This window comes from Cellulosimicrobium sp. AB352, from assembly GCF_049538415.1.
GTDB lineage: Bacteria > Actinomycetota > Actinomycetes > Actinomycetales > Cellulomonadaceae > Cellulosimicrobium > Cellulosimicrobium funkei.
Window position 1 is genome coordinate 1 of the sequence record NZ_JBMVFX010000016.1, and the last position, 56,821, is coordinate 56,821.

Below are 56,821 nucleotides of genomic sequence, written 5' to 3' on the forward strand. Positions count from 1 at the left end.
CCGACCGGCACCCGACCGGCGTGGACCCGGAGCGTCAGCCGTGGGTCGGCTCGTCGGGTCCGACGGGCCGACCCGGGGACGACGGCCGGTCGGGGACGTCGGGCGACGGGTCGGCCGGCCCGCCGGGGACCGGGTCGGCGTGGCTCGGGTCGTGCGGCGGCTCCGAGGGGTCGGGCGGCGGACCGGGCGACTTGGGCGGCTCCACCGTCGGCTCCGCCGGGGAGCCCGGACCCGTGCCGGGCTGGTCGGGGTTCGTGGTCATGGCTGCACCTCCGTGCTTCGCGCGCTGCGCGCGGTCCTGAGGACGCGCACCGCGTCCACCCTCGACGCTAGGCGCGCCCCGGCCCGCTCGCGCGCGGCCGGGCCGCCCCGCCGACCTACGCTGGGCACGTGACCTCGTTCGCCTCGGACAACTACTCCCCCGCCCACCCCGACGTCCTCGCCGCGCTCGCCGCCGCGAGCGCCGGGCACGAGATCTCGTACGGCGAGGACCCGTGGACCGCGCGCCTCCAGGACGCGGTGCGCGCGCGGTTCGGGCCCGACGCCACCGCGTACCCCGTGCTCACGGGGACGGGCGCGAACGTCGTCGCGCTCATGGCGACGCTCCCCCGCTGGGGCGCCGTCGTGGCGTCCGAGCACGCGCACCTCAACACGGACGAGAACGGCGCCCCCGAGCGGGTGGGCGGCGTCAAGGTGCTCACGGTGCCGGCGCCCGACGGGAAGCTCATGCCCGCGGCGGTCGAGCGGTTCGCGGGCGACCTCGGCGACCCGCACCGCGCGCAGCCGCTCGTCGTGTCGCTCACGCAGTCCACCGAGCTCGGCACCCTCTACACGGCCGACGAGATCCGGGCGGTGGCCGACGCCGCGCACGCCCGCGGCATGCGGGTGCACCTCGACGGGTCGCGGCTCGCGAACGCCGCCGCGGCGCTCGGCGTCCCGCTGCGCGCCCTGACGACCGACGCGGGCGTGGACGTGCTGTCGTTCGGCGGCACCAAGAACGGGCTCGCGCTCGGCGAGGCGGTCGTCGTGCTCGACCCGTCCGCGGTCGACGGCGTGGAGTTCGTGCGCAAGTCGACGATGCAGCTCGCGTCGAAGATGCGCTACGTCTCCGCGCAGCTCCTCGCGCTCTTCGAGCCGGTCGGCGACGTCGTCGCCGAGGTGGACGAGGTGGCCGACGCCGACGAGCTCTGGCTCCGCAACGCCCGCCACGCGAACGCGATGGCCGCGCGGCTGCGCGCGGGGCTCGCGGACGTCGTCGTGCCGGCCGCCGTCGGGCCCGACGACGCCGCCCCGGGCCCGGCAGCAGGCCTCGCCTTCACCCAGCCCACGCTCGTCAACGCCGTCTTCGCGACGCTCCCGCGCACGGCGGTCGCGCGCCTGCGCGAGCGGCACCGGTTCTACGACTGGGGGCCGGGCGAGACGCCCGACCGGGTCGAGGTCCGGTGGATGTGCGCGTGGGACACGACCCCGGGCGACGTGGACGGGTTCGTCGCGGACGTGCGGGCCGCCCTCGCGGTCGCGTCGTGAGCGGGCGAGGATGACGCCATGAGCGACCAGACCCTGCCCCTGCCGACCGCCGACGACCTCGTGCACCTGCGCCGCTGCGTCGAGCTGGCCCGCGAGGCGCTCGACGACGGCGACGAGCCGTTCGGCTCGCTCCTCGTCGACCGCGACGGGGTCGTCCGGTTCGAGGACCGCAACCGCGTCAAGGACGGCGACGCGACCCGGCACCCGGAGCTCGAGATCGCCCGCTGGGCCGCCGCGCACCTCACGCCCGAGGAGCGGCGCGACGCGACCGTCTACACGTCCGGCGAGCACTGCGCGATGTGCAGCGCGGCGCACGCGTGGGTCGGCCTCGGCCCTGTCGTCTACGCCGCGAGCACGACGCAGCTCGTCGGGTGGCTGGAGGAGTGGGGCGTCGCGCCGGGCCCGGTGCGCCCGCTCGCGATCGGCGACGTCGCGCCCGAGGTCGCCGTGCGCGGTCCCGCGTACGAGCTCGAGGTGGAGGTCCGCGCGCTGCACGCGCGTCTGCACGGCGTCTCCTGACCGGAGCCTGCCCGCCCGGTGCCGTGCTCCCGGTGCCGTGCGCCCGGACCGCGCGCCCGCGGGACGACGCTCTCAGGCGTCGAGCGCGTCCGCGACGGTGCGCGCGACCTCCGGGACGGCGAGGTAGCCGGCGGGCCGGGCGCCGTCGAGCACGACGGCCGCCGCGTGGTGGCCCGGCGCGGCGTTCGCGACGACGAGCTCCTCGATCCCCGGCGACGCCGGGTCGAGCGGGAACGCCGTCGGGCCGAGGCCGTGCAGCGCGAGCGCGTCCCGGGGGTCGCGCGCCGCGACCCACCGGCGCACGGGGGCCGGCACGCGCAGCGGGACGCGCGCGGCGAGGACGTCCCGGATCGCGCGGACGGCGAGCGGGGACCCGAGCGTGAGCAGGAGCGGCACGTCCCAGCGCGCGGCGTCGGGGTGCTCGCGCAGCACGGCGTAGGCGACGACCGACCCGAGCGAGTGCGCGACGACGACGGCGGGCCCGTCCGTGGGGATCGCGGCGGCGAGCGCGTCGTCGATCGTCGTGCGGACGGCGTCGTCGTGCAGGTACGCCCAGACGTCGCGCGCGAGCAGCGCGACGACGGCGCCGCTCAGGCCCGGGACGTACCGGTCGAGCGCGGACAGCAGCAGGTTCAGCCACGCGCCGACGTCGCCCCCGACAGCGCCGGGCCCGGCACCCTCCGGGCGCGCCGGCACCGTCACGCCCGCGGCGCGCAGCACCTCCTCGGCGACGGCCGCCACGAACGCGGCCTCCTCCGCGGCCTCTTCCGTGGCCTCGGCCACGGACGTCGCTGTGACCCCGTCGCGCGGCGCGCCGACCGCGTGCACGGTGACCGGGGGCGGCGTCGCGGCGCCCCCGACGAGCGCGGCGAGCGTGTCGCCGTAGTAGACGAACGCCGTGTCCGCGTCGCGCACGACGACGCCGGAGCCCGCCGCCGCGAGGCCCGCGTCCAGGACCTCGGTCCACGTCCGGTCGAGCTGCTCGGCGTCGAGCCCCTGGTTGTCGCGGCCGTGGACGAGCACGAGTCGGGTCACGCGCCGAACCTACCGGCTGCCGGTGCCGCCCGGAGGGTCTACCGTCGGGCCCAGGAGCCAGCCCCCACCCCCCGGAGTCCCCCGTGAACGACCGCACCCTGACCGAGCACAGCACGACCGTCGAGACCCACGTCGCCCGACCCCCGCAGGTCGTCTGGGCCGAGCTCATGCACCCGAGCGCCCGCTGGATGCTGGGCATGAACATCGAGACCGACTTCCGCCCCGGGAGCCCCGTGACGTTCGAGGGCCACTACATGGGCCGCGAGTTCGCGGACTGGGGCACTGTCGTCGCCGTCGAGCGCCCGCGCCTGCTGCACTTCACGCACTTCTCGCCCACCATGGGCCTGCCCGACGTGCCGGAGAGCTACCACGACATCGCGATCACGCTCGAGCCCGACGACTCGGGGACGCTCGTGCGCGTCGTCGAGCGCAACATCGAGACGGCCGAGCGCGCCGAGCGCGCGCACGCCCTGTGGACGAAGGCGCTCGCGACGCTCGCGGGCCACGACTGACTCGTCCCGCCCTGCACGACGACGGGCCGGTCACCCCCACGAGGAGGTGACCGGCCCGTCGGCCGTCCGGCACCGGCCCGACGACGCCCCGCGCGTCAGGCGGTGCGGCGGCGGCGCGCGCGGACCACGAGGAGCGCGGCGCCCGTCCCGACGAGCAGCAGGGCGAGCGTCGTCACGACGACGGCGTCCGCACCCGTGATCGCGAGGCCGCCGGCCGACGACGCGGTGTTCGTCAGGGTCACGACGACCGGCGCGCCCGCACCGACCGTCACCTCGGTCACCCGCTCGTCACCGACGGTGAGCACCGGCGTGCCCCAGTCGACGCCGCGGACCGTCGGCAGGTCGGTCTCGGTGAGCCGCACGACGGTCCCCACGGGAAGGTCCTGCGGCCCGTCGACGACCTGGCCGTCGGCCCGCACCGTGAGCGTGCCGGTGACGGGCTCGCCGTCGCGGTCGAACGCGTAGCGGACGGTGAACTCGGTGCTCGCCGGCACCGAGCCCGCCGCGGCCCCCACGACCTCCTTCACGACGGAGAAACCGCCCACGGCCTGGTCGGCCGTGTTCGTCACCGTGACCAGCGCGTCCGTCCCGTCGCCGACGACGAGCGTCGGCGGGCTGAAGACGGGCGTGCCCCACTCGACGCCGTCGACCGCGGGCAGGTCCGTCTCGCCGAACGTCACGACCGTCCCGGCCGGGAGGTTCTGCGGCCCTGCGACGACCGTGCCGTCGGCCGGGACCTCGACGGAGCCGCCCACGGGCGTGCCCTCGAGCTCATACGCGTACGTGACCGTGAATGTCGTCCCCGCGGGGACGAGGTCCGCGCGGTCGCCCACGACCTCCTTCGCGACGGAGAACCCGCCGACCGCGGCCACGTCCTGCGTCGTGTTGGTCAGCGTGACGAGCGTGTCCTCGCCGTCACCGACCGTGACGGACGCGGGCGAGAACACCGGCGCGCCCCAGACGACGTCGCCCACCTCGGGCAGGTCGGTCTCCGTGAACGTCACGACCGTCCCGACCGGGAGGTCCTGCGGGCCGTCGACGGCCGTGCCGTCGGCACGCACCGTGAGCGTCCCGGCGAGCGGGCCGTCGTGGGTGAACCCGGCGGGCAGCGCCGCGGACCACGCGACCGAGAACTCCGTGCCCGGCGGCACGCTCCCGGCGAGGTCGCCCGTGACGGTCTTCGCGACGGAGAAGCCCCCGACGAGCGCGTCGGCCTGGTTGGTCAGCGCGACGCCCGCGACGGCGTCGCCGTCGCCGATGGTCACCGTCGCGGGCGAGAACACCGGCTCGCCCCACGCGACCCCGGGGACCGTCGGCAGCGGCTGCCGCTCGACGAAGCGCACGACGGTGCCCGCCGGGAGGTCCTGCGGTCCCGCGTCGACCGTGCCGTCGGCGCGGACCGTGAGCGTGCCCTGCGTGTCCCCCGCGTACTCGGCGCCCTCGGGGAGCTCCGCCGTCCAGTCGACGACGAACTCCGTGCCGCCCGGGACGGCGCCGGCCGCGCCGCCCGCGACGGTCTTCTGGACGGCGAACCCGCCGACCTCCTGCACCGCCTCCGCGGTGTTCGTCAGCGTGACCTCGACGGCCGCGCCCTCGACCACCGTCACCGACGGCCCCGGATCGAACGACGGGACGCCCCACACGACGCCGTCGACCGCGGGCAGCGGCTGCTGCTCCGCGAGCGTCACGACCGTGCCGACCGGCAGGTCCGCCGGACCGCTCACGAGCGTGCCGTCGGCGCGCACCGTGAGCGTGCCCGTGGTCGGGCCGTCGTAGGCGACGTCCGCGGGGACGGTCGCGGTCCAATCGACGAGGAACGCGGTGCTCGCGGGGACGTCGCCCGCGGCGGAGCCCTCGACGGCCTTGCGGACCGCGAACCCGCCGACGACGGGCTCCGCGACGTTGGTGACCGTCACCGCGACGCCCGTCGCGCCCTCGACGACCGTCACCGGCCCCGCCGGGCTCACGACCGGGTCGCCCCACGCGACGCCGTCGACCACCGGGAGCGGCAGCCGCTCGGCGAACGTCACCGTCGTACCGACCGGCAGGTCGGCGGGCCCGGCCACCACGGCGCCGTCCGCGAGCACGCTCAGGGTGCCGGTGAGGTCGCCGTCGTACGTCGCGCCCTGCGGCAGCGTGGCCTCCCAGTCGACGAGGAACGCGGTGTCCGCCGGGACGAGGCCGAGGGCGTCCCCGGCGAGGACCTTCGCCACCGTGAAGCCGCCCGCGGCGGTGGTCCCGCCGCCGGCGTTCGCCGTGTTGACCACGGTGACCGTGACCGTGCGGCCCTCGGCGACGGTGAACTGCGCCGGGTCGCCGAGCGGCTCGCCGTCCACGCGGATCACCGGCGTGCCCCACTCGACGCCCGCCACCGACGGCAGGTTCGTCTCGCGGACCGTGACGACCGTGCCCTCCGGCAGGGTCGGCCCGTTCAGCAGAGCTCCGCTGATCGGGACCGTGAGCGTGTCGCCCCCGGTGACGCCGTCGGGCTGCTCGTAGGTGTACTCCACCTGGAACGTCGTGCCCGCGGGCACGTCCGCGGCCGCCTCGCCCGTCACGGTCTTCTGCACGGCGAAGCTCGCGCCCCCGGTGCAGTCGAACGGGCCGGGCCCGATCCACGGGTAGCTGTGCATCTCGAGCCCGCCGGTCACGCTCGGGTCGCCGAACGTGAGGTTCCCGCCCACGAGGACGCGGCCGTTCGTGCTCGTCGTGATCGTCGCGTCCGCGACCGGCGCGACGATCGTGCCGAGGAACTGGTCGGCCCGGCCGAGCGCGAGGTCCGGCGTGGACGCGAAGTTCCACAGGATGCGCGCGGCCCAGTTGCCGAAGCCCGGGTTGGAGTTGAAGTCGTTGATGAACGGCGAGCCGTTGCCCTCCCAGTAGTTGGGGCTCATGCTCACCGGAGCGTCCCCGGTCACGTTGATCGCGATCGCGACGTCGTCCGGCACGTTCGCGAAGACGATCTCCTTGACGCCCGCGAGCTGCGCGGCGTCGACGGAGAACACCTGCGGGTCGGCGGTGCCGGAGCCGGTGAAGGTGACCCGGCTCCCCGACACGACGCCCGCCGCGGTCGCGGGCCACCCGGCGATCGTCGCCGACGCGTCGGCGACCACCGCGCCGTACCCGGCCCACTCGCCGAGGGCCGCCGCGCCCATGCCCTGCGTGACCGGGGCGTCCGCGCCCGGCGTCGTCCCGGCGGTCGAGAGCGACCCGCCGCCCGTGACCGCGGCACCGACGTTCACGGCGCCGCCGGTCGGCAGCGTCGAGCCGACGGTGACGCTCGTCTCCGGCCCGATCTCCAGGCCACCCCCGACGGCGAGCATCACCGCGCCGTCGGGCGGCGTGATCTGCGAGCCCGCGCCGACCGCGCCGATGCTGAAGTTCCCGGACCCGTCGATCGTCGCCTCCCCTGCGACGACGAGCAGCCCCTCCGACTCCGCGGCGCTCGCCGTGGCGTGGTAGTCGCCCCCGGTCCACACCGTGACGTTCGTGTCCGTGAACAGCGGCGGCGTCTGGCCGACGTTCGGCATGTCCCCCGGCGCGGGGCAGAACCCGACCGCGGCGGACGCCGGGCGCGCCTGCGGCCCCGAGACGAGGACGACGGCGCCGGCCAGGGCGAGCACGGCGGCGACGAGCGCCGCGACCGCTCTGCGCAGGCGTCCGGGTGCGACGCGGAGGGAGGGTGGGCGAGGGGTCATGCCGGGCTCCAGGTTCGGGGGGTGCGCCCCGCGGCCGCGAGGCCAGGACGCCATGTCACCCAGGAGACGCGCCGGGACGCCGATCATGACGCGAACCCGGTGGTGACGCCGGTCATACCCCCCCGGGGTGGCGGGATCGTCCTGGACGGCCCCCTCTGCGGCCGTCGGGCTACCGTGGCGTCGGAGGTGTCGCCTGTGACCGCTCGTGCCCGGACCACCTGGATCGTCGTCGCCGTCGTGACCGCGCTCGCCGCCGTGGCGGCCGTCGCCTGGTACCTCACGCGGCCCGCCCCCGCGCCGCAGGCCCCGCCGTCGGGCACGCCGTCCGCCCCGGCCGACCCGACGCCGTCGGGCACGTCACCGACGCCGTCCACCCCGCCCGAGGACCCCCTGGCCGGGTGGACGCTCGAGCAGAAGGTAGGGCAGCTCTTCATGGTCGGGGTCGACGTGCGGGACCCGCAGCAGGTGAGCTACGACGCCGTCTCGCGGCTGCACGTGGGCAACGTGTTCCTCGCGGGCCGCTCGCAGGCCGGGACCGGCCCGACGGCGGACCTCGTCGCGGGCTTCACGGCGCTCGTCTCCCCGGAGACGACGAACGGCACCCCGCTGTTCGTCGCGACCGACCAGGAGGGCGGGAAGGTCCAGGTGCTGCGCGGGCCCGGGTTCTCGCAGATCCCGGCGGCGACCGACCAGGCCCGCCTCGACCCGGCGACGCTCCAGGCCGACGCGACCACGTGGGGCGCCGAGCTCGCCGCGGCGGGCGTGAACCTCAACCTCGCGCCCGTGATGGACCTCGTGCCCGAGGGGACGGCCGCGCAGAACCCGCCGATCGGGGCCTTCCAGCGCAGCTACGGGTTCACGCCGGACTCGGTCACGTCGCACGCGAACGCGTTCAGCGCCGGGATGGAGGCGTCGGGCGTGGACGTGACGATCAAGCACTTCCCCGGGCTCGGCCGCGTCACCGAGAACACCGACACCGACGCCGGGGTCACCGACGACGTGACGACGCGCGACGACGCGTCGGTCGCCGTCTTCGCGTCGGGCATCGAGGCCGGCGCGGCGTTCGTCATGACCTCCACGGCCGTCTACCCGCAGATCGACGGGACGCTCCCCGCGGCCTTCTCGCCCGTCGTCGTGGACGGGATGCTGCGGGGCGACCTGGGGTTCGACGGCGTCGTCCTCACCGACGACGTGTCCGCCGCGCAGCAGGTGCAGGCCTGGTCGCCCGCGGACCGCGCCGTCCTGACGATCGCCGCGGGCGGCGACATGGTGCTGGCGTCCGCGGACCCGAGCGTCGTCGAGCCCATGGTGGCGGCCGTCGTCGAGCGCGCGTCGAGCGACGACGCGTTCGCCGCGCAGGTCGACGCGGCCGTGCTGCGCGTGCTCGCGGCGAAGGAGCGGCTGCGCTGAGCGCACGGCCCGGCGGTATAACTGACCGCATGGCTGCCCGTCGCCCCGCTCCCCGCCCGACGCTCGAGGCCGTCGCGGCCGTCGCGGGCGTCTCCCGCGCCACGGTGTCCCGCGTGATCAACGGCGTGCCGACGGTGGACCCGGCGATCGTGGCGGTCGTCGAGCGGGCGATCGACGAGACGGGCTACGTCCCCAACCTCGCCGCCCGGACGCTCGTCACCCGGCGCACGGGGTCGGTCGCGCTCGTCGTGTCCGAGCCGTCGGAGCAGCGCTCCCCGAGCCCGTTCCTCGAGCGGCTGTTCACCGACCCGTACATCGGGCGCGTGACCGCGGGCGCGCAGCAGGTGCTGCGCCCGCGCGACATCCACCTCGCGATCCTGCCCGCGGACCCGCCCGCGCACGACCAGGTCGTGCGCTACGTGCGGCAGGGGCACGTCGACGGCGTCCTGCTCATCACGTCGAGCGCGAGCGACCCGCTGCCGGCACGGTTCGCCGCGCTCACGGTGCCGGTCGTGCTGTCGACGCACCTCGACGGGGTCGACGAGGCGGCCGGCGTGAGCTGGGTGGACCTCGACCAGGCCGCCGGCGGCCGGATCGCGGCCGAGCGTCTGATCGCGGACGGCCGCACGCGCCTCGCGACCGTCGCCGGACCGTCGGACGTGCCGTTCGCGCGGGGACGCCGCGACGGCTTCCTCGCGGCGGTGCGGGCCGCCGGGCTCGCGGAGCCCTTCGTCGTGGAGGGCGACTTCACGCGCGCGGGCGGGGAGGCCGCGGCGCGCGAGCTGCTCGCCGCGCGGCCGGACGTCGACGGCGTGTTCGGCGCGAGCGACCTCATGGCCGACGGCGCGTCGCTCGTCCTGCAGGAGGCGGGCCGCCGCGTCCCGCAGGACGTGGCCGTCGTCGGCTTCGACGACTCGACGGTCGCGCGCCAGGCCCACCCGCCGCTCACGACGGTCCGGCAGCCGGTCGAGGAGATGGCGGCCGAGATGGCGCGGCTCCTGCTCGCCGCGATCGACGACCCGGACGCCGACGCGCGCTCGGTCCTGTTCGAGCCGCACCTCGTGGTCCGCGACTCCGCCTGACCCCACCCGCCGGGTGCAGCACGAAGTCGCGGCCGGAACGTCCGACCGCGACTTCTTCCTGCACTCAGCGGAGCGTGTGGTCCCGGGTCAGTGGCCCCCGCCCGCGACGAACGCGATGCCGACGGCGATCGCGACGACCACGACGGCGAAGCACACGACGGCGCCGACCTGACGGGGGCGGGTCGCGCGCTCGACACGCACGGTGCGGCCGTCGGACGTGAAGCGGCCGTCCGGCGTGCCGACCTCGACGGGCACGGCGCGCCCGGCGGCGAGCCGGACCCCCAGGGCGAACAGGGCGGGCAGGCCCGCGCCGACGACGAGGCCGGCGACGACGACCTTGAGCAGCGAGTCGATCTCGACGAACACGGTTCTCTCCTCCGGGCTGCCGGTCAGACGCCCGCGCGCTGGCGCGAGGCGGGCGTGGTCGGGGTGGTCGGCGCCGGGGCGGGCGCGGCGTCGGTGAACGGGTCGGCGACGTCGAGGCGACGCTCGAGCGCGGCCTCGCGCGCCTCGACGACCTCGGACTCGAGCCCGGCGTCCACCGCGCCCTCCTCCCAGGCGTCGTTGACGTTCGTGTGGTCGACGGGCTTGCGGCGCGAGGCGATCCAGATGGCCAGCGAGGACCCGACGAGGATCGCGAACACGACGACCGTCCCGGCGGCGCCCCCGATGCCGTGCTGGATGCCGTAGCAGGCCGCGCCGACGAGGCCGGCGGCCGGGAGCGTGAGGCCCCACGCGGCGAGCATGCGGCCCGCGACGCCCCAGCGGACCTTCGCGCCGGGCATCCCGACACCGGAGCCCAGGATCGAGCCGGTCGCGACGTGCGTCGTCGAGAGCGAGTAGCCGAAGAGGCCCGACATGAGGATGACCGCGGCGGACGACGTCTCGGCCGCCATGCCCTGGCGGGTGTCGATCTCGACGAGGCCCTTGCCGAGCGTGCGGATGATCCGCCAGCCGCCCAGGTACGTGCCGAGGGCCATGAAGAACGCGCAGGACAGGATGACCCAGAACGGCACGCTCGAGTCGGCCGGGACGGCGCCCGCCGCGATGAGCGCGAGCAGGATGATGCCCATCGACTTCTGCGCGTCGTTGGTGCCGTGCGCGAGCGAGACGAGCGACGCGGAGCCGACCTGGCCCCAGCGGAACGCCCGCGTGGAGACGTCCTCGGGGACGTCGCGCGTGAGGCGGGCCACGGCCCACGTGCCGACGCTCGCGACGCCGACCGCGATGAGCGGGGCGAGCAGCGCGGGGATGAGCACCTTCGCGGCGACGCCGCTCCAGATGACGCCCTGCGTGCCGACGGCCGCGAGCACGGAGCCCACGACGCCGCCGATGAGCGCGTGCGACGAGCTCGACGGGATGCCGAGCAACCAGGTCAGGAGGTTCCAGGTGATGCCGCCCACGAGTCCCGCGAGGACGACCTCGAGGGTGATGACGTCGGCGTCGACCAGACCCTTCGCGATGGTCGCCGCGACGGCCAGGGAGAGGAACGCCCCGACCATGTTGAGGACGGCGGAGAGGGCGACGGCGGTCTTGGGCTTGAGGGCCTTGGTGGCGATGGACGTGGCCATCGCGTTGCCCGTGTCGTGGAAGCCGTTGGTGAAGTCGAAGGCCAGTGCGGTCACGACGACGAGCACCAGCAGGAGCGTCTCGGTCACGTCGTCCATGGTGCGGTCACGACCGCCGCGCGCTCGACCATCCTGTGGATTCTTCCGCCACTGTTCACCGACAGTTCATCCGGCGTTCGAAGCCCTCGTTCGAACGCCGGAGGGGCCCGTCCGCTCCCGGGCCGGACGGCCCGGGAGCGGGGGCGGACGGCCCCTGGCGCGGCCGCATCGGGCGGGCCCGGCGCGGCCGTCCGCCCGCGTCAGGCCGGGGTTCGGGCGGCGAGCTCGGCGAGGGTGTCGTCGAGGTCCGCGACGACGGTCGCGACGGCCTCGCGCTGGGTCCGCGCGCGCTCCGCGGACGCGGCCACGGCGGTGCGCGCCTCGGCGAGGTCGGCGTCGAACCGGTCCGCGCGGGCCTGCGCCTCGGCGCGCTGGTCGCGCGCGCGGCGCTCCCCTGCGAACCACTGCCACGCGGCGAGGCCGGCCGCGACGACGGCCACCGTGAACCACGCCGGCGAGGCGGCGAGGCCGAGCACGACGCCGAGCACCGCGACCGCGGCGGTCCCGCCGACGGCCCCCCACGACACGCCGTCCACCGGTTGCGCGAGGAGCTCCGCGCGGGCCGTCGCGGCCGGTGCGGCGCCGTCCTCGGTCGGCGTGACCGTCACGGTGCGGCCCCCGAGGCGCAGCTCGCGCGACGGCGCGGGCGCCGCCGCGAGCTCCGCGGCCCGCGCGTGGGTCGCGGCCCGGAGCTCCTCGGCGACGAGCGGGCCCGCGAGCGCCGCGCGCCCGGGGTCGGTCCCGCGGGCGTCCTCGACGAGCAGGTCGACGAGCGTCCCCGCCGGGGCGTCCCACCCGGGCCCGTCTTCCCGTGGTGCTCGCCCGACGCGCTCGTCGAGCAGCGCCGCCCGGTCCAGGAGCCCGCGCTCCACGGGCGCCCCCTCGTCAACGAGCGACGCGAGGACGCGGAGCAGCGCCGCGCCGGGCGTCTCGGGGGTCCCGGCCGGGTCGTCCGCGCCCCCGGCGGCCGGCGAGTCCGCCGCACCGGCGCCGGACGCACCGGGGCCGACGGCGACGGGTGCGACGGCGGGCGTCGGCGCGCCGGTCGGGAGGGGTCCGGGGTCCGACGCGGGCACCGCGACCTCCCGCGCCACGAGCGCGCGCGACCACGCCGTCCACGACCGCAGGAGCGGGAGCGCGTCGGGGGCGGCGGCCCGACGGCGCGCCCCCGCCACGTCCCCCGCGGCCTCGGGGCTGCCCCAGGCCGCGCCGTCGGCGGGCGGCTCGGGCAGCGACGGCGCCGCCTCCAGGAGCCGGGCCCGCCAGCGGGCGCGCGCGTCGTCGTCGAGCAGCGCGACCCGCTCCGCGAGCGCGCGACGCACGACCTCGACCCCGTCACCGCCGAGGTGACCGGCCGCCGCCGCGACCCACAGCGCGCGCTCGGCCCCGGTGACGCCCACCTCGTCCGGCCCCTCGCCCGCGCCCGGCGACGGCTCGGGGGCGCCGTCGGCGCTCCCCCAGCCCGCGGCGGGCAGGACGGGCGCGTCGAGCACCCCCGGCACCCACTCGCGCGCGAGTCCCGGTTGCCCGACGAGCGCGCACACCGCGACGAGGTACGTCGCGGCTCGACGGCGGTCGCGCAGCAGGGCCTCCTCGGCCGCCTCGCGGTCGAGCCGCCCGGCGGGGAGCTCGGCGACCGCGAGCGCGGCGGGCACGAGCCAGTAGCCGGGCACGTCGACGAGGTCCGGCGAGCGCCGCAGGTGCGACACGTCGCCCTCCCCCGTGACGACGGCGCTCGTCAGGGCGCGCGCCGCGTCGCGGGCGCGGCGCGCGGGCGTGAAGAGCGCGAGCTCCTCGCGGACCTCGCCGAGCTCGATGAGCGCGTTGACGAGGCGCGTCAGCACCTCGACGCGGCTCGACAGGTCGCCCTCGAGCGACCGCAGGCGCCGGTGGAGCGACGCCTCGCGGGACCGCGCCATCGCGGCCTGGGCGGCAAGCTCGTCGGACAGGGCTCGCATGTTGCCCTGGTCGCTGCGCCAGGAGCTGTACGTCGACATGCGCGCGAGCGTACTCAGCGGGTCGGCGCTGTCGAGGGGGAGAACTCCCCCGGCGTGGGCCCGTCGGTGCGGGGCACCGGCGTGGGCCGTCGGCGCGAGGCACCGATGCCGGGCCCGGCCGAGGCGTCAGCGGCGCGGGCGCATGAGGGGCGGGTCGAGCACCGCGGGCACGCTCGCGGGGGCGTCGTCCGGGTCGACCGCGGCGGCGTCGAATGCCGCGACGTCGGCCGCGGCGGCGTCGGGTCCGGCGCCCGGCTGCGGGCCCGGCGCCGGGCGCGCGGCCCGGTAGAGCGCCGCGGGCCGCCCGGCCCCGCCCGACGTCGTGCGGCCCGTGTCCTCGAGGAAGCCGGCGGTCGTCGTGGCCTTGCGGGAGAAGTTCCGCGGGTCGAGCCGCACGCCCCAGACGGCCTCGTAGACGCGCCGCAGGTCGGCGACGGTGAACTCGGGCGGGCAGAACGCCGTCGCGAGCGCGGAGTACTCGAGCTTGGCGCGGGCCCGCTCGACGCCGTCGGCGAGGATCCGCGCGTGGTCGAACGCGAGGCCGGTCCCCGGCCCGTCCCCGAGCAGGGGCTCGACGGCGTGCCAGGCCGCTCCCCCGGCGTCGGACCCGGCGTGCACGACGCCGAACTCGGGCGCGAGCAGGAGGTACGCGACCGAGAGGACCGGGCCGCGCGGGTCGCGGTCGAGCGGGCCGTAGGTACGGAGCTGCTCCAGGTGCCCGGGCGGCCGGACGCCCGTCTCCTCGGCGAGCTCGCGGCGCGCCGCGCGGGCGAGCCGCTCGCCCGGCAGCACGAACCCGCCGGGGAGCGCGAGCGCGCCGCGGTACGGCTCGACGCCGCGCTCGACGAGGAGCACGTGCAGCGCGTCGTCGCGCACGGTGAGCGCGACGACATCGACCGTGACGGGCAGCAGGGCCGCGCCGGGCGGGACGTCCGGTGCTTGGGCAGCGGGAGGGGCCATGGGCCCATCGTCGCATATTCGCGTCAGGTTGACGAGAACCCGCACGCGCGCCTACGCTCGTTTTCGTCAGGTTGACGAAAATAGATCGGAGACGACCATGGCCACCATCCGCACCTACCCGTGGACGCGGCACTTCCTCGGCAGCCCCACCGGGCACGTCGTGCACCTGCGCCGCGGGCGGGTTGCCCACGAGGGCGTCGGTCAGGCGTTCTGGTTCCGGCCCACGACGTCGGTCCTCTCCGAGGTCCCCGTCGACGACCAGGAGCTCCCCGTCTTCTTCCACGCCGTGACGGCCGACCACCAGGACGTGACCGTGCAGGCCGGCGTGACGTACCGGTTCGCCGACCCGGTGACCGTCTCGCAGCGCCTCGACTTCGCGGTCGACCCGGGCAGCGGCGAGACGAGCACCGCGGGGCGCGACCAGGTCACGAGCATCGTCGGGCGCCTCGCGCAGAGCCGGGCCACCGACGCGCTCGCCGCGATGCCCCTCGCCGACGCCCTGACGACCGGCGTGCCGCGCGTGCGCGACGTCCTCACCGAGGCGCTGACCACCGACCCGCGCCTCACCACGACGGGCATCGTCGTCATCGGCGTCCAGGTGCTCGCCGTCCGGCCGGAGAAGGACGTCGAGCGCGCGCTCCAGACGCCCGCGCGCGAGCACGTGCAGGCCGAGGCCGACCGCGCGACCTACGAGCGCCGGGCCCTCGCCGTCGAGCGCGAGCGGGCGATCGCGGAGAACGAGCTCGCGAGCAGGATCGAGCTCGCGACCCGGCGCGAGCGCCTCGTCGCCCAGGAGGGCGCGAACGCGCGGCGCGAGGCCGAGGAGAAGGCGGCTGCGGCCCTCGTCGACGCCCGCGCGACCGCCGAGCGCGCCCAGCTCGCGACCGACGCGAAGGCGGAGCAGGTGCGCGTCGTCGGCGCGGCCGAGGCCGCCGCCGAGCAGGCCCGCATGGACGTGTACGCGAGCGCCGGGCAGGGCACGCTCCTCGCGCTCGCGCTGCGCGAGGCCGCCGGGTCGCTGCCGGACGTGCAGAACCTCACCATCACGCCCGACCTGCTCACCGGGGTGCTGTCGACCCTGGCGCGCGGGCTCGGCCCCGACGGCGGCTCGCCCGCCGCGGCACCCGGGAAGGCGGCCTGACGATGCTCCGGCGACGCGCCGTCGTCGTGCACCGGCGGACCGAGCTCGACGACCTGCTGGACCGGCACGGGACGCGCGGCCAGGCGGAGTTCTTCCTCCGGTCGCGCGGCCGGTCGCTGGCCGAGGTGCAGGCGCGGCACGACGCCCTCGCGGCCGCGCGCGACGCCGTCGTGGCCGCGCTGCCCCCGGGCTGGGCGCGCGCCGACGTCGAGCGGGCGGACCTGTCGCGGTTCCTCGTCGCGCCCGAGGACGTGGTGGTGGTCGTGGGGCAGGACGGCCTCGTCGCGAACGTCGCGAAGTACCTGCACGGCCAGCCGGTCCTCGGCGTCGACCCCGAGCCCGGGGTGAACGCGGGCGTGCTCGTGCGGCACCCGGTCGCGGCGGCGACGGCCCTCCTGCGCGGGCTCGGGGCCGACGCCGAGGTGCCGGGCGGCGCGCCCGACCGGGTGGCGCTCCTGCCCGTCGACGCGCTCACCATGGTCCGCGCCGACCTCGACGACGGCCAGCACCTCACCGCGCTCAACGAGGTGTTCGTCGGGCACCCCAGCCACCAGAGCGCGCGCTACACGCTGCGCTGCGGCGCAGGTGAGGAGCGGCAGTCGTCGTCGGGCGTGCTCGTCGCGACGGGCACGGGCGCGACCGGCTGGTGGGCGTCGCTCGCGCACGACCGCGGCGGACGGCGGGCCCCGGGGCGCACCGAGCACCGGCTCGGCTGGTTCGTCCGCGAGGCGTGGCCCTCGCCTGCGACGGGCGTCTCGCTCACCGAGGGCGTCGTCGAGGAGGGCGCCGACGTCGCGCTCACCGTCGCCTCGGACCGGCTCGTCGTGTTCGGCGACGGCGTGGAGGACGACCGCCTCGTCGCCTCGTGGGGCCAGACGGTGACGGTACGCACCGCCGACGCCCCGCTCCGCCTCGTCCGCCCCTGAACCCCCGGCTGCGGCGCGCCCGCCGGTCGACCCGATTTCACCCGGGTGATCCGTCGGGACGGCGAGGGTCGGTGGGTAGCATCGCAGCGGTCACGGGATCCCCATGACTCCCCCCTCCCGCGGGCCTGGCCTGCGGGGACGCCGACCCCACGAGCCCACCGAGGTCCCCGCCATGAGCACGCCCATCGCCTTCACCGACAACGTCCGCGACCTGTCGAACGCCGGGGGCTACCAGTTCGAGTTCCGGTGCGAGCGCTGCGGCAACGGCTACCGCTCCGCCTACCGGACGGACGTCGTCGCGAAGGGCAGCAGCCTCGTCCAGGCGGCGGGCCGGTTCTTCGGGGGCAAGGTCGCCGACCTCTCCTACGCGGCGGGGTCGTGGGCCGCGGACCGCCAGACCAACTCGTCGGCGAAGGACAAGGCGCTCGACGCCGCCGTCGGCGAGGTGCGCGACGCGTTCCGCCAGTGCCACGGGTGCGGCGACTGGATGTGCCACGAGGTCTGCTGGAACGACGCCGTGGGGCAGTGCGTGCGCTGCTCGCCCAAGCAGGTGGAGGAGCTGGCCCAGCTCCAGGCCGAGGCCCGCCGGTACCAGGTCCAGGAGCAGCTCCGCACGACCGACCTCGTCGGCGGCGCGGACCTGCGGACGGCCGCCGTCACGCGGTGCCCGTCGTGCGGCGCGAAGGTCGACGGCGGCAAGTTCTGCCCCGAGTGCGGCGAGCGCCTGGCGCAGGTGGCTGCGTGCCGCGAGTGCGGCACCCAGAACGCCGCGGCCGCGCGCTACTGCGCGGAGTGCGGCAGCCCGCAGGCCGTCTGACCCCAGCCCAACATGCGGTCATAGCCCGTCCCCGAGTCCGGACGGGCAACGACCCCATGCTCGGCGGCCTCGCGGGTCAGTCTCCTCGTGGGGCGTCGTTCTGGTGCTGCTCGCGCTCGCGGCGGGCGCGGAGCACCGCCTCGCGGCGCTCGCCGATCGCGTCGCTCGTCAGGCTCGTGAGGCGGTCCTGCTCGGCACGGGCCGCGGCGCGCTCCGCCTCCACGCGTGCGCGGTGCTCGGCCGACTGCGGGCGCGACCGGACGACGCGCGGGCCGTCGCGCATCACGTACCCGTCGGCGTGGCGCTCGAGCCACCGCTCGCGCCGCGCCGCGCGCACGCGCTCGCGGTGGAACCGCCAGACCCACCGGCGCCGCAGCGCGACCACGGACCACAGCGCGAACGGGACCGCGGCCACGACGAGCACGACCCGCCAGCCGGGCGGCAGCGCTGTCGACGCCCCCGCGCTCGCGAGCACCCACGCGACGCCGGCCGGGACCGCGGCCCCGGCCTCGCGGCGGTCGGGGTGCCAGCCGCAGATGGCGAAGCGCACGAGCGTGTCCGTGAGCCGCGAGCGCCGCTGCGGCTGGAGGGGCACGGGGAGCGGCCCGGGCACGGGCGACCCGAGCGTCGTGCCCGGCGCGAGCCGGCTCGTGAACGACAGCCGGTCGCCCCGGGACGACGGCCGCAGCGCCCGCCCGGCGTGCACGAACGCCAGCGCGGCGAGCGGCCAGACGGCGCACGCCAGGTACCACGCGACCGGGCCGGCGAGCACCACGGCGACCGGCGCGACGACCGCGAGCCGCCCGAGCTCGGCGCCGGGCGACGCGACGAGCTCGGCCCAGGGCTCCTGGTCCGCCGGCGGCGCGAGCAGCCCGTACGCCGCGGGCGCGAGGTACAGGCCCAGGAGGGCGAGCCCGACGGCCGTCCCCACGAGCCCGACGGCGAGGTACCCGACCGGGCGCAGCAGCAGCACGGCCCTCCCCGGCGGCGTCGCGTCGCGCGCCGTCCGCGGGTCGGGCGTCACGGTCTCGTCGGTCATCGCTCCCCCTCCGCCTGCGGCCTCACGCCCGCGGGCACGTCACCGGTCGGCCAGCCCGAGCACGTCGAGCACCCACGCGTCCTCGTACGCGACCTCGCGCCAGCCCTCGTAGCGACCCGAGACCCCGCCGTGCCCGGCGTGCATCTCGATCTTCAGCAGCGCGGGCGCCCCCGCGGCGCGCAGCCGCGCGACCCACTTCGCGGGCTCGACGTACAGCACGCGCGTGTCGTGGAACGACGTCACGGCGAGGATCCGCGGGTAGTGCGACGCGTCGTCGGGCACGTTCTCGTACGGCGTGTACGTGCGCATGTACCGGTAGACGTCGGGGTCGTGCAGCGGGTCGCCCCACTCGTCCCACTCGACGACGGTGAGCGGGAGCGACGGGTCGAGGATCGAGGTGAGCGCGTCGACGAACGGCACCTGCGCGAGCACGCCCGCGAAGAGCTCGGGCGCGAGGTTCGTCACCGCGCCCATGAGCAGGCCGCCCGCCGAGCCGCCCTGCGCGACGAGCCGCTCGGGGCTCGTCCAGCCGGCGTCGACGAGGTGCCGCGCGACCGCGACGAAGTCCGTGAAGGTGGTGCGCTTGGCGAGCGTCTTGCCCTCGTCGTACCAGCGGCGCCCCATCTCGCCCCCGCCGCGCACGTGCGCGACGGCGAACACGACCCCGCGGTCGAGCAGCGACAGGCGCGAGATGGAGAACCCCGGGTCGATGCTGATCTCGTACGACCCGTAGCCGTACAGCAGGAGCGGCGCCGGCTCGGCACCCGTGCCCGTCGCGTCCAGCCCGACGGCGTCGCGCCGCCACACGAGCGACACCGGCACCTGCGTGCCGTCCTCGGCCGTGGCCCACTCGCGGCGCTGCACGTAGTCCGCGGCGTCGTAGCCGCCGAGCACGGGCTGCTGCTTGAGGAGCGTGAGCTCGTCGGTCTCGACCCGCAGGTCGTACACGGTCGACGGCGTGACGAAGCTCGTGTAGCTCAGCCGGACGTTCGGCTGGTCCCACTCGGGGTTGGCCCCGAGCGCGGCGGTGTACAGCGGCTCGTCGAACGCGACCTCGTGCACGTGCCAGAGGTCGGTCGCGGGCGCCGGTGTGTCTCCTGTGCGGATCGGGGTGGGCAGGCCCGCGGGCCGCGGCGGCTCGGGGCTCGCGAGGTCGATCACGCCGACCCGCGACAGCGCGTCGCGCCGGTAGGAGACGACGAGGTGCCCGGCGAACGCGTCCACGGCCTCGAGCCGGGTCGCGGGGTCGTGCGGCACGACGACGGTCGCGTCGCCCGGCCCGGCGGAGACGTCGGCGACACCGGTGACGACGAGCTCGAAGTTCTCCGCGCCGTCGTTGTGCAGGACGAGCAAAACGTCCCGCTGCTCCCCCGCGCGCCGCTCCCCCGCCCCGCCGAGCACGGGGTCGGCGACCGGATTCTCGTCAGGACGGTCGCCGACCGCGTGCTCGGCGGTCGGGAACCACGTGCTCGGCAGGACGGCGTGCTCGACCGTGTACTCGACGCCCTCGCGGCGCGGCCAGACCACGCGAGCCTCGCCCGTCGGGTCGTCGGCGTCGATCAGCCACGTCTCGGACGTGATCTTCGAGCCCACGTCGATCTGCACGAACCGCTGCGAGCGCGAGACGCCCACCCCGACCCAGAACCGCTCGTCGGGCTCCTCGAAGACGACGACGTCCTGCGTCGCGGGCGTGCCCACCTCGTGGCGCCACACGCGCCAGGGCCGCCACGCGTCGTCGACCGTCGGGTAGAACACGTACCGCCCGTCCGGGGAGAAGACGGCGCCCGGGAACGTCCCCGGGACCTCGTCCACGAGGTCGGTGCCGGACTCCAGGTCGCGGATCCGCAGCGTGAACCGCTCGTCGCCGACGACGTCGACCGCGTACGCGAGCCGCGTCCCGTCGACCGAGACGTCGAACGAGCCGAGCGAGAAGAACTCGTGGCCCTCGGCCTCGACGTTGTCGTCGAGGAGCACCTGCTCGCCCGGCACGGGCACGCCCGGCTCCAGCACGGGCGGTACCCAGGCCGACGGCGCGTCGCTGCCGAGGCTCGCGTCGATCGGGGCGCGGGCCCGGATCGGGTACTGCGCCCCCTCGACCGTGCGCGCGTAGTACCAGTGCGCGCCCTGGCGCACCGGGACGGACAGGTCCGTCTCGAGCGTGCGGGCCTTGATCTCCTCGAAGATCCGCTCGCGCAGCGGCTCGAGGTGCGCGAGGCGCGCCTCGGTGTACGCGTTCTCGGCCTCGAGGTGCGCGACGACCTCGGGCGACTCCTTGTCCCGCAGCCACTCGTAGTCGTCGTCGACCGTCTCGCCGTGGTGCGTGCGCGGCGCGGGACGACGGAGGGCGACGGGCGCCTGCGGAGTCTCGGGCGCCTCGGCCACCTCGGGCTCGGGAGAAGACGGCGTGGCGGGCTGCGTGAGGTCGTCGGGCATCTCGCCAGGGTAGTGCCGGGGCCCGACGACATCAGCGCGTGAGCGTCCGTGCACCTCAGCCCAGGAGGGCGACCGTCTGCCCGTCCCAGCGCAGGAGCCGTCCCTGCACCGGGAGCAGCCCGCCCCAGCCGCCGTCGAGGTCCTCCGACCAGACGACCGACCCCGACGACAGCTCGAGCGCCACGACGCGCGAGCTCGCTCCCGTCGCGGGGTCGACGAGCACGAGGAAGGCGCAGCGCCCGTCGGTGAACGCCTGCGTCACCACGGCGCCGTGGCCGCGCTCGCCCGCGAGGTCGTCGACGAACCGCGACCACGTCTGCTCGCCCGACAGCGCGTCCAGCCCCAGGACCGTGCTCGCCGTCCCGACGACGGCCGTGCCCTCCGCGACGACGTACACGGCCTCGGGCACGCGGGCGCCGTCGAACGCCCACAGGCGCGCGCCCTGCTCGTCGTAGGCACGCAGAGCGATGCCGTCGCGCACGAGGAGCACGCCCGGAGCGGGGTCGTCGGTCGCCTGCGGGTCCAGGACCTCGCCCGGCACGTCGAGGAGCGGCGTCCCGTCCGGGTCGAGCACGCGGTCGGCGCGCAGCGCGCCGTCCGACCCCTGCCGGTCCGCGTCGAGGAGAAACCGCCCGCCCGCGAGCGGGACCGCGCCGTCGGTCGGGACGTCCGGGTCGTCGAGGCGCTCGCCGTCCGGCAGGAACGACGCCGCGACGCCGCACCCGCCCACGTCGACCAGGGTCTCCGTCGCGACGAGCAGCAGCCGCTCCGGGTCGACCTCCTCCCCGCCGGTCTCGGCGTGCCACGACGTGCACGACCACGGGACGTCCTGGAACGGCAGCTCGCGCCGCCAGCGCACCGCGCCCGTGGCGGCGTCCTCGAGCGTCACGACGACGTCCCGCCCCGCGACGCCGTCGACGGACTCGCCCGCACCGGGGTCGACGGCGACAGGGGCACCGCTCGGCTCGCCCGGCTCGCCGACGCGCTCGGCCCGCACGAGGCCACCGTCCGGGCCGGGGACCAGCAGCGCCCCCGCCGTCTGCGCCTGCCGCTGCCCCACGACCCGCCCCCGGGCGTCGAGCACCGTCACGGTCGCGGTGCCCTCCCCCGGCCGGGGCGGCGGGCTGACGTCGTACCAGGACGGCGCGACCCCCGACCCGGCGACGCACACCACCGTGCGCGACGGCACGGCCGACCGCTCCCACGGGCTCCACGACCCGCACACGGCCTCGTCGCCGCCGACCGGCACGCGCCACGCCTCGGCGCCCGTGTCGAGGTCGAGCGCGACCGCCTCGTCGCCGTTCACGGTGACGAGCAGGCCCGGGAGGAAGGCCGTCCCGCGGTCCGCCGCGGCGGGGGCGCGCCACTGCTCCGTCGGGGCGGTGTCGAGCGCGCGGACCGCGCCGCGCGCCGTCTCCAGCCGCTCCTGCGCGTCCCGGCTCGTCACGGCGTCGACGACGAGCATCCCGCCGACGACGAGCACGACCACGCCCGTCGCGACCGCCGCGGCCACGACCCGGCGGCGGCGGCCGGGCACGCGCGGCGCCCCTGGCGGTCCGGGCGGAGCCCCTGGCGGAAGCGCCCCCGGACCCGACGGCTCGGGCGCCGACGCTCCGGGAGGCAGTGGGAAGGTCGTACCGCGCGGCACGGCGTGCGGTCCGCCGAGCAGCACCGGGTGCGGCGCGTCGAGGAGGTCGAGGTCGTCGTCGACCCCGGCCGTGTCGACGAGCTCGAACGTCCGGCGGCCGTCGCCGCCGTCTCCCCGTCGGAGCGGCACCCCCTCAGCGTAGGCCGGTCGTCAACCGAGCCGGGCGATCTCCGACTGCCCGATCCGCAGGAGCCGGCCCTGGAGGGGAACGGGCCAGGAGCCCTCCTCCGGCCCGACACCACCGGACCACGCGACGTGACCGTCGGCGAGGTCGACCGCGAGGAGGTCCGTCCGCCCGTCGTCCTGGTAGGCGAGCAGGATCGCGCGCCGCCCGTCCGTGTAGGCGGTGTCCATCCAGCTGACGCTCCCGCCGGCCGCGGCCTCGACCGTCTCGCGGTCGAGGGACCAGCGCACCGTCCCCGAGGTCGCGTCGAGCCCGGTCATCCAGCCCGTGCTGGAACCCCCGGACACGACGACCGTGTCGTGCGTGGCGACGAGCACCGCCTCGGGCGCCACCACCTCCGACGAGCGCCACAGCTCGCTGCCGTCACCGTCGAACGCGACGAGCTCCCCCTCGTACCGGGCGAGCAGCGGGGCGTCCGAGCCGTCGGTCGAGCGCGGTACGAGGACCGGGCCGGGCGGCTCCCAGCGCACCCTGCCGTCGGCCCCGAGGACGGCGGGCGCCGCCTCGCTCGGAACGGCCGACGACGAGCCCCAGGTGGAGCCGTACCCCGTCGGATCGCGGTAGTACGTCCCGTCCGGGAGCGCCACCACCGAGTCCAGAGGGTTGTCGGGGTCGTCGAGGCGCTCACCGTCCGGCGTGAACCATCCCGTGACGCCGCAGCCCTCGACGCGCACGAGGCGCGACTCGGTCGCGGTCCACAAGTTCTCGAGCTCCGCCCGGATCGTCTCCGTCCCGTCCACCTCAGTCCAGCCGACGCACTGCCCGGCCCCCGCGAGGAACGGCACGTCGGCCTCCCACCGCGCCTCGCCCGTGAGCGCGTCCTCGACGCGGACGACGGCGGGGCGCCCCAGGGGGAGGTCGGCGACCTCCCCGGTGGCCACGTCCTGCTCGACGACGGCGCCGTCGCCCGCGGGAACCTCGCCGACGCGCAGGGCCCGGAGGATCGTGCCGCCGGGCCCGGGGGCGGGCGTGCCGCCGTCGGACGTCGTGTCGCGGCGCCCGAGCACCTCGCCGTCCGCGGCGAGCACCGTGACCGCCCAGTCCGACGCGAGGACGCGGCCGGTCTCGGGGTCGAGCTGCAGGTCGGTCACGCCCCCGAGTCCGACGGCGTCCGACGACGGCGCCACGCACACGAGCGTCGAGGCGGGCTCACCGAAGGGCAGCGACCACAGCAGCTGGCCGCCGCACGACGCGTGGGCGCCGACATCGACGCGCCAGCGCTCCGCCCCGTCGTCGAGCGAGCGGGCGACGGCGGTCCCGTCCTCGACCGTCACGACCGCCCCGGGCAGGAGCGCGAGCCCGCTGGAGACCTCGACGTCGGCCGTCCAGCGCTCGACGGGCGCGTCGGGCAGCGGCTCCAGGCCGCCGGGCGCGGCCCGCAGCCGCTCCACGTCGGCCCGGCCCTGCCACGCGTCGACCGCGAGCATGCCGCCGAGCACGAGCGCGACCCCCGCCGCGACCCCCGCGACGACGGCCGCAGGCCGTCCTCGCCGGGGCGGCCTACCCTCGGCCGGGTCGCTCTCCGCCGGGTCGCTCTCCGCCAGGTCGTCGTCGACCGACGCACGCCCGAGCGGACCGTCGGGTCCGGCGGGACCGTCCGTCGCCCCGAGGGCGGCCCGGACGCCCGCCGTCGCGCCCGGCGTCCATGTCGTGCCCCCCGGCACACCGGACGGCACGCCGCGCGGCCCGCCCGGCGAGACCGGGCCCGGGCCGCCGAGGGCGTCGTCGTCCGCGTCGACGTCGTCGGACTCGACCAGCTCGAAGGTCAGTCGGTCCCGGGCGTCACGTCGTCGGAGCGGCACGCGGCCAGCCTAGGCCAGCGCGCCCGGCGGCGGACCCGCCCCCGGCCGGGCCCGCCCCTGGGCGCGCCTAACCAGGCCGGACCGCCCCCGGCCGCGCCCGACCCGGGCGGACCTGCCCGGAGGCGCGTCCGGCCGAGGACGGCGTGCCCGTCACGCGACGCCGAGGTACGCCTCCTTGATGCTCGAGTCCGCGAGCAGCTCGCGCCCGCCGCCGCTGCGCACGACCTCACCCGTCTCGAGCACGTACGCGCGGTGCGAGCGCGACAGCGCCTGCTGCGCGTTCTGCTCGACGAGCAGCACCGTCGTCCCCTGCGCGTTGATCTCCGACACGATGCGGAAGATCTGCTGGATGACCATGGGCGCGAGCCCCATCGACGGCTCGTCGAGGAGCAGCAGCCGCGGCCGGGCCATGAGCGCGCGCCCGATCGCGAGCATCTGCTGCTCGCCGCCCGACATGGTGCCGCCCACCTGCTCCTTGCGCTCCGCGAGCCGGGGGAAGAGGTCGAAGACGCGCTCGACCGTCTCGTCGTGCTCGGCCTTCGACGCGAACGTGCGCGCGTACGCGCCCATCTCCAGGTTCTCGACGACCGTCATCCCGGGGAAGATGCCGCGGCCCTCGGGCGCCTGCACGATGCCCTCGAGCACGCGCAGGTGCGCCTTCATCTTCGTGATGTCCTTGCCGTCGAAGAGCACCTTGCCGCGCGCCACCGGGCGGATGCCCGAGATGGCGCGCATCGTCGTGGTCTTCCCGGCGCCGTTGGCCCCGATGAGGGTGACGAGCTCGCCCTCCTCGACGGTGATCGAGATGCCGCGCACGGCCTCGATGCGCCCGTAGGCGACCGTCATGTCCTGCAGCTCAAGCAGGGGCATGGCCGCTGCCTCCTTCGGTGGTGGGGGCCGCGGGCCCGACGCCGTCCGGGCCGGCCAGCTCCTCGTCGGGCACGCCGAGGTACGCCGCGACGACCTTGGGGTCGTTCGTGACCTCGTCGGGCGTGCCGTCCGCGATGACGCGCCCGAACTCGAGCACGACGATCCGGTCGGTCACCCCGCGCACGAGGCGCATGTCGTGCTCGATGAGCAGCACGGTGTACCCGTCGTCGCGGATGTGGCGGATGAGGTCCATGAGGGACTCCTTCTCCGCCGGGTTGAAGCCGGCCGCCGGCTCGTCGAGGCACAGCAGCTTCGGCTCGGTCGCCAGCGCCCGCGCGATCTCGAGCCGACGCTGGTCGCCGTACGAGAGGTTGCGCGCCTTCTCCGTCGCCCGCCCGCCGACGCCCACGAACTCGAGCAGCGCGAGCGCCCGGTCGATCGCGTCCCGCTCCTCGCGCCGGTGCCGCGGCGTGCGCAGCAGCGCGCCGGGGACCGACGTGCGGTGCCGCGCGTCCGACCCGACGACGACGTTCTCCAGCGCCGTCATCTCGTTGAACAGGCGGATGTTCTGGAACGTGCGGGCGATGCCGCGCTGCGTGATCCGGTAGCGCTTGAGCTTGCCCACCGGGGAGCCGTCGAAGACGACCTGCCCCTGGGTGGGCCGGTAGACGCCCGTCATCGCGTTGAACGCGGTCGTCTTGCCCGCGCCGTTCGGGCCGATGAGCCCGAGGATCTCGCCGCGCCGGATGTCGAACGTCACGTCGTCGAGCGCGACGAGGCCGCCGAACTGGACCGTGACGTTCTGCATCTGGAGCAGCGGCTCGCCGACGCGCGCGTGGACCGTGCGGTCCGGCGCGACCATCGCGTCGACGAGCTCGGGGTTCGCGAGCTCGGGGCGCACGTCCGCGACGTCGACGACCGCCGGCTCCTCGAGGACGGCTCCGGGCATGTACAGGTCGGCACGCGAGGAGTCGGCGCGGCCCGACGACGCGAGGTGCTCGTCGCCGTGCTCGCCGCCCGCGCCGATGCCGCCGGGGTCGTGGGTGCTCATCGGGTCTCCTCCCCGGTCGTGGTGCCGTCTGCGCCGGTCCCGGTCGTCGTGCCCGTCACGCGCGTCGCGCGGGAGCCGCCCGACGCCGTGGCGACCGCCGGGGAGCCCGGGCGGGCGCCGTCGTCGGACCCGCTCCGCGTGACGGCCTGCGCCGCGCGTCGCGCGGCGACGTAGAGCTCGCGCCCGTAGGCGAGGAGCTTCTGCCGGACGGGAAGGAGCCCTTGCGGACGGAAGATCATGAGCACGACCAGCGCGATCCCGAAGAACAGGTACCGGTAGCTCGCGATCTCGTTGCCGTTGATCGGGATGCCGAACAGCTCCGTGCGGCCGAGGAAGAAGTTCGGCAGGTACACGATGATGAACGCGCCGAGGATCACCCCGAGCTTGTTCCCCTGGCCGCCGAGCACGACGGCGCACAGGAAGAGCACGGAGTTGATGACGTTGAAGTTCGTCGGGATGACGAACTGGACCTGCCCGGCGTAGAGCGCGCCCGCGACACCGCCGATCGACGCCCCGATGACGAACGCCCACAGCTTGAAGCGGAACGTCGGGACGCCCATGATCTCGGCCGCGTCCTCGTCCTCGCGGATCGCGACCCAGGCGCGCCCGACGCGCGAGCGCTCCAGGTTCCCCACGAGCAGCAGCGAGATGACGATGAACACGAGGCTCAGCCAGTACCACCACACGCCCGAGTTGAGCGTGCCCGCGGCGTTGCCCGCGGAGAAGACGCCGTTGGGCAGCTCCTCCGTGACGCCCACCCGGGGGTAGGCGACGCCGCGCAGGCCCTGGCCGCCGCCCGTCAGCTCGTCGAGGTTGTCCGCGAGGAGGCGGACGATCTCGCCGAAGCCGAGCGTGACGATGGCGAGGTAGTCGCCGCGCAGGCGCAGCGTCGGCGAGCCGAGGATCAGCCCGGACAGCGACGTGATCGCGACCGCGATGGGCAGCGCCGCGAGCCACGCCCAGTCCTTCGACAGCCACTCGTCGGTCTGGTTCCACGGGCTGTCGGGGCTCGTGAGGATCGCGACCGTGTACGCGCCGATGGCGTAGAAGCCGACGTAGCCGAGGTCCAGCAGGCCGGCCTGGCCCACCACGACGTTGAGGCCGATGGCGATGAGCGCGATCATGCCGAACTGCGCCATCACCCCGCCGAAGTTGGTGCCCACCGTGGTGAGCACCGGGATGTTGAGGATCGGCACGAGCGCCAGGAAGATCAGGAACGGGACGCCGATCGCCCACTGCGTGGGCCGGGCCTGGGCGTCCCACCACAGGCGCAGCCGGTCGCCGACGCCGCTGTGCGGCCGGTCCTTCGTCGCGACGCGGCCGGCGGGCGGCATCGCGGTGGGGCGACCGCCGTCGGGCGCGGGGCCGGGTGCAGGTGTCGAGGTGCTCATGCGCGGGCCCTCCCCAGCGACTCCCCGAGGATGCCCGTCGGGCGGAACATCAGGACGATGATGAGGAGCGCGAACGCGACCACGTCGCGCCACTCCGTGCCGAACACGACCTGGCCGTAGTTCTCCATGACGCCGAGCAGCAGGCCACCGAGCAGCGCGCCGCGCAGGTTGCCGATGCCGCCGAGCACCGCGGCGCAGAACGCCTTGATGCCGAGGATGAAGCCGCCGGAGTAGATGATCCCGTTCGGCACGCGCAGCGTGTAGAGCAGCGCGGCCGCACCGGCGAGGATGCCGCCGATGAGGAACGTCAGCATGATGACGCGCTCGCGCGAGACGCCCATGAGGGTCGCGGTCACCGGGTCCTGCGCGACGGCGCGGATGCCGCGGCCGAACTTCGTCCGGTTGATGAACATGTCCGTCGCGAGCGCGAGGACCAGCGCCGACAGGATGATGACGAGCGTGATGTTCGTGACCGGCGCGCCGCCGATCGTGAACTGCACCTCGGGCTGGACCAGCCGGATCGGCTGCTGCGCGTTGACGCCGCCGAGCGTGCCGCCCGTGAGCTTCGGCAGCACGAAGTGCACGAACTCCTGGATGATGAACGACATCCCGATCGCGGTGATGAGGAAGACGAGCGCCGGGGCGCCGCGCCGTCGCAGCGGCCGGTACGCCACGCGTTCCAGCCCGACGGCGGCACCGCCCGCGACGAGCATCCCGCCGAGCATCGCGATGCCGAGGTAGAGCACCGTCAGGGCGATGCCCTTGTCGTACGCGTTCCCGCTCGGGTAGAAGCCGAGCAGCATGAGCGTCGCGTACTGCCCGAACATGCCGAGCATGAAGACCTCGGAGTGGGCGAAGTTGATGAGCCGCAGCACGCCGTAGACGAGCGTGTAGCCGACGGCGACGAGCGCGTAGATCGCGCCGTAGGTGAGGCCTTCGATGGTGAGGCCCCAGAAGTTCCGGGCGAGGCCCGCGATGTTGAAGTCGATGAGGGACTGGTGGACGAGGGGGCCGGCGGTCGCGCTGTGCATCAGCGCGTCAGCAAGAGCGGGCATGACGCTCCCTGGTTCGTTCTCTGGGGTACGAGGTCGTGGTCCACGACGGGCGCCCCGCCGACCGGTCCCCGCGCGGGGCGGGGACGTCGGGGCGGGGCGCCCGTCGTCGTCGGACTACTGGACCTCGTAGATCCAGATGAGCGCCGAGGCGAGCTCGCCCGTGTCGTCCCACTCGTAGGCGCGGGCCAGGCCCTCACCGGAGTAGTTCGCCACGTAGTCGATCAGGCCAGCACGGTCGGTCACGCCCGAGGCGATGCCCGTGAGCATGATCGTCGCGAGGTCGTAGCCCTCGACCGAGTACACGCCCGGCGCCTGGCCGTTCGTCTCCTCGTAGGTGGCCGCGAAGTCCTCCGGGGCCGGGCCGCACGGGCAGGAGAGGATCGCGCCCTTCGACGCGGCGCCCGCCTGCGAGACGAACTGCGGGTCGTTCGTGCCGTCCGCCGAGACGAACGGGATGTCGACGCCGCCGTCGCGCAGGCCCTGCACGAACGGCGCGGCCTCCGCGTAGTAGCCGGCGTAGAAGACGGCGTCCGCGTCGGCGCCGGAGATGATCTGGACGGCGGCCGAGAAGTCCTTGTCGCCGGTCTTCACCTCGGCGGCGCAGTCCTCGTTCGCGGCGTCGCCCAGGCCCTCGGTGATCTGCTGGGCGAGGCCGATGCCGTAGTCCGAGTTGTCGGAGACGACGCAGACGCTGCCGAAGTCCTTCGTGTTGACGAGGTACTTCGCGACCGACGGGCCCTGGACGGCGTCGTTGGCGAGACCGCGGAAGAAGTTCGTCCAGCCGTTCGTCGTGAGGTCGGGGTTGGTCGCCGACGCCGTGAGCGACAGCAGGCCCGCCTGGTTGAACACGTCGCCCGTGGCGGCCGTCTCCCCCGAGAACGCGGGGCCGAGCAGACCGAGCACGCTCGCGTCGCCGACGATCTGCGGCGCGACCTGGGTCGCCTTCTGCGGGTCGCCCTCGGTGTCGAACGGCTTGAGCGTGACCTGGCAGCCCGGGTTCGCCTCGTTGAACGCGTCCACGGCGACCTGGGCGCCGTACTGGATGTTGAGGCCGAGCGCGGCGTTCGGGCCCGTCAGAGCTCCGGCGACCGCGATCGAGGTGCCCTCGGCGCACTCGGCGCTGCCGTCACCGGCGGGGTCCGCCGGGTTGCCGGCCGCGGTGGCCTCGACCTCGGCGCCGTCGATGTCGATCTGGACCGACGGGACGATGCTCAGGTCGGCCGAGCCGCCGCCGTCGTCGGTCTCGGTCGACGTCCCGGTCGTCTCGTCGCCGCCGCCCTGGGACTGGGGACCGCAGGCGGTGAGGACGAGGGTGGCCGCGAGGAGCAGGGCGGCACCCCCGCTCGCCCGTCGTGCTGTGCGATGCATGCCAACCTCCGTGGTCCTGATCCCCGCGGAGGCAGCCAAGCCGCCTCTCTCCGCGGTCGATCGCTGAATTCAACACTGAATTGCGTGCTGAATAGTGACACAGGTCACCCGGGGACGAAACCTCCCCGCGGTCGCGCCGTCCGGAGCCCTCCGCGGCATCTCGGAGGGCTCCGGACCCACGAATCCGCGGGAGGGGGCGCCTCCGCGTTCCTGGGTGACGCGAACGTAGGCGGATCGGGTTTCGTGGGACGCAGGGAGTTGTTACCGACTCGTAACGCAAGGGTCTCGTTTCGTTCCGTGAACGGTACGAACGTCCCGTTCTGAGCCCTCGACGCGCTCCCCGGCGACGCTCTCCGGGCACCTCACGGGGAGCGCCCGGGGACCTTCCGGGCGCCTCCCCGCGCGCTCCCGGCACCCGCCACCGCGGACGCCGCGGGGGTCGGCACAACAGCTCGCGGCAACCCATGGCCAAGAGGGGGCCTACCATGTACGGTTGTCTCCGAGATTGCAGTGCCTCGCTTGTCCTCGCGTCGACGTGACCGCCACCCGGCGGGTGCCCGGCGGACCTTGTTACCCAAGAGTTGACGACGAACACCGTGATGTACTCCCCTGCGCCCGCGGGGGGTGTTTCCACACTCTTGAAGGAGTAACAATGGCTACCGGAACCGTGAAGTGGTTCAACAGCGAGAAGGGCTACGGCTTCATCGCCCCCGAGGACGGCTCGGCCGACGTGTTCGCGCACTACTCCGCGATCCAGTCGCAGGGCTTCCGCACGCTGGAGGAGAACCAGCGCGTCGAGTTCGACGTGACGCAGGGCCCGAAGGGCCCGCAGGCGGAGAACATCCGCCCCGTCTGACCCGATCTCCTCGGTAGCGGCTCGCCGCACCGATCGATCGTTCCTCGAGTGCCCCCGACCCTCCGGTCGGGGGCACTCGTGCGTTCCGGGCAGCGAGGCGGGGCGGCCTCAGAACTCGCCGAAGCCGCCGAAGTCGTCGAAGCCGCCGCCGTCGAACCCACCGCCGTCGAAACCGCCGCCGTCGAAGCCGCCGTCGGTACCGCCCGCGGGGTCCCCGCCCGACGCCTCGACGGCGCCGCCGTCAGCGCCACCCTCGGCGGCGCCCGGGTCTTCGCCGGCGCCCGGGTCCTCGCCGGCGGCCGCGTCCTCGGCCACGGGCTGGCTCGGGTCGGCGAACGCGGGCCCGAACAGGGCGTTCGCGACGGCGGACCCGATGACGACGCCCGCGATCGTGCCCAGCAGGCTGGACCCGACCATCGCGCCGAACCCGGGGCCCGTCTGGCCCCGGCCCGCGAACGTGCGCTCCAGCGTCCCGGGCTGCCGCATCTCGGCCCGCGTCGCCATGCGTGCGAGGTCCTGCGGGGCGTCCGACGTCGCCCGCTCGCCCGCCGGGACCTGCTCACCGAGCTCGGCGAGCACCTGCCGGCGCTGCTCCGGCGTGAGCCGCGCGAAGGCCTCGGCGTGCGCCTGCTCGACGGCGTCCGGCGGGGCGGTGCGCAGCAGGTAGCGGTAGCGGTCGGTCGCCACCTGGTCCGGCGTACGCTGCCCGGCCGCGGGCCGAGCGTCCTGCGGGGCGCTGCCGTACGCGGGCTGCTGGGCCGGGTACTGCGTCGGGTAGGGGTTCGCGGGCTGCGTCGGGGGCTGGGCGCCGTAGGGGCCCGTGTGCTGCGGCGCGCCGCCGTCGTCTCGCGGCTCGCGGCCGAGGAGCCGGTCCAGGAATCCCATGGGTCGTCCTCCGGGGGTGGGGGCGCCGAGCGGTGCGCTCGCGCCGGGGTCGTGGCCGGGTACGGCTCACTCCCCGACCAACGACGCGCACCGGCCCGTGGTTCCGGCGGGTGCTTCCGGTGCGGACGGTTCCGGCCGGAGGCTCCGGCGGGTGCTTCCGGTGTGCACGGTTCCGGCCGGATGCTCCGGCGAGGGCTTCCGGTGTGCACGGTTCCGGTGGCCCCGCGGCCGGGCACCGCCGCCCGTCAGGACGTGAGGGCCAGGAAGGCGCCGAGCTCCTCCAGACCGCGGGCCGAGCGGGGCAGCGTGTCGGTGAGCCCGGGCGAGCGCACGACGACCGCGCTCCACTGGGCGCGCGACACCGCGACGTTGAGGCGGTTCCGGGACAGCAGGAACCCGAGCCCGCGCGACGCCTCGTGCCCGGACGACGCCGCGAGCGTGAGGATGACGACCGGAGCCTCCTTGCCCTGGAACCGGTCGACCGTCCCGACCTCGACGTCCGGGTAGCCCGCGTCGCGCAGGGCACCACGCACCGCCCACACCTGCGCGTTGTACGGGGCGACGACGAGCACGTCGCCCTGCCCGAGCGGACGCTCGTGCGCGACGCCGTCGACCGTCGTCGTCCAGGACCGGCCGAGGACGTCCGCGACCTGGCGCACGACCTCGGCCGCCTCCTCCGTCGAGCGCACGGTGCTGCCCGCGTGCTCCACGAGCACCTGCCGCACGCCGGGCGCGACGCCGTCGAGGCGGCGGGCCGCGGCGAGCGGGTGCGCGCGCAGCCGGTCCTCGTAGGAGAGCGTCGAGACCGCCGCGGCGAGGTCCGGGTGCAGGCGCCACGTGGTGGCGAGGAAGTAGCCGCGCTCGGGGGGCAGCACGCCGTGGCCGTCGGCGAGCCAGGCGAGCGCCGAGCGGTCGACGGGCTCGGGGTGGCGGCCCTTGCTGACCTGCGGGAGCTGCTGCGGGTCGCCGAGCAGGAGCAGGCGGCGGGCCGCCCGCGCGACCGCGACCGTGCTCGCGAGCGAGAACTGGCCCGCCTCGTCGACGACGAGCAGGTCGAGCGTGCCCGCGGGCAGCCGTTCGGCGGCGAAGTCCCACGCGGTGCCGCCGACGACCCGCGGGCCTGGCTCGGTCGCGAACGCGGCGAGGTGGGCGCCGTCGAGCTCGGCGTACACGGCGCGCGGCGACGGCCCGTCCGCCGCGAGCTTCTTCGCGACGAGCTCGCGCGGCACGCCCGCGCCGAGCACGACCGCGCGCAGCAGGTTCTCGACCACGGCGTGGGACTGCGCGACGACGCCGACGCGCCACCCCTGCGCGACGAGCCGCGCCACGACCCGCGCGCCGACGTACGTCTTGCCCGTCCCGGGAGGGCCCTGCACGGCGAGGTACGAGTCGTCGAGCCGCTCGACGGCCGCCGTGACCGCGTCGACGACGTCGTCCGCGACGGGCGGCAGCGCGCCGCCCGTCACGCTGCCGACGCCGTCGGCTGCGGCGACTCCGCCCGGGGCGACGTCGGGCGCGGCCGCACCGGCGGGCACGAGGCGCGGCGGCCGGCGCAGCAGCAGGTCGGTCGCGGCGTCCTGCGGGAGCGAGCCCGTGGCCCGCCACGTGGCGAGGGCGCGGCGCGCGGCCTCCTCGGTCGCGGCCTCGAGCGGCTTCGTGCCCGGCCCCGGCGACGGGGTGAGCGCGACCGGGGTCGCGTCGAACGGTTCCGCGCTCGTCGGGAGCTGCTCGCGCACCACCAGCACGTCGCGCTCGCCCGCCGGCGTCGCGCGGCGCCCGGCGTCGAGGATCACCCCGCCGGTGAGCCAGCCCCGCACGCCGTCGACGGCCGAGCGGGCGCACGGCGGCAGGGGCGGGTCGTAGAGCACGAACGGGGCGACGCCCACGCGCAGGTCGCTGCCCTCGGGCAGCCGTCCGACGAGCTCGAGGCGCCGGGACCACGTGCGCCGCCCCGGCTCGACCTCCCACCCCGAGACGACCTCGGCCTGCTCGACGAGGAACGCGTTCCGCCGCCCCAGCCACTCGTCGGGCGGGAGCGCGAGGCGGGAGTAGTGCTCGTGCCAGAACGGCTTGGCCTCGCGCCGGTGGTACCCGGCCGCCGCCCCGTACATCGCGAGAGCCTGCTCGTCCGCCGTGCGCCGCGCGCGGTCCTCGCCGACGGCCTGCCGGATCTCCTCCTCCAGCAGCACCGCGGAGGACCGCTCGCGCTCCCCGGCCCCGGTCTCGGTCTCGGTCTCGGTCTCGGCGAGCGCACCGGTCGTGGCAGCCGCGGCGCTCGCGGCGCCCGGGCCCGCCGCCACGCCGGTCGTCGTGGCCGTGCCAGCAGTCGTGGCCGTGCCAGCCGTCGTGGCCGCGGCATCGGCGTCGCGACCCGCGGTCCCGGCGACCGCCGCGGCCGCCTCGCGCAGCCACGCGGCGAGGCGCAGCGTCGACACGCAGTCGTACCGGTTGTAGTCCGCGATCCCCTGCAGGAGCTCGGCCGCCTCCTCGCTGCGGCCCGCGTCGCGCAGGGCGGTGTACTCGGCGTACGCGACGACGGACGCGGCGCCCGTGGTCACGTCGCCGGTGCGCAGCTCGTCGCCCATGTAGAGCGGCTCGAGCTTCTTGATGGACCGCGAGCGGTCGGACACGTGCAGCGCCTGCCGCACGACGGCGTACAGGTCGACGAGGACGCCGTCGCGCAGGAGGTCGTCGACCTCCTCCTCGTAGACGCCGTGCCGCGCGGCGATCGCGAGCAGGTGCGCGCGCTCGTAGTCGGCGTAGTGGTAGACGTGCAGGTCGGGGTGGACGCGGCGGCGCGCGTTGACGTGGTCGACGAACGCGACGAGCGCGTCCCGCTCCGCCGCGAGGTCGTGCGCCCACAGGGCGTGGAACGGCGGCCGGTCCTCGGGCGTCGCCGGGCGCTCGACCCACCCGAACAGGTAGTCGATCCCCCAGCTCGTGCCGCCGGCGTCCGTCCACAGCGGGTCGCCCTCGAAGTCGAAGAAGAGGTCGCCCGGGCTCGGCTCCGGCAGGGCGAGCACGGGCGCCGGGTCGTCGATGCGCCACGACAGCTCGCGGGGCCCGGACGCGTCGGCCCACACGACCGTGCCGTCGGACGGGCCGGTGCCGAGCTGGAGCCCGGCCTGGCGCCGCACGCGCGCGAAGGTCGACCGACTCATCCCGGCCGGGACCGGCGTCTCGTCGGTCGCGGCGGCGAGCTCGTCGATCGTCCGGATCCCCGCCGCGTGCAGGGCCGCGCGCTGCGACTCGTACACGCCACCGACGAGGAGCACGTCCCGGCGCGCCTCCACCTGGGCGCGGCAGTCGGCGCAGCGCCCGCACGCGCGGACCGCCGGGTCGTCCCAGGGGGCACGCCCCTCGCGCGCGACGTGCTCGGTCGTCAGGCGCACGAGCCGCTCGCGCCGGTCCCGGTAGACGGGCAGCAGGTCGGCCAGGCGGTGCGACGTGCGCTCGCGCGTGCCGAGGACGAGCGAGACGTCCGGGTCCACGGGGACGCCCGCGGCGAGGAGCTGGTCGCCGTAGGCCGCGAGCTGGAGCAGGGCGGGGACCTTGGCCCGGCGCGCGAGCTTGGCGTCCACGACGGCGTAGCGCGCCGCGCCCGCGTCGTCCGTGCCGGTGCGCACGAGGAAGTCGGCCCGGCCGTGGAACGCGCCGTCGAAGAAGGCGGCCTGGTGCACGACGTCCGCCCCCGCCTCGACCGCGGCGAGCGTGCGCGCCTGCGCGGCGACGAGCTCGTCCCACGAGGTGCCGCGCGGCGGCTCGACGTGCACGACGCCGCGGCCGGTCGCCGGGTCGAACGGGCCGTGCTCGGCCTCGTAGCCCGCGAGCACCGCGCGCTCGTGCCGGGCGCCGAGCTCGGCCGTGCGGGCGAGCATCGCGTCGTCGCCCTCGTCGCGGCGGGGCGTCCGCCCGAGCTGCTCGTCGAGCCAGCACAGGAGCCGGTACTCGCAGTCCGCGGCGACGACGAGGTCGCTCGCGGACAGCACGAGCGCCTGCTCGCGGGGTGGCGCCGCGCCGGCACCGGCCCGGTCGGCCACGGTCGCGGCCCGCAGCACCGGCTCGTCGACGAGGAACACGCACACCTCCGGTTCGGGACGGCCGCCGACGGCCGTCGCCGCCGACCGTCCGTCGGTCTGCGTCCGTTCTACCAGCGGCCACCCACGCGTCCGCGCCACCCCTCCGCACCACCCACCCGCACCGCCGCACCCACCGACGACCCACCGGCCCCCCGCCGACCACACTCCACCGCCCGCCCGCCCGCCCCCGGCGGCCCCGCCCGCCGCTCCCCGGCCGACCCGTGCCCGGGATGCGGCGATTCGTGCCGACGGGCGGGGCTCCCCTACTGTTCCCGTCGGACGTCCCGCCCGGACGTCGTCGTCGGACGTCGCCGCGGCACGTCCACGCCGGACCGGGAGCCCCGCGGCTCCCGGCGCCCCCGCCCCCGCGCGGCGGGCGCCACCGAAGGAGGACCCATGGCCGTGCGCTTCGTCCCGCCGCCGGGGTGGCCCGTGCCCGCGGGCTTCACCCCGACGACCGAGTGGCACCCGGACCCGTCCTGGCCGCCGCCCCCGCCCGGGTGGGTGTTCTGGGCCGACGACGCCGCTCCCGCGCCCGGGCCCGTGCCGCCCCCGGAGGCGCCCGTCCTGCGCAGCACCGAGCCGCTGCCCGTCGGGTCCGGCGCGCCGACCCGACGGTCGTTGCGCGCCCGCTCGTCGGGCGCGACCCCGGCGGTCGGTCCCGAGGCCGACGCGACGCGCGTCGCGGCCGCCGTCCCGGCCGCCCCGCCAATCCCGGGCGCCGTGGAGGACCACCCCGTGGCGAGCTCGACGATGATCCTGCCCGCGCTCGGCGGGATGCTCGACGACCCGGCCGCGCGCCCGTCGCCCGGCCCGGCCGCCCGCCCGGCGACGCCTGCGCCCGCCGCGCGCCCGACGCCGTCCGCCACCCCGGGTGCAGCCCCGACGGTCCCGGCCCGGGCCGGGCGGTCCGGCGTCGTCCCGGTGGGGCCGCTCGCCCTGCCCGCGGCCGACGACGACGGCGACCACGCGCCGGAGCGGGGGCGGCGCTGGCTCGTCCCGACGGCGGTCGGCCTCGCGGGCGTCGCGGTCGGCCTGCTCGTCGGCATCGGCCTCACGCTCTCGGCGCAGGGCGAGGCGCAGCGCGAGCGGGCCGAGGCGCAGCGCGTGCAGAGCGAGGTCGCGGCGGAGCGCGAGCAGCTCGAGTCCGAGCGGGCCGACCTCGACGCCCAGCGTGCCGAGCTCGACGCCGCGACGGCCCAGCTCACGGAGCGCGAGGAGGCCGTCGCGCAGGCCGAGGAGGACGCGTCGAAGCGCTCGCAGGAGCTCGACGACCGCCAGAAGGAGCAGGACGAGCGCGAGCAGGAGGAGCGTCCGGGGAACGGACCCGGGAACGGCGGCGGCAACGGGAACGACGGCGGTGACGGGGACGGCGGCGGGGGCGGCTGGGACTGGGGCGACTGGGGCTGGTGACCCGGCGGTCTCCACGAACGCCTCACGGACACGTCACCGCTTCCGGTCGCGGAACACACGTCCCTCACCGACAGTGGGAGGCGTGCTGACGCGATCTTCCTCTCCCACCCCCGACAGCGAGACCCCGATCTACGACGCCCTCGTGGTCGAGCACGAGAACATGCTGCCGCTCGTGCACCTCGGCCGGGCGCTCAGCGGGGAGATGGTCACGGTCGCCCGCCCCACGGGGCTCTCGCCCCGCCTCGCGCCCGCGCACGGGGCGCCCGCGCTCCCGCGCCGCCGCCGCGCCGGCTGAGCGCGAGACCGACCCGCCTGCCCGCGGTCGACCCGTCGAGGGTCCGCCCAGGCGCCGGGCCGGTCTCGCGAGGCTCCCTCGCCGGTGCCGGACGCCGTCTACAGCACGTGGGCGAGGAACGACCGCGTGCGCTCGTGCTGCGGGTCCCCGAGCACCTGCTCCGGGCTGCCCTGCTCGACGATGACGCCCTCGTCCATGAAGACCACGGTGTCGGCGACCTCGCGCGCGAACCCGATCTCGTGCGTCACGACCATCATCGTCATGCCGGACCGCGCGAGGTCGCGCATGACGGCCAGCACCTCGCCGACGAGCTCGGGGTCGAGGGCCGACGTCGGCTCGTCGAACAGCATGAGCTCGGGGTCCATGGCGAGGGCCCGCGCGATGGCCACGCGCTGCTGCTGGCCGCCGGAGAGCTGCGCCGGGTAGTGGTCGGCACGGTCGGCGAGGCCCACGCGGTCCAGGAGCTCGGACGCGCGCGCCCGCGCCTGCGCCTTGCTCAGCCCGCGCACCTGGACGGGCGCCTCCGCGACGTTCTCGAGCGCCGTCATGTGCGGGAACAGGTTGAAGCGCTGGAACACCATGCCGATGCGCGAGCGCTGCCGCGCGACGACCTTGGGGTGCAGGCGGTGCAGGCGCGTGCGGCCGTCCTTGGTGACCTCGCGGTAGCCCATGAGCTCGCCGTCGACCCGGACGCGGCCGCCCGTGATCTCCTCGAGCTCGTTGACGCAGCGCAGCAGCGTCGACTTGCCCGAGCCCGACGGGCCGAGCACGACGCACACCGAGCCGCGCGCGACCTCGAGGTCCACGCCCTTGAGCACGTGCAGCTCGCCGAACATCTTGTGCAGGCCCTCGACCTGCACCATCGGGGCGGCGTCGGTGGAGCGGCCCGCCTCCGGGGAGGTCCGGGGCGCCGCGGATGCCGTGTCGTGCGTCCCGCTCACGGGGTCACCTCCAGGAAGGGGTCGTCCTTCGTCGTGCCGGACGCGGCGATGAGGTCCTGCCGGTTCGGCTTGCGCCCGCGCCCGCCCGGGCCGCGCCCGCGGCGCCGCGTCGGCGTCTGCGTGCCGAACCCGCGGCCGTAGTACCGCTCCACGTAGTGCTGGCCGACCATGAGGACGCTCGTGATGAGCAGGTACCAGATGGCGGCGACCATGAGCAGCGGGATCGGCAGGAAGAGGCGGTTGCCGATCGCGTTCGTCGAGTACTGCAGGTCGAGCGTGAACGGCACCGCGAGGACGAGCGACGTCGTCTTGAGCATGGAGATCGTCTCGTTGCCCGTGGGCGGCACGATCACGCGCATGGCCTGGGGCAGCACGATGCGCGTGAGGATCTTGCCGTCCTTCATGCCGAGCGCCTTCGCGGCCTCGGTCTGGCCCGGGTCGACCGACCCGAGGCCCGCGCGCACGATCTCCGCGAGGTACGCCGCCTCGTTGAGCGAGAGCCCGATGAGCGCGCACACGAACGCGGTGAACAGGTCCGCCGTGCGGAACTCGAAGAACTCCGGCCCGAACGGGATGCCGAGGCTCAGGCGCGGGTAGAGCACCGAGATGAGGCCCCAGAACACGAGCTGCGTGTAGATCGGGGTGCCGCGGAAGAACCAGATGTAGCCCCAGCTCACCGACCGCATGACGGGGTTGTCCGAGCGCCGCATGATCGCGAGGAGCACGGCGAGGACGATCGCGATGAGCATCGAGCCGAACGTCAGCACGAGCGTCCAGCCGACGCCGCGCACGACCGTCACGTCGCGGAAGTACAGCCAGACGACGTCCCACCGGAACTTCTCGTTCGTCAGCAGGGCGTTGGCCGCCATCGCGGCGAGCACGAGCAGCAGGGCGGCGGAGATCCACCGCCCGGGCCGGGGGACGGGGACGGCGTGGATGCGGTCGGGGACCGGGTCGTCGGCCGGTCCGGCGGCGGCGCCGCGGGGGGAGCTACCGGTCGTCATGGTGCACCTCGGGGGGTCGGGGCTCGGGGGACGAGCCGGGCCGCGCGATCGTCGTCGTCCGCGCGGTCGTCCCGGCCGCCGGCCGCGGGCGCCGGGTGGGCGCCCGCGGGGCGGCGGGACGGACGGGGGCTGGCGAGGGGGCAGTCAGCCGACGGACGGGTTGAGCTCGGCGGTCTCCAGGGCCGCGTCGCCGCTGCCCCAGGCCCCGAGGATCTCCTCGAGCTGGCCGCTGTCCATGAGCGACTGCAGGGCTGCCTGGATCGCGGCGGCGAGCTCCGTGTCGTCCTTCGCGACGACGACGCCCTGCGGCGCGCTGTCGAACACGTCGCCGAGCTGCTCGAGCTGGCCGCCCGTCTGCTCGACGGCGTAGCCGATCACCGGCGAGTCGGCGTAGAGGACCTGCGCCTTGCCGCCCGCGACGTTCGTCGTGGCGTCGGACTGCGAGTCGTACTGGAGGATGTCGATCTTCTCCTCGCCGGCGTCGGTGCACGCCTGGCTCTGCACGGCGATGTCCTCGTCCTGGACCGTGCCCGTCTGCACGGCGACGGTCACGCCGCACAGGCTCTCGGGGTCGATGTCGTCCGGGTTGCCCGACGCGACCGCGTAGGCGGAGCCCGCGTTGAGGAAGGCGATCATGTTCGCCTCCTGCATGCGCTCCTCCGTGATGGTGAACGAGGAGATCCCGGCGTCGTACTTGGTGCCGAGCGCGGGGATGATCGCCGGGAAGTCGGCCGACTGGACCTCGACGTCGAGCCCGAGCGTCGCGCCGACGGCCTTGATGACGTCGATGTCGAACCCGATGGGCGTCTTGCCGTCGGCGTCGATGAACTCGGCGGGCGCGTACTCGGTGTTCGAGCCGACGACGAGCGTCCCCGCGGACGCGACGTCCTCGGGCAGGAGCGCGGCGGCCGCGTCGTCGACCTCGACGGTCGACGGGTCGAACGAGGGCGCTGCCGACGTCTCGTCACCGGAACCCGACGTGCTGCCGTCCGTCCCGGTCTGGGACGCGTCGGTGCACGCGGCGAGCAGGAGGGTGCTCGTCGCGGCGAGCGCGACGAGACCGGTGAGGGGGAGCTTGCGCGGGGTCGTACGCATGGTGTCTCCGATCGGTGGGGGCCGGGCAGGGGCAGCGTAGACACCGATCGTCTCCGTCGTGTTACGTCAGCACCCGGCCCGTGAGGGCAGAGGAACGTACGGGGAACAGAGGACCCGGCGGTGCGCGGCACCTGCGCACGAGTGTGGGGCCGTTCGGCCCCGCTCACCAAACCGGCGGGGACATCGAGGCCGAACCGTGACGAACCGCACCCGCCCTCGGCGCGGACCGGCGCGGGCTACGTGTCGCGTGCGGCGGGCGCCTCGTCCTCGCGGTGGTCGTCCTCGTCCCCGGGCGGGTAGTCCGCCCGCTCGGGCTGGGCGCGCAGTCGCAGGATCGCGACGAGCAGCCCGCCCCACACGACGACGATCGCGAGCACGAGCAGGATCACGGCCGAGGTGGTCATCGGGTCTCCTCCCCGTCGGCACCGGTCGGGGCAGTCGTGCGGCCAGCCGTCCCGCGGCCCGACGGCGCCCGGCCCGGTCCTGCAGAGGCGTCACCCGGCGGGTACGGCGGCCAGGGGACGAAGTCGTCGGGGCTGCGGCGCCAGCGCATCGCCGTGAGCACGAGCGCGGCGAGCACCATGAACGCGATCGCGCCCCACCCGACGAGCGCGAGGTACCACGCGGGGTACCCCTCGTAGCCGTCGACGACGAGCGTGACGATCCTGGACACGAGCATGTAGCCGAGCACGAGCGGTGCCAGCACGGCGACGAGCACCTGCCACCAGGGGCCGAGGCGGAACGTCGAGACGGCGTTGAGGTGGTAGCGCAGCTCCGGTCCGCGCCGCAGCACCCACAGCACGAGGACGGTCATGAGCACGGCGGACCCCACGATGCCGACGTTGTTGGCCCACTGGTCGGCGGTGTCGAGGGCGACGAGGCCGGTGGTGGTGGAGAAGAGCAGGACCGAGATGACCGCGCTCACGACGCCGAGGCGCACGGACGCCTGCCGCGGCGTCCAGCCGAACTTCTCCTGGAACCCCGCGGACACGACCTGGAGGATGGACAGGAGCGACGTGAACCCCGCCATGGCGAGGGACCCGAAGAACAGCGCACCGAAGATCGGGCCGCCCGGCATCTGCGACACGATCGCGGGGAACGTGACGAACGAGAGGATCGGCCCGCTGATGCCCTCGAGCTCCCCCACGCCGACCCCCTGCTCGTGCGCGAGGAAGCCCAGCGTCGCGAAGACGCCGATGCCGGCGAGGATCTCGAACGAGGAGTTGGAGAACGCGACGACGAGCCCCGGCGTCGTGAGGTTGGACCGGCGCCGGCGGTAGGACGCGTACGTGACCATGATCCCGAACGCGATCGACAGCGAGAAGAAGATCTGGCTGTAGGCGGCGATCCACACGTTGGCGTCGCCGAGCGCCGACCAGTCCGGCGTGAACAGCGCGTTCAGCCCGTCCGCCGCGCCTTCGAGGAACAGCGAGCGCACCACGAGCACCGCGAACGCCACGACGAGCAGCGGCAGGAACACGGTGTTCGCGCGCTGCACGCCCTTCGCCACGCCGAGCGCGAGGACGACGATCGTCACGACCCAGACCGCGACCAGCGGCACGAGCACCGCCGGGACGAACTCGAGGCTCACGCCCGGGTCGGCGAGCCGGAGGTAGTCGCCCGTGAAGAACGCGGCCGGGTCGTCGCCCCAGCGCAGGTCGAACGAGAAGACGAAGAAGCTCACGGCCCACGCGATGACCGCGGTGTAGTAGAGCGCGATGACGAAGCAGATCATCACCTGGAACCAGCCCAGGCCCTCGAGCCACCGCGCGATCCGCCGGAACGCCGTCGGGGCCGAGCCGCGGAAGCGGTGCCCGATCGCGTAGTCGAGGAACAGGATGGGGATGCCCGCGGTGAGCAGGGCGACGAGGTACGGCACGAGGAACGCCCCGCCCCCGTTCTCGTACGCCACGCCGGGGAACCGCCAGATGTTCCCCAGCCCGACCGCCGAGCCGATGGCCGCGATGATGAAGCCGACCTGCCCGGTCCACTCCTCGCGCGGCTTCTGCGTCGCGGGCTCCCCGCCCGCCGTGCCGGTCGCTGCCACAGTTCTCCTCGGTACCTCTGTCGTGCCGTGCCCGCGCGGGCGCCGTGCGGATCGGCGCGGCGGCGAGCCTCTCGGTGCTCGGACGACCGTAGCGACCGGTCGCGCACCGTGCGAGCCGGGGCGCGGCGCTCAGCCCGCGAGCAGACGCTCGACGTACCCGCCGAGGAAGCGGCTCTGCGAGTCGTAGCGCTGCGCGAGCGCGCCGAAGTCGTCGACGCGCGGGTAGAGCGCCGCGACGGAGCCCGGGTCGTGGACGAGCGCGTGCGAGAGCTTGCCCCAGTGCGGGCGCGCGCCCAGCGGGAGCAGCGCGGCCTCGACGTCGGGCAGGACGCGCGCGACGTCGTCGGGCAGGGGCTTCCACGTGAGGTGCACGCCGACGGTCGGGCCGTCGAACGGGCTGAGCCACAGCGGCTCGGGGTCGGGCGCGACCGTGCGGATCTCCCCCACCTGGAGCAGCGGGGTGACGCGCGGGCCGAGGTCGCGCATCGCGGCGAACGCCTCCTGGGCCCGGGCGCGCGGCACGAGGTACTCCGACTGCAGCTCGGCGCCGTTGCTCGGCGTGAAGTCGAGCCGGAAGTGCGGCAGCCGCTCGTTCCACGGGCCGGGCTCGCCGAGCTGCGGCGTGCAGTGCACGGGGTCGATGCCGGGCAGGGGGTGCAGCATCGTCGTGGCGGGTGTCGCCCCGAAGAGGTCCGCCCGCGCCGCGCCGGCCTCCCCCGGGGTGAGGCGCGACTTGCGCCAGACCTGCTGGACGCCGTCGGGCCCCCAGTCCGTGAAGAGGCTCACCGAGTACGCCGACGCGGTGATCTCGTCGTAGTGCGCCGTCACCGCGTCCCACGGCAGCCCGACGTGCACGTCCTGGCGCACGTCGAACGTCGGGACCGTCTCCAGCTCGACGCGCGTCACGACGCCCAGCGCCCCGAGCGCCACGACCGCGCCGGGGAGGTCCGCGTCGCCGCGCCGCAGCGTCCGGCGCTCGCCGTCGCCCGTGACCAGCTCCAGCCCGACGACGGCGCTCGCCAGCGAGCCGACCGCGTCGCCCGAGCCGTGGGTCGCCGTCGCGACCGACCCCGCGACCGAGATGTGCGGGAGCGACGCGAGGTTCGCGAGCGCCCGCCCCGCCGCCTGGACGTGCCGCGTCACGTCGCCGTACCGCAGGCCCGCCGCGACCGACACCACGCCCGAGGCGGGGTCGACCTCGACGGGGGCGCGGCCGTCGTCGTACCGGTCGAGGACGACGTGCGTGCCCGTCGTGTCCGCGACGTCCCCGAACGAGTGCCGCGACCCCAGGGCCTTGACGCGCGCCGACCGCCGCACGACGTCGGCCAGCTCCTCCGGGTTCGCGGGGTGCGCGACCCCGGAGGACCCGTAGGTGAGGTTCCCGGCCCAGTTCGCGAGACGCGGAGCGCCAAAGTCCGTCACGCCCACCACCTTGCCACCCTCTAGCCCGCCCGCCCCCGTCGAGCACGGGGTCGGCGACCGTCTCGGGGCCGATCCGGTCGCGGATCCCGTGCTCGGCGGCTCGTCACGCGAGGAGCGTGCCCCAGTGGGCGCGGACCGCGTCCACCTGGGCGACGAACGCCGCCTCCTCCGCGGGCGACGGCGCGCGGCGCCACTGCGGCTCGACGACGACGTCACGTGTCCCGACGACCCAGCGCCACCGCCCGACGACGACGCCGTCGACCGCGACGGCATGGATGAAGGACCCGAGCCGGTCGCCGAGGTCGACGCCGTCGGCCACGACGATCCTGCGCGACTCGCCGAAGGACTGGAAGAGCTCGTCGTAGCTCTGCAGCAGGTCGACGACCGGCCGGGCGGGGTCACCGTCGGGCGCGAGCGCACCGACGAGCGGCGCGGGGTCGAGCACCCGGTCGCCGGGGTCCGCGAGCCGCCAGAGCGTCAGCCCGTCGAGCGCACCCGCCCCGGGCACGGCCACGACCTCGTCGTCGAGCAGGTCGAGCGCGCGCCGCACGTCGGTGAGCGTGAAGCCCGACCACTGCGCGACGTCCTTGACCGTCGCGTACGCGCGGCTCGCGAGGTAGCGGCGCAGGAGCTCGACGAGAGCGGCGTCCCGGTCGAACCGCTCGCCGAGCGGCCCGTAGCCGGGCGGGACGCGGTCGTCGAACGCGGCGTACGTCTGCTGCTTGCCGTCGAGCGGCCCGCTGACCAGCAGCCGGTCGAGCTCGGCGCGCATGAGCACGTAGCCGAGCGCGATGCCCTCGAGCGGGCGGCCGTGCGCGGCGAGCAGCCCCGCGAGCTCGCGGCGCGTGCGGGGCCGCTCCTGCACGGCCGCGACGACGAGGTCGGTCTCCGGCCCGTGCCCGGCGGTCCCCACCTGCCGGTACAGCGTCCCGTTGGCCTGGTGGACGCGGGGCGCGCTGAGCTCGAGGAGCCAGCGCGCGTCGTCGGGCCGGACGAGGTGCCAGGTGGGCCGCAGCACGTGCGTGCGCAGCACCTCCCCGCGGTCGCACCCGGCGACCGCGCCGGCCGCCCCGGGCCGCGCGTCGGGCCGCAGCCGCCGTGTGAGGCCCCACAGGGCGGGGTGGAACTCCTGCCCCTGCACCGCCACGAGGTGCCCGACGGCGGTCGGCACGTCGGGCAGGTCGGGCGAGCGGAGCCGCTGCGCGGCGAGGCGCGCCGCGAGGACGCGGCGTCCGTCGACCGCCTCGGTGCTCACGACCCCGCCCCGGTCACGACGGTCGCACCACCCGGGTCACGAGGCCACCAGGTCGGTGGCGACGACGTCGGTCCCCGTCACCGCGACGCGCACGCCGCCCTCGACGGCGGACACGGAGTCGAGCGCGACGCCGTCGGGCAGGTCGAGCGGCACGCGCAGGTCGGACAGCGCGCTCGAGAGCCCGGACGGCAGGTCGTCGACCGAGACCGTGCCGAGGCCGGTGCGGACGGCGACGACGTCGACGGCGAGCTCGGCCGGCCCGGACACGCGCGGCGTCACGTCGACGGTGATCGTGGTGCCCAGCAGCTCGAAGCCCAGGGACAGCACGCCGCCGGTCGCGGTCACGCCGACGTCGAGACCGCTCTGCTCGGCGACGACCTGCTGCAACGACTCCGCCGCGATGACGCCCGACGCCGTGCCGGACGCGATCCGGTACGGCTCCGACGTGCTCACGCCGTCGGCCTCGACCTGGAGGTCGGAGATCGCGTAGCCGCCGAACGACGCGGAGTCCGCGGAGCCCGTGACGTGCGTCAGCGAGCCGCGCACGAGCTGCGTGAGGAACGGGAAGCCGGTGATGTCGATCTGGGCGCCGGACACGTCGTCGGCCTGCTGCTCGAACGCCGTGACCGCCCCGCGCTCGGCGGCACGCACCGCCACCCGGTCGGCCACGACGGCGACCGCCACGAGCACCACGAGCGTCACGAGCAGGCCCACCAGTCGCTTCATGCGCCCCACCCTAGGTCCGCCGACCACGACCTTGCCGTCGTTCTGACGCTCGTGGCGCCGACAAGGTCGTGCTCGACGCGGGGTGTCGTCGTTCTCGGCCCGGACGTAGATTCCGAGCATGACCTCTCCTCGGCACCCCTTCCGCATCGGCGTCCAGCTCCAGCCGCAGCACGCCGACTACGCCCAGATCCGCGACGCCGTGCTGCGCGCGGAGGACCTGGGCGTCGACGTCATCTTCAACTGGGACCACTTCTTCCCGCTCACGGGCGACCCCGACGGCAAGCACTTCGAGTGCTGGACCATGCTCGGGGCGTGGGCCGAGCAGACCGAGCGCGTCGAGATCGGCGCCCTCGTCACGTGCAACAGCTACCGCAACCCGGACCTCCTCGCCGACATGGCGCGGACGGTCGACCACATCAGCGGCGGTCGTCTGATCCTCGGGATCGGGGCGGGCTGGTTCGAGAAGGACTACGACCGGTTCGGGTACGAGTTCGGCACCGCGGGCGGCCGCATCGCCGACCTCGCCGCGGCGCTCCCGCGCATCAAGGCCCGCTGGGCGGCGTCGAACCCGGCTCCGACCCGGGACATCCCGGTGCTCGTCGGCGGGGGCGGCGAGCGCAAGACGCTGCGCGTCGTCGCGGAGCACGCGGACGTCTGGCACTCGTTCGGCGACGCGGAGACGCTCGCGCGCAAGAGCGCGATCCTCGACGAGCACGGCGCGGCCGTGGGTCGCGACACCGCCGCGCTCGTCGAGCGCTCGGTCGCCGTGTCCCGGCCGCCGGCGGAGTCCGCGGACGCGCTCGTCGCCGCGGGCGCGACCCTGTTCACCGTCGGCACGAGCGGGCCCGACTACGACCTGTCCCTCGTGCGCGAGTGGATCACCTGGCGCGACGCCCAGGGCTGACGCCGGCGCTGCCCGCGCCGCCGGGGTGCCGAGCACGGGGTTGCTGTCGCTCCGACGCCCAGGACGACAGCAACCCCGTGCTCGGCGGGACGGTCTGGTCAGAAGAGGGCTCGCGCCAGGTTCGACAGGGCCGCGTGGACCTCCGAGCGCAGGCCGTCGTCGGCTGCGACAACCGCCACGCCGACGCCGACCACGACGAGCAGGAGCCCTGCGCGCCACCACCACGGCGACCGGTGCACCGTCCGCCCTCCCGTCCTGTCGCTCTCGTCCCGTCGCTCTCGTCCCCGCCGTCAGTACGACAGTGTGCGCCAGGGCGACGACTCGGTGTCGACCAGCCGCCGGACGGCGCGTCCGATGACGCCGAGCGCGCCGCACCTGCACGACGCCGCGCTCACCCTCGCCGACGAGCTCGACGACCGGCTGGAGCACGCGCGGGCCCGGCGCGGGCTGCCGCCGCCCGGGCCGACCGCGCCTGACCCGCCGCACGTCTCAGCATCCGATCACGTACGCCGTGCGGGAACACGCGCCGCACCACCGGTGGTTGCCGCTGTCATGGCCTCCACCCCACCCGCGACCCCGGCGCCGACCGCGCCCGTCGCCACCCGCCCGGGCACCGCACCCTCCCCGACCCCCGAGGCCCGCACCGGGCGCATCAGCGCCGGTCTCGTCCTGCTGCTGTCCGCGCTCACCGCCGTCGGGCCGCTGACGATCGACCTCTACCTCTCCGCGTTCCCGCGCATCGTGGACGAGCTCGGCACGACCGAGTCCCGCGTCCAGCTCACCCTCACCGCGACCCTCGCGGGCCTCGCCCTCGGCCAGCTCCTCATCGGGTCGGTCTCGGACGCGGTCGGTCGCCGCGCTCCCCTGCTGGTGTCGCTCGCGGTGTACGTGGCGGCGTCCGTCGGGATCGTCTTCGCCGGCTCGGTCGCCGCGCTCACGGGCCTGCGGTTCGTCCAGGGCCTCTCCGCGGCGGCCGGGATGGTGCTGTCCATGGCGATCGTGCGCGACTCGTTCGAGGGCTACCAGATCGGCAAGGTCATCGCGCGGCTCATGCTCGTCGTGGGCGTCGCGCCCATCCTCGCGCCGACCATCGGCGCGCAGTTCCTGCGCCTCGGGTCGTGGCGCGGCATGTTCGTCGCGCTCGCCGTCGTGGGGGCCGTGCTCTTCGTGCTCGTGCTCCTGCGGCTGCGCGAGACGCTGCCCGTCGAACGCCGCCGCAGCGGCGGCACGGTCGCGGCCCTGCGCTCGTACGGCTCGCTCCTCGGGGACTGGTCGTTCATCGGCCTCGCGCTCATCGCCGGCTTCTACATGGCCGCGATGTTCACCTACATCTCCGCGTCGACGTTCGTGTTCCAGGACTTCTACGGGATGTCTGCGCAGCAGTACGCGATCGTCTTCGGCGTGGGCGCGGTGTCCGTGACGGCGGGCAGCCAGATCAACGGCGCGCTCGTCGGGCGCGTCACGCCCGAGCGGATCCTCCAGGGTGCGGTCGCGGCCGGGTTCGTCCTCTCGGGCGGGCTCCTCGTCGCCGCGCTCGCCGGGGGCGGGCTCGCGTGGCTCGTCCCGCTCATCGTGCTCACGCTCGGCACCGCGGGCTTCGTCATGCCGTCCGTCCCGGCCATCGCGCTCGAGCGCAACGCGCACCGCGCCGGCAGCGCCGCGGCCCTCATCGGCGCGTTCCAGTTCGGCGTCGGGGCGGTCGTCGCGCCGGTGACCGGCCTGCTCGGCGGGTCTCCGCCGGTGACCATGGCCGCCGTGATGTTCGGCGTCGTCGTGGTCGCGGGCGTCGTGCTGCTCGGCCTGCGGCACACGTTCGGCGCACCGCTCCCGGCCGACGCCGCGGGCTCCCTCGGTACGCCCGACCCCGCCGTCGCTGTCCCCACCCCGGCCACAGACCTCCCGGACGCTCCCGTCGGGGCTACCCTCCCGTCCGCCGACGCGCCCCACGACGGCGCCGTCTCGGCTGCCGACGCTCCCCACGACACCGCGGCGCTCGCCGGCGCGACGGCGCCGACGAACCGGCGGGCCTGACGGCTGACCACGGCCCTGCCGCCCGCTGAGCACGGGGTCGTCGACCGGATCTCGCGGATGTCGGTCGCTGATCCCGTGCTCGGCGGACGAGGCGCGGGCGGGTGGGGGTCCGGGCAGGATGGGCGGGTGACGCCTGACGACCCCGCCTACCCGCTCGCGGCCCGGACGGCGCCGACGCTCGCGGCGCTGGACGCCCACCTCGTCGAGTGCCGGGCGTGCCCGCGGCTCGTGGCCTGGCGCGAGCACGTCGCCGACGTCAAGCGGGCATCGTTCCGCGACGACGACTACTGGGCCCGCCCCGTCCCCGGTTTCGGTGACGAGCGCGCGGGGATCGTCGTCGTCGGGCTCGCGCCCGCCGCGCACGGGGCCAACCGCACAGGACGCATGTTCACGGGCGATCGCAGCGGCGACTTCCTCTTCGCCGCCATGCACCGCACGGGCCTGGCCAACCAGGCGACGTCGGTCTCCGCCGACGACGGCCTCCGCCTCACCGGGATCCGCGTCACCGCGCCGGTGCGGTGCGCGCCCCCGGACAACAAGCCGACTCCGGAGGAACGCCGCCGCTGCGGCCCGTACCTCGCGCGCGAGGTCGAGCTGCTGGGCGCGACGGTGCGGGTCGCCGTCGTCCTCGGCGGCTTCGGGTGGCAGGCGCTGCTCTCGACGCTCGCCGAGCAGGGCTGGGCCGTGCCGCGTCCGCGGCCCCGGTTCGCGCACGGTGCGGAGGTGACGCTGCGCCGGGCCACCCCTCGCCCCACTCCGGGGGCGTCCCTCCCCGGCGTCGTGCCCGACGGCGGCCCCCCGCCCCCGGAGCAGACCCTCACCCTGCTGGGGTGCTTCCACGTGAGCCAGCAGAACACGTTCACCGGCCAGCTCACCCCGCAGATGCTCGACGACGTGCTGCTCCGGGCGCGCGAGCTCGCGGGCCTCGGCGCACCGGCCTGACGTGCGCGCGCTCGCGACCGCGCACGGTGGCGAGCCGCCGGACTCTCCGGGCCGCGAGCCCCGACCGCCGCTAGCGGGCGGCGGTGGCCGGGGACTGGCGGCGCGGTGCGTCGGCCCAGCGGCGGCGCTCCGCCACGCGCGGGGCGACGCGGCCGACGAGACGGAGCTGCTCCCGGCGCGCGATGACCTCCATGCGCCGCAGCTCGCGCTCGAGCGGGGACGATGCTACTGACATTGCTGCTCTCCTTCGACGGCTCCCGGACGACGCCGCCGGACGCGGCCGTTCCCGGGAGAGGACGCGACGACGGCGGGCCGTCGCACTGCTCCTCGAAGAGGGACGGACACGGGGCCGGTTCGTGACATCCCGTCCCGTCCGGCCGAGCCGTGAGCGGCAAACCTGCGCCCCGCGCCGGGGGTCCTGCGCCTCTCAGCCCTGAACCGTGAACCCCAGCCCTCGAGCCCCAAGCCCCAAGCCCCAACCCCCAAGCGACCTTCGGGGACGCGCGCGCCGGCTATGCCGTCGGGAGGGCGGACTCCTCGTACTGCTCGACGAACTCCCCCGTCGGCGGGATGGGCGTGATGACGTCCACGAGCACCCCGTTCGGGTCGGCCGTGATGAAGTGCCGCTGCCCGAACGCCTCGTCGCGCAGCGAGCGCAGGATCGGCAGTCCCGCGGCGACGAGGCGCGCGTGCACGGCATCGACGTCCTCGACCTCGATGTTGAGCAGGAGCCCGCCCGCGCGACCCCGGCCGCTCTCCGGGATCGTCTCGTGGTCGCCGTCGAGCACGGCGAGGTTCACCGACGCGTCGTGCGCGGACTGGAGGTGGACGTACCAGTCGCTCGTGAAGAGCGGCCGGAAGTCCAGGTGGTCGCGGTAGAACGCGACGGTCCCTGCGACGTCGCCGGTCATGAGCACCGGGTACCAGCTCGTGATGCGCACGGTCTTCTCCTCGTCGTCGGCGACCGGGTGGTCGCAGAAACAAACAGGCTGTATGTATCGAGGATGGCCTACAGTCTGTCGGTATGCAAGAGCGCCGCCGGACCAACGCCGAACGCACCCACGCGACCCGCGCTGCCCTGGTCGCGGCCGCGCGCGACCTCTTCGTCCGCGCCGGGTACGCCGCGACGTCGACGCCCCAGATCGCCGCCGCCGCGCACGTCACGCGCGGCGCGCTGTACCACCACTACGCCGACAAGCAGGACCTCTTCCGCGCCGTCGCCGAGGCCGAGGCGGAAGCGGTCGCCCGGGAGATCGAGGAGCGCACCGCCGCGGATCCCGGCACGGCAGCCGCGGAACGACCGGACACGCCGGACACCCCATACGGCCCGGACGCCCCGGACGCCCCGGACGCCCCGGACGCCCCGGACGCCCCGGACGCCCCGGACGCCCGCGCGATGCTCGTGGAGGGTGCGCGCGCCTACCTCGACGCGATGGGTGAACCCGGCCGCACGCGGCTCCTCCTCGTCGATGCACCCGCCGTGCTCGGCCCCGCAGAGGCCGACGCGCTCGACGCCCGCCACGCGCGCCGCACCCTGCGGGAAGGGCTCGGCGCGGCGCTCGGCGCCCAGCCCGGCGGGGGCAGCGCGAGCAATGGCTCCGGCGCGGACGACGACGTTCCCGGCCCGAGGGCCGGTGACGGCCGGGGCGCCGGACGCGGCCGGGGCGACGGGTCCGCCGTCGACGACGTCGCGCGAGGCGAGGGGTCCGCCGTCGGCCGGAGCGAGCCCAGCGACGTCGCACGAGACCTCGCGGACGAGGAACGTCTCGACGCGCTGACGCTCCTGCTGTCCGCGGCGTTCGACCGCGCCGCCCTCGCGCTCGACGCGGGCGCGCCGCCGGGACCGTTGCGGGCTGCCGTGACCGAGCTCGTCGACCGCGTGTGCGCGCCGTCACCAGGACCGCGCCCTCGGTCCTGACGGACGGCGCAGCCCTGGTCAGGCCCGCACGCTGAGCGTGCTGCCGCCGCCGGGGAGGCGGCGGACCTCGACGCGCTCCGCGACGGACTGCTTGAGCGCCTCGACGTGGGAGACGACGCCCACGACGCGCCCGCCCGCGCGGAGCCGGCCGAGCGCCGCGAGGACGGCCTCCAGCGTCTCGGGGTCGAGGCTGCCGAAGCCCTCGTCGACGAACAGCGTCCCGAGCTCGATGCCGCCCGCCTCGGCCGTGACGACGTCCGCCAGCCCGAGGGCGAGACACAGCGACACGTAGAACGTCTCCCCGCCGGACAACGTGCGCGGGTCGCGCTCGCGCTCCGTCACGTGGTCGAGCACCTTCATCGCGAGGCCGCGCTTGTGCGCCCGCACGTCCTCCCGCGTCGCGCTGCGCACGAGCTCGTACCGCCCCGACGACATCTCGGCGAGGCGCTCGTTCGCCGCCGCGACCACGTCCTCGAACCGCTGCACGAGCACGAACGTCGCGAGCGAGAGCGCGTGCGCGTTGTCGCCCGTGCCCGACGCGAGCGCCGCCATGCGCACGACCGGTCCCGCCGCGTCCCGCGCCGCCGTCCAGGCGTCGACCGCCGCACCGACGGCCTCGGCCGCCGTCCGGGCCTCCTCGGCCCGGCGGGCGACGAGCTCGTGCTGCCGCGCCGCGGCTCCGGCCACCGCCTCTGCCTCGGCGACGGCGGCGCGCGCGCCCGCGACGTCGGCCCGTGCGTCCTCGGGCAGGTCGGCGAGCGCCGGGTCCGCGAGGCCGGTCGCCGTCGCGGTCCGCGCGGCGTCGTGCTCCGCGACGCGCTGAGAGAGCGCGTGCCGCTCGGCGTCGTCGAGCACCGCGGCGAGCGCCTCGGCCGCGTCCGCGAACCCGGACCGTGCGACGAGCGCGGCGACGTCGGCCGCACGCTCCTCGCACGCCCGCTGCGCCGCGGCGACGGCGCTGCCCGCGTCCGCGAGCGCGTCGATCGTGCGCACCCGGCCCTCCAGCGCGGCCGCGAGGACGGCGACGGGGTTGCGCGCGCCGCCCTCGTCGGCGAGCGGGTCGGGCAGGTCCACGAGATCCACGAGCGGGCCCGCCGCGTCGAGCTCGGCGCGGATCTCGGCCCGGTCGCGCGCGAGGGCCGCCTCGGTCTCCTCGAGCCGCGCGGTCGTGCCCGCGACCGCTTCGGCGAGCCCGGCCGCCCGGGTCTCCAGCGCACGCGTCTCCGCGTCCAGCTCCTCGAGCTCGCGCTCGGCCTCGGCGCGCTCACGCTCCGCGGCGCGCGCGGCGGCCACCAGCTCCTCCGCGTCCGCGACCCGCTGCCCGGCCTCCTGCGGGGTCAGCCCGTCGGCGTCCCGACGGCGGGCCTCGCACCGCTCGGCGAGCACCTGCGCCCGGGCCGAAACGTCGTGCAGCAGGCGCTCGGCGTCCGCGCGCTCCCGCTCGGCGCGCTCGACGTCCTCGACCGTCGGGTGGTCCTCGGCGAGCGGCGCCGGGTGCGGGTGCTCGGCCCCGCCGCACACCGGGCACGGCTCGCCGACGGCGAGGCCCGCGGCGAGCTCCCCGGCCAGACCCGCGATGCGCGCGGCCCGCAACCGGGCCTCGTGCTCCACCGCCTCGTGCGCCCGGGCCGCGGCCCGCGCCCGCTCGGCGTGCGCCTCGGCCGCCTCGGTCGCGAGCGCCGCCGTCTGGCGCGCCGCCTCCTCGACCGCCCGGGCGCGGTCCGCCCGCTCGCGGAGCACCCCGAGCTCGCCCGCGGCCTCGGCGAGGGACGCGACCCGCGCGCGCACGGCGTCGCGGCGCGCCGGACGCGCGTCGAGCTCGGCCAGCACGCGACCGCGCTCCTCCGTCGCCTGCGCGACCTCCTTTCGCCCGTCGGCGAGCTCGCGGTCGCGCGCGGGCAGCGACGCCCCCACCGGGACGAGCCGCGCCACGCGGACGGCCGCCGTCGCGACGTCGGCGCGCAGGGCCTCGAGCGTCGTCGGGTCGGCGTCGGCGAGGACGGCGGGCGCCCCGGTGCGCGCGAGCGCGAGCCGGTCGAGCGCGGCGCGCAGGGTCTGCTCGGCGCGTGCGAGGCCCTGGGCGGCCGGAGCGACGACCGCGGCACGTGCCGCCGCGTCCGCCCGACGGCGACACTCGGCCACCGCCGCCTCCTCCCCGTCGAGGCGTGCCGCGTCGGCCCGCAGCCGGGCTCGCCGCTCCAGCGCGTCGTGCCGGGCGCGCTCGTGCTCGAACCGCTCACGCGCGGCGGCGAGCGTCGCGTCGGCCCCCGCCGCACCCTCGGCCAGCGCCGTGGCCTCGGTGTCGAGGCGCCCGACGTGCGCGACGGCGAGCGCGTGCACGCCCGGCGCCGCCTCCGCAGCGGCCGGGGCGTCGTCGTCCGCCCTCCGCAGCCGGTCGTCGTCGTCCGCCGCCTCGCGCAGCCGCCGCGCGTCGTCGGGCCCGAGCCCGGCGGCCCCCGCGAACCGCTCCGCCGCGCCCACGACGCCCTGCCGCGCGGCGTCCGTGCGCGAGCGCGCCGCGCGCGCGAGCTCCGCCAGGCGCGCCGCGGCGCGGTGGTAGAGCTCCGTGCCGAAGACCTTCTGGAGCAGCACGGCCCGGTCCTCGGGCTTCGCGCGCAGGAACGTCGCGAACTCGCCCTGCGGCAGCACGACCGTCTGCACGAGCTGGCGCCGGTCGAGGCCCACGAGCCGGCGGATCTCGTCGCCCGCCTCGTCGAGCCGTGCGGAGAGCAGCTCACCCGCGGCGTCCTCGACCGCGTCCGGCGCGTCGGTGGGCGGCACCTCGGCGAGCCGCCAGAGCCGCACCGAGGCCTGCTGGGTCGTGGTGCCGGTGCCGCGCTTCTTGGGGCGGCGGTACTCGGGCGTGCGCCGGACGCGGAAGACCCCCGCCGGGACCTCCAGCACGAGGTCGACGTACGACTCGACGTCCGGTCCCGCGAACGCCGAACGGAGACGGTCGTCGCTCGCGGCGTCGGAGGCGACCTTGCCGTAGAGCGCGAACACGATCGCGTCGATGATCGTGGACTTGCCCGCGCCCGTCGGCCCCTCGAGGAGGTAGATCCCGGACGCGCCGAGCGCCGCGAGGTCGACGTGGTGGCGGCCCGCGAACGGGCCGATCGCCTGGAAGGTCAGGGAGTGCAGGTGCATCAGGCGCTGCGCTCCTCGGCGAGCGCGAGCTCGAACGCCTCGCGCAGCACGACGACCTCCGCGTCGCTGGGGGCGTGGCCGGAGACGTGCTCGACGAAGTCGCGCGCGACGTCCAGCGGGTCGCGCCCCGGCCCGACGGCGGTCACGACCTCCCGCTCGGCGACGCGCGGCGGGCGGTGCGTCACCTGGAGCGCGTGCGGGAACCGGGACCGGACGCGGGCGTACAGCTCGGCGGGCCGGACCGGGTCCGTCACGACGACGCGCAGCCAGTCGTCGACGTGCGGCTCGCCCGCCTCCCCGAGCAGCTCGTCGAGCGGGCCGGTCACCTCCGCGAGGCGGCGCGGCACGGGAGCGGGGACGAGCTCGACCGCCGCGTCGGCGTCCGTGCGGAGCCGGTCGACGTCGACGAGCGCGGTGGACTTGCGCTGGTGCAGCTCCGAGAAGGAGAACGCGAGGGGCGAGCCCGAGTAGCGGGCGACGGTCGCCACGCCGCCCCCGGGCTCCCCGCCGCCGACCTCCGGGACGGTGACCCGCTGCGGCCCGTGGAGGTGGCCGAGCGCCACGTAGTCCACCCCGCGGCCCGCGAACGCGGCGGCCGGGACGGCGTCGACGCCGCCGACGCGGATGTCGCGCTCGGAGTCCGACGCCAGGCCACCCACGACGAACGCGTGCCCCACGACGACCGCCCGCACCCCCGGGTCCGCGGCGCGGCGCCGCGCGAGGTCGGCGCCTACCCGGCGCAGGGCCGCCCCCATGACGGCCTCGTGGGACCGCGCGAGCGGCCGCGGCCTCACCGGGTCGCCGCCCACACCTTCGGCGCCCGGAGCGTCGGCGTCCGGCGCGTCCGCGGCGTCCGCGAGGACGTGGCGGGCCGTGTCCGGGTCCAGGTACGGGAGCGCGTAGACGAGCAGCGGGGAGCCGTCACCGTCTGTCGAACCGGGGCGCGGGCCCAGGACGACGGGCGCACCGACGTCGGCCAGGCGCGCCCGCACGTGGACGCCCGGGCGCAGGAGGCGGTCGCCGAACCCGAGCCGGACGGCGGAGTCGTGGTTGCCCGGCGTGACGACGACGTGCGCGTGCTCGGCGAGCCGCGTCACCGCGTCCGAGAGGAGGGAGACGGCGTCGACCGGCGGGATCGCGCGGTCGTAGACGTCACCCGCGACGACGACCGCGTCGACCGCCTCGGAGCGGGTCAGCTCGACGAGGTGGTCGAGGTGCGCGGCCTGGTGCTCCAGCAGGTCGACCCCGTGCAAGGTGCGCCCGAGGTGCCAGTCGGAGGTGTGCAGGATGCGCATGCCCGCACCGTACCGGCCGGTTCCCACAGCCCCGGGGACCCGGGGCGGCGGCGGGGGCGCGGGTGTCAGACGGCGCCGACGACCTCGATCGGACCGGTCGAGGCACCGCTGCGCTCGACGGGGATGCGCCCGCCCATGCCGATCATGTCGAGCAGCTCGACGATGCTCGGCGACGGGTCGCGGAGCACGACCTCGCGGCCGTCCTCCTCGCCGAGCATGTAGAGCTGGATGATGAACGCGATGCCCGAGGAGTCGATGAAGGTGACGTCGGCGACGTCCACCACGACGCGCCCGCGGGTGTCGAGCACGTAAGACATCGCCTCGCTCGCGCGGTCGCGCAGCGCTGCGTCGACCTCGCCCCACATCGTCACGACCACGCCGCCGTCCGCCGGGGCGTAGACGATCCCGCTCGTCCGGTCGATCGCGCTGCCTGT

Annotated in this window: 47 protein-coding genes (1 of these 47 cut by a window edge); 15 read left to right on the forward strand and 32 right to left on the reverse strand. The window is 75.9% G+C overall.

Annotated features, from left to right (window positions below; all coding sequences use genetic code 11):
• Positions 1-34 precede the first annotated feature (34 nt).
• Positions 35-262 (reverse strand): hypothetical protein, encoded by a 228-nt coding sequence (locus ACPCUX_RS12455; RefSeq protein ID WP_255179834.1) that lies wholly within the window; start codon positions 260-262, stop codon positions 35-37.
• Between the two features lie 128 nt (positions 263-390).
• Between ACPCUX_RS12455 and ACPCUX_RS12460 the strand changes: the two genes are divergently transcribed.
• Both ACPCUX_RS12460 and ACPCUX_RS12465 read left to right on the forward strand, forming a co-directional pair.
• Positions 391-1,527 carry a threonine aldolase family protein gene (locus ACPCUX_RS12460; protein ID WP_423388873.1) on the forward strand — a complete coding sequence of 379 codons (1,137 nt, stop codon included), beginning with the start codon at positions 391-393 and terminating at the stop codon, positions 1,525-1,527.
• A gap of 18 nt (positions 1,528-1,545) precedes the next feature.
• Complete coding sequence (locus ACPCUX_RS12465) at positions 1,546-2,046, forward strand: nucleoside deaminase (protein ID WP_423388874.1); 501 nt, start codon at positions 1,546-1,548, stop codon at positions 2,044-2,046.
• A 72-nt stretch (positions 2,047-2,118) separates the two neighbouring features.
• On the opposite strand, the gene ACPCUX_RS12470 is transcribed toward ACPCUX_RS12465, so the two are convergent.
• The gene (locus tag ACPCUX_RS12470; RefSeq protein WP_423388875.1) at positions 2,119-3,081 is read right to left on the reverse strand and encodes a hypothetical protein; all 963 of its coding nucleotides are present in this window, start codon (positions 3,079-3,081) and stop codon (positions 2,119-2,121) included.
• An 83-nt stretch (positions 3,082-3,164) separates the two neighbouring features.
• On the opposite strand from ACPCUX_RS12470, the gene ACPCUX_RS12475 reads away from it, so the two are divergent.
• Positions 3,165-3,593: an SRPBCC family protein gene (locus ACPCUX_RS12475; RefSeq protein ID WP_228485119.1), complete on the forward strand. Its 429-nt coding sequence runs from the start codon at positions 3,165-3,167 to the stop codon at positions 3,591-3,593.
• A 95-nt stretch (positions 3,594-3,688) separates the two neighbouring features.
• Here ACPCUX_RS12475 and ACPCUX_RS12480 read toward each other — a convergent pair whose 3' ends face one another.
• Entirely contained in the window at positions 3,689-7,291 is a 3,603-nt protein-coding gene (locus ACPCUX_RS12480; protein WP_423388876.1) for a DUF5979 domain-containing protein, read from the reverse strand.
• Positions 7,292-7,486: 195 nt separating this feature from the next.
• On the opposite strand from ACPCUX_RS12480, the gene ACPCUX_RS12485 reads away from it, so the two are divergent.
• Together ACPCUX_RS12485 and ACPCUX_RS12490 are read left to right on the forward strand one after the other, a co-directional pair.
• Positions 7,487-8,701 (forward strand): glycoside hydrolase family 3 N-terminal domain-containing protein, encoded by a 1,215-nt coding sequence (locus tag ACPCUX_RS12485; protein WP_369824940.1) that lies wholly within the window; start codon positions 7,487-7,489, stop codon positions 8,699-8,701.
• Between the two features lie 29 nt (positions 8,702-8,730).
• Positions 8,731-9,783 (forward strand): LacI family DNA-binding transcriptional regulator, encoded by a 1,053-nt coding sequence (locus ACPCUX_RS12490; protein WP_085387120.1) that lies wholly within the window; start codon positions 8,731-8,733, stop codon positions 9,781-9,783.
• Positions 9,784-9,870: 87 nt separating this feature from the next.
• Here the strand turns inward: ACPCUX_RS12490 and ACPCUX_RS12495 are convergent, their stop codons facing one another.
• The 4 genes from ACPCUX_RS12495 to ACPCUX_RS12510 all read right to left on the reverse strand — a co-directional run bounded on the left by ACPCUX_RS12495 (position 9,871) and on the right by ACPCUX_RS12510 (position 14,407).
• Complete coding sequence (locus ACPCUX_RS12495) at positions 9,871-10,149, reverse strand: hypothetical protein (protein WP_034654462.1); 279 nt, start codon at positions 10,147-10,149, stop codon at positions 9,871-9,873.
• 23 nt (positions 10,150-10,172) lie between these two features.
• Complete coding sequence (locus ACPCUX_RS12500) at positions 10,173-11,450, reverse strand: inorganic phosphate transporter (protein WP_086149942.1); 1,278 nt, start codon at positions 11,448-11,450, stop codon at positions 10,173-10,175.
• A gap of 200 nt (positions 11,451-11,650) precedes the next feature.
• Positions 11,651-13,447: a hypothetical protein gene (locus tag ACPCUX_RS12505; protein WP_423388877.1), complete on the reverse strand. Its 1,797-nt coding sequence runs from the start codon at positions 13,445-13,447 to the stop codon at positions 11,651-11,653.
• Between the two features lie 126 nt (positions 13,448-13,573).
• On the reverse strand, positions 13,574-14,407 hold the full coding sequence (locus tag ACPCUX_RS12510; protein WP_423388878.1) for an NUDIX hydrolase: 834 nt from the start codon (positions 14,405-14,407) through the stop codon (positions 13,574-13,576).
• Positions 14,408-14,504: 97 nt separating this feature from the next.
• On the opposite strand from ACPCUX_RS12510, the gene ACPCUX_RS12515 reads away from it, so the two are divergent.
• From ACPCUX_RS12515 to ACPCUX_RS12525, 3 genes are all read left to right on the forward strand, one after another.
• Positions 14,505-15,548 (forward strand): SPFH domain-containing protein, encoded by a 1,044-nt coding sequence (locus ACPCUX_RS12515; RefSeq protein WP_423388879.1) that lies wholly within the window; start codon positions 14,505-14,507, stop codon positions 15,546-15,548.
• Between the two features lie 2 nt (positions 15,549-15,550).
• Positions 15,551-16,474, forward strand: a complete 924-nt coding sequence (locus ACPCUX_RS12520; protein ID WP_114554037.1) for a hypothetical protein — start codon at positions 15,551-15,553, stop codon at positions 16,472-16,474.
• A gap of 172 nt (positions 16,475-16,646) precedes the next feature.
• Entirely contained in the window at positions 16,647-17,291 is a 645-nt protein-coding gene (locus ACPCUX_RS12525; protein ID WP_396050042.1) for a zinc ribbon domain-containing protein, read from the forward strand.
• Between the two features lie 76 nt (positions 17,292-17,367).
• On the opposite strand, the gene ACPCUX_RS12530 is transcribed toward ACPCUX_RS12525, so the two are convergent.
• The 9 genes from ACPCUX_RS12530 to ACPCUX_RS12570 all read right to left on the reverse strand — a co-directional run bounded on the left by ACPCUX_RS12530 (position 17,368) and on the right by ACPCUX_RS12570 (position 30,132).
• A complete protein-coding gene (locus tag ACPCUX_RS12530; RefSeq protein WP_423388880.1) occupies positions 17,368-18,330 on the reverse strand; it encodes a hypothetical protein in 963 nt (320 codons plus the stop codon).
• Positions 18,331-18,369: 39 nt separating this feature from the next.
• Complete coding sequence (locus tag ACPCUX_RS12535) at positions 18,370-20,763, reverse strand: S9 family peptidase (protein WP_423388881.1); 2,394 nt, start codon at positions 20,761-20,763, stop codon at positions 18,370-18,372.
• Positions 20,764-20,818: 55 nt separating this feature from the next.
• Positions 20,819-22,540 (reverse strand): PQQ-binding-like beta-propeller repeat protein, encoded by a 1,722-nt coding sequence (locus ACPCUX_RS12540; RefSeq protein ID WP_423388882.1) that lies wholly within the window; start codon positions 22,538-22,540, stop codon positions 20,819-20,821.
• 21 nt (positions 22,541-22,561) lie between these two features.
• On the reverse strand, positions 22,562-24,397 hold the full coding sequence (locus ACPCUX_RS12545) for a hypothetical protein (RefSeq protein ID WP_423388883.1): 1,836 nt from the start codon (positions 24,395-24,397) through the stop codon (positions 22,562-22,564).
• Between the two features lie 150 nt (positions 24,398-24,547).
• Positions 24,548-25,267 (reverse strand): ABC transporter ATP-binding protein, encoded by a 720-nt coding sequence (locus tag ACPCUX_RS12550; RefSeq protein WP_021483127.1) that lies wholly within the window; start codon positions 25,265-25,267, stop codon positions 24,548-24,550.
• Entirely contained in the window at positions 25,254-26,318 is a 1,065-nt protein-coding gene (locus ACPCUX_RS12555; protein WP_021483128.1) for an ABC transporter ATP-binding protein, read from the reverse strand. Before ACPCUX_RS12555 ends, ACPCUX_RS12550 begins: the two co-directional genes overlap by 14 nt.
• Entirely contained in the window at positions 26,315-27,709 is a 1,395-nt protein-coding gene (locus tag ACPCUX_RS12560) for a branched-chain amino acid ABC transporter permease (RefSeq protein WP_391513020.1), read from the reverse strand. Before ACPCUX_RS12560 ends, ACPCUX_RS12555 begins: the two co-directional genes overlap by 4 nt.
• Positions 27,706-28,764 (reverse strand): branched-chain amino acid ABC transporter permease, encoded by a 1,059-nt coding sequence (locus ACPCUX_RS12565; protein WP_043657230.1) that lies wholly within the window; start codon positions 28,762-28,764, stop codon positions 27,706-27,708. Before ACPCUX_RS12565 ends, ACPCUX_RS12560 begins: the two co-directional genes overlap by 4 nt.
• Before the next feature lie 114 nt (positions 28,765-28,878).
• Positions 28,879-30,132 (reverse strand): branched-chain amino acid ABC transporter substrate-binding protein, encoded by a 1,254-nt coding sequence (locus tag ACPCUX_RS12570; RefSeq protein ID WP_043657227.1) that lies wholly within the window; start codon positions 30,130-30,132, stop codon positions 28,879-28,881.
• A 652-nt stretch (positions 30,133-30,784) separates the two neighbouring features.
• Between ACPCUX_RS12570 and cspE the strand changes: the two genes are divergently transcribed.
• Positions 30,785-30,988 (forward strand): transcription antiterminator/RNA stability regulator CspE, encoded by a 204-nt coding sequence (cspE, locus tag ACPCUX_RS12575; RefSeq protein WP_009861351.1) that lies wholly within the window; start codon positions 30,785-30,787, stop codon positions 30,986-30,988.
• A 108-nt stretch (positions 30,989-31,096) separates the two neighbouring features.
• Here cspE and ACPCUX_RS12580 read toward each other — a convergent pair whose 3' ends face one another.
• Both ACPCUX_RS12580 and ACPCUX_RS12585 read right to left on the reverse strand, forming a co-directional pair.
• Positions 31,097-31,873 carry a hypothetical protein gene (locus ACPCUX_RS12580; protein WP_423388884.1) on the reverse strand — a complete coding sequence of 259 codons (777 nt, stop codon included), beginning with the start codon at positions 31,871-31,873 and terminating at the stop codon, positions 31,097-31,099.
• A gap of 245 nt (positions 31,874-32,118) precedes the next feature.
• Positions 32,119-35,952: a TM0106 family RecB-like putative nuclease gene (locus tag ACPCUX_RS12585; RefSeq protein ID WP_423388885.1), complete on the reverse strand. Its 3,834-nt coding sequence runs from the start codon at positions 35,950-35,952 to the stop codon at positions 32,119-32,121.
• 396 nt (positions 35,953-36,348) lie between these two features.
• On the opposite strand from ACPCUX_RS12585, the gene ACPCUX_RS12590 reads away from it, so the two are divergent.
• Positions 36,349-37,365, forward strand: coding sequence for a hypothetical protein (locus tag ACPCUX_RS12590; protein WP_085387111.1), 1,017 nt, complete (start codon positions 36,349-36,351; stop codon positions 37,363-37,365).
• Between the two features lie 82 nt (positions 37,366-37,447).
• A complete protein-coding gene (locus ACPCUX_RS12595) occupies positions 37,448-37,660 on the forward strand; it encodes a hypothetical protein (RefSeq protein ID WP_128082896.1) in 213 nt (70 codons plus the stop codon).
• Between the two features lie 98 nt (positions 37,661-37,758).
• Here the strand turns inward: ACPCUX_RS12595 and ACPCUX_RS12600 are convergent, their stop codons facing one another.
• From ACPCUX_RS12600 to ACPCUX_RS12635, 8 genes are all read right to left on the reverse strand, one after another.
• Positions 37,759-38,523: an amino acid ABC transporter ATP-binding protein gene (locus ACPCUX_RS12600; RefSeq protein WP_034655433.1), complete on the reverse strand. Its 765-nt coding sequence runs from the start codon at positions 38,521-38,523 to the stop codon at positions 37,759-37,761.
• A gap of 74 nt (positions 38,524-38,597) precedes the next feature.
• Complete coding sequence (locus tag ACPCUX_RS12605; protein ID WP_034655424.1) at positions 38,598-39,605, reverse strand: amino acid ABC transporter permease; 1,008 nt, start codon at positions 39,603-39,605, stop codon at positions 38,598-38,600.
• A 144-nt stretch (positions 39,606-39,749) separates the two neighbouring features.
• On the reverse strand, positions 39,750-40,700 hold the full coding sequence (locus tag ACPCUX_RS12610; protein WP_021483556.1) for an ABC transporter substrate-binding protein: 951 nt from the start codon (positions 40,698-40,700) through the stop codon (positions 39,750-39,752).
• Between the two features lie 236 nt (positions 40,701-40,936).
• Positions 40,937-41,104, reverse strand: a complete 168-nt coding sequence (locus tag ACPCUX_RS12615) for a methionine/alanine import family NSS transporter small subunit (protein ID WP_076404313.1) — start codon at positions 41,102-41,104, stop codon at positions 40,937-40,939.
• Positions 41,101-42,747 carry a sodium-dependent transporter gene (locus tag ACPCUX_RS12620; RefSeq protein ID WP_114553163.1) on the reverse strand — a complete coding sequence of 549 codons (1,647 nt, stop codon included), beginning with the start codon at positions 42,745-42,747 and terminating at the stop codon, positions 41,101-41,103. The genes ACPCUX_RS12615 and ACPCUX_RS12620 overlap by 4 nt, the downstream gene beginning before the upstream one ends.
• 129 nt (positions 42,748-42,876) lie before the next feature.
• Complete coding sequence (locus ACPCUX_RS12625; protein ID WP_423388920.1) at positions 42,877-44,175, reverse strand: FAD-binding protein; 1,299 nt, start codon at positions 44,173-44,175, stop codon at positions 42,877-42,879.
• A gap of 97 nt (positions 44,176-44,272) precedes the next feature.
• Complete coding sequence (locus ACPCUX_RS12630) at positions 44,273-45,424, reverse strand: DNA glycosylase AlkZ-like family protein (RefSeq protein WP_423388886.1); 1,152 nt, start codon at positions 45,422-45,424, stop codon at positions 44,273-44,275.
• Between the two features lie 36 nt (positions 45,425-45,460).
• A complete protein-coding gene (locus tag ACPCUX_RS12635) occupies positions 45,461-46,270 on the reverse strand; it encodes a DUF2993 domain-containing protein (protein ID WP_170963645.1) in 810 nt (269 codons plus the stop codon).
• Between ACPCUX_RS12635 and ACPCUX_RS12640 the strand changes: the two genes are divergently transcribed.
• A complete protein-coding gene (locus tag ACPCUX_RS12640) occupies positions 46,269-47,054 on the forward strand; it encodes an LLM class F420-dependent oxidoreductase (protein WP_423388887.1) in 786 nt (261 codons plus the stop codon). The two genes, ACPCUX_RS12635 and ACPCUX_RS12640, sit on opposite strands and share 2 nt — an antisense overlap.
• Before the next feature lie 98 nt (positions 47,055-47,152).
• Here ACPCUX_RS12640 and ACPCUX_RS12645 read toward each other — a convergent pair whose 3' ends face one another.
• Positions 47,153-47,293: a hypothetical protein gene (locus ACPCUX_RS12645; protein WP_021482956.1), complete on the reverse strand. Its 141-nt coding sequence runs from the start codon at positions 47,291-47,293 to the stop codon at positions 47,153-47,155.
• Positions 47,294-47,606: 313 nt separating this feature from the next.
• Here ACPCUX_RS12645 and ACPCUX_RS12650 point away from each other — a divergent pair, with 313 nt between their 5' ends.
• Together ACPCUX_RS12650 and ACPCUX_RS12655 are read left to right on the forward strand one after the other, a co-directional pair.
• Positions 47,607-49,085 carry a multidrug effflux MFS transporter gene (locus tag ACPCUX_RS12650; protein ID WP_423388888.1) on the forward strand — a complete coding sequence of 493 codons (1,479 nt, stop codon included), beginning with the start codon at positions 47,607-47,609 and terminating at the stop codon, positions 49,083-49,085.
• A gap of 57 nt (positions 49,086-49,142) precedes the next feature.
• A complete protein-coding gene (locus tag ACPCUX_RS12655; RefSeq protein ID WP_423388889.1) occupies positions 49,143-50,027 on the forward strand; it encodes a uracil-DNA glycosylase in 885 nt (294 codons plus the stop codon).
• Between the two features lie 70 nt (positions 50,028-50,097).
• Here the strand turns inward: ACPCUX_RS12655 and ACPCUX_RS12660 are convergent, their stop codons facing one another.
• The gene (locus ACPCUX_RS12660) at positions 50,098-50,262 is read right to left on the reverse strand and encodes a hypothetical protein (protein WP_423388890.1); all 165 of its coding nucleotides are present in this window, start codon (positions 50,260-50,262) and stop codon (positions 50,098-50,100) included.
• Positions 50,263-50,539: 277 nt separating this feature from the next.
• Entirely contained in the window at positions 50,540-50,968 is a 429-nt protein-coding gene (locus tag ACPCUX_RS12665) for a VOC family protein (RefSeq protein ID WP_423388891.1), read from the reverse strand.
• A gap of 83 nt (positions 50,969-51,051) precedes the next feature.
• Here ACPCUX_RS12665 and ACPCUX_RS12670 point away from each other — a divergent pair, with 83 nt between their 5' ends.
• The gene (locus ACPCUX_RS12670) at positions 51,052-51,945 is read left to right on the forward strand and encodes a helix-turn-helix domain-containing protein (protein WP_423388892.1); all 894 of its coding nucleotides are present in this window, start codon (positions 51,052-51,054) and stop codon (positions 51,943-51,945) included.
• A gap of 18 nt (positions 51,946-51,963) precedes the next feature.
• Here ACPCUX_RS12670 and ACPCUX_RS12675 read toward each other — a convergent pair whose 3' ends face one another.
• The 3 genes from ACPCUX_RS12675 to ACPCUX_RS12685 form a co-directional block, all read right to left on the reverse strand.
• Positions 51,964-55,092 (reverse strand): AAA family ATPase, encoded by a 3,129-nt coding sequence (locus ACPCUX_RS12675; RefSeq protein WP_423388893.1) that lies wholly within the window; start codon positions 55,090-55,092, stop codon positions 51,964-51,966.
• Entirely contained in the window at positions 55,092-56,387 is a 1,296-nt protein-coding gene (locus tag ACPCUX_RS12680; RefSeq protein ID WP_144722272.1) for an exonuclease SbcCD subunit D, read from the reverse strand. Before ACPCUX_RS12680 ends, ACPCUX_RS12675 begins: the two co-directional genes overlap by 1 nt.
• Positions 56,388-56,452: 65 nt before the next feature.
• Positions 56,453-56,821: the 3' portion of an STAS domain-containing protein gene (locus ACPCUX_RS12685; RefSeq protein ID WP_021483854.1), read on the reverse strand. 6 nt of this gene lie beyond the right edge of the window; only the last 369 of its 375 coding nucleotides appear in the window; its start codon lies beyond the right edge, outside the window; it ends in the stop codon at positions 56,453-56,455.

Bases quoted from the DNA above. Each gene is read 5' to 3' on its own strand.
- ACPCUX_RS12455 (WP_255179834.1), bottom strand. From the start codon at position 262: ATGACCACGAACCCCGACCAGCCCGGCACGGGTCCGGGCTCCCCGGCG.
- ACPCUX_RS12465 (WP_423388874.1), top strand. From the start codon at position 1,546: ATGAGCGACCAGACCCTGCCCCTGCCGACCGCCGACGACCTCGTGCAC.
- ACPCUX_RS12480 (WP_423388876.1), bottom strand. From the start codon at position 7,291: ATGACCCCTCGCCCACCCTCCCTCCGCGTCGCACCCGGACGCCTGCGC.
- ACPCUX_RS12490 (WP_085387120.1), top strand. From the start codon at position 8,731: ATGGCTGCCCGTCGCCCCGCTCCCCGCCCGACGCTCGAGGCCGTCGCG.
- ACPCUX_RS12500 (WP_086149942.1), bottom strand. From the start codon at position 11,450: ATGGACGACGTGACCGAGACGCTCCTGCTGGTGCTCGTCGTCGTGACC.
- ACPCUX_RS12505 (WP_423388877.1), bottom strand. From the start codon at position 13,447: ATGTCGACGTACAGCTCCTGGCGCAGCGACCAGGGCAACATGCGAGCC.
- ACPCUX_RS12510 (WP_423388878.1), bottom strand. From the start codon at position 14,407: ATGGCCCCTCCCGCTGCCCAAGCACCGGACGTCCCGCCCGGCGCGGCC.
- ACPCUX_RS12515 (WP_423388879.1), top strand. From the start codon at position 14,505: ATGGCCACCATCCGCACCTACCCGTGGACGCGGCACTTCCTCGGCAGC.
- ACPCUX_RS12520 (WP_114554037.1), top strand. From the start codon at position 15,551: ATGCTCCGGCGACGCGCCGTCGTCGTGCACCGGCGGACCGAGCTCGAC.
- ACPCUX_RS12525 (WP_396050042.1), top strand. From the start codon at position 16,647: ATGAGCACGCCCATCGCCTTCACCGACAACGTCCGCGACCTGTCGAAC.
- ACPCUX_RS12530 (WP_423388880.1), bottom strand. From the start codon at position 18,330: ATGACCGACGAGACCGTGACGCCCGACCCGCGGACGGCGCGCGACGCG.
- ACPCUX_RS12535 (WP_423388881.1), bottom strand. From the start codon at position 20,763: ATGCCCGACGACCTCACGCAGCCCGCCACGCCGTCTTCTCCCGAGCCC.
- ACPCUX_RS12550 (WP_021483127.1), bottom strand. From the start codon at position 25,267: ATGCCCCTGCTTGAGCTGCAGGACATGACGGTCGCCTACGGGCGCATC.
- ACPCUX_RS12555 (WP_021483128.1), bottom strand. From the start codon at position 26,318: ATGAGCACCCACGACCCCGGCGGCATCGGCGCGGGCGGCGAGCACGGC.
- ACPCUX_RS12560 (WP_391513020.1), bottom strand. From the start codon at position 27,709: ATGAGCACCTCGACACCTGCACCCGGCCCCGCGCCCGACGGCGGTCGC.
- ACPCUX_RS12565 (WP_043657230.1), bottom strand. From the start codon at position 28,764: ATGCCCGCTCTTGCTGACGCGCTGATGCACAGCGCGACCGCCGGCCCC.
- ACPCUX_RS12570 (WP_043657227.1), bottom strand. From the start codon at position 30,132: ATGCATCGCACAGCACGACGGGCGAGCGGGGGTGCCGCCCTGCTCCTC.
- cspE (WP_009861351.1), top strand. From the start codon at position 30,785: ATGGCTACCGGAACCGTGAAGTGGTTCAACAGCGAGAAGGGCTACGGC.
- ACPCUX_RS12580 (WP_423388884.1), bottom strand. From the start codon at position 31,873: ATGGGATTCCTGGACCGGCTCCTCGGCCGCGAGCCGCGAGACGACGGC.
- ACPCUX_RS12590 (WP_085387111.1), top strand. From the start codon at position 36,349: ATGGCCGTGCGCTTCGTCCCGCCGCCGGGGTGGCCCGTGCCCGCGGGC.
- ACPCUX_RS12600 (WP_034655433.1), bottom strand. From the start codon at position 38,523: ATGGTGCAGGTCGAGGGCCTGCACAAGATGTTCGGCGAGCTGCACGTG.
- ACPCUX_RS12605 (WP_034655424.1), bottom strand. From the start codon at position 39,605: ATGACGACCGGTAGCTCCCCCCGCGGCGCCGCCGCCGGACCGGCCGAC.
- ACPCUX_RS12610 (WP_021483556.1), bottom strand. From the start codon at position 40,700: ATGCGTACGACCCCGCGCAAGCTCCCCCTCACCGGTCTCGTCGCGCTC.
- ACPCUX_RS12615 (WP_076404313.1), bottom strand. From the start codon at position 41,104: ATGACCACCTCGGCCGTGATCCTGCTCGTGCTCGCGATCGTCGTCGTG.
- ACPCUX_RS12640 (WP_423388887.1), top strand. From the start codon at position 46,269: ATGACCTCTCCTCGGCACCCCTTCCGCATCGGCGTCCAGCTCCAGCCG.
- ACPCUX_RS12635 (WP_170963645.1), bottom strand. From the start codon at position 46,270: ATGCTCGGAATCTACGTCCGGGCCGAGAACGACGACACCCCGCGTCGA.
- ACPCUX_RS12650 (WP_423388888.1), top strand. From the start codon at position 47,607: ATGGCCTCCACCCCACCCGCGACCCCGGCGCCGACCGCGCCCGTCGCC.
- ACPCUX_RS12655 (WP_423388889.1), top strand. From the start codon at position 49,143: ATGTCGGTCGCTGATCCCGTGCTCGGCGGACGAGGCGCGGGCGGGTGG.
- ACPCUX_RS12660 (WP_423388890.1), bottom strand. From the start codon at position 50,262: ATGTCAGTAGCATCGTCCCCGCTCGAGCGCGAGCTGCGGCGCATGGAG.
- ACPCUX_RS12670 (WP_423388892.1), top strand. From the start codon at position 51,052: ATGCAAGAGCGCCGCCGGACCAACGCCGAACGCACCCACGCGACCCGC.
- ACPCUX_RS12675 (WP_423388893.1), bottom strand. From the start codon at position 55,092: ATGCACCTGCACTCCCTGACCTTCCAGGCGATCGGCCCGTTCGCGGGC.
- ACPCUX_RS12680 (WP_144722272.1), bottom strand. From the start codon at position 56,387: ATGCGCATCCTGCACACCTCCGACTGGCACCTCGGGCGCACCTTGCAC.